This window comes from Commensalibacter oyaizuii (assembly GCF_029953265.1).
GTDB classification, from domain to species: Bacteria; Pseudomonadota; Alphaproteobacteria; order Acetobacterales; family Acetobacteraceae; genus Commensalibacter; species Commensalibacter oyaizuii.
In genome coordinates this window covers 1,272,501-1,330,171 of record NZ_JASBAO010000001.1, presented here as the reverse complement: position 1 = coordinate 1,330,171, position 57,671 = coordinate 1,272,501, and the positions used below count along the sequence as shown (strand labels likewise).

59 protein-coding genes and 1 tRNA gene (2 of these 60 cut by a window edge) are annotated in these 57,671 nt (G+C 38.6%); 37 read left to right on the top strand and 23 right to left on the bottom strand.

What is annotated here, in order from left to right:
• On the top strand, positions 1 to 484 hold the 3' end of the coding sequence (gene ftsY / locus QJV27_RS05885) for a signal recognition particle-docking protein FtsY (RefSeq protein WP_281448022.1). 497 nt of this gene lie to the left of the window's left edge; only the last 484 of its 981 coding nucleotides appear in the window; its start codon lies beyond the left edge, outside the window; the stop codon is at positions 482 to 484.
• 290 nt (positions 485 to 774) lie between these two features.
• Complete coding sequence (locus QJV27_RS05880) at positions 775 to 1,710, top strand: GlxA family transcriptional regulator (RefSeq protein WP_281448021.1); 936 nt, start codon at positions 775 to 777, stop codon at positions 1,708 to 1,710.
• Positions 1,711 to 1,712: 2 nt separating this feature from the next.
• Here QJV27_RS05880 and QJV27_RS05875 read toward each other — a convergent pair whose 3' ends face one another.
• Both QJV27_RS05875 and QJV27_RS05870 read right to left on the bottom strand, forming a co-directional pair.
• Positions 1,713 to 2,990, bottom strand: coding sequence for a hypothetical protein (locus QJV27_RS05875; protein WP_281448020.1), 1,278 nt, complete (start codon positions 2,988 to 2,990; stop codon positions 1,713 to 1,715).
• A 21-nt stretch (positions 2,991 to 3,011) separates the two neighbouring features.
• The gene (locus QJV27_RS05870) at positions 3,012 to 3,569 is read right to left on the bottom strand and encodes a cysteine hydrolase family protein (RefSeq protein ID WP_281448019.1); all 558 of its coding nucleotides are present in this window, start codon (positions 3,567 to 3,569) and stop codon (positions 3,012 to 3,014) included.
• 314 nt (positions 3,570 to 3,883) lie between these two features.
• On the opposite strand from QJV27_RS05870, the gene QJV27_RS05865 reads away from it, so the two are divergent.
• The 4 genes from QJV27_RS05865 to QJV27_RS05850 all read left to right on the top strand — a co-directional run bounded on the left by QJV27_RS05865 (position 3,884) and on the right by QJV27_RS05850 (position 7,653).
• Complete coding sequence (locus QJV27_RS05865) at positions 3,884 to 5,389, top strand: pyridoxal phosphate-dependent decarboxylase family protein (protein WP_281448018.1); 1,506 nt, start codon at positions 3,884 to 3,886, stop codon at positions 5,387 to 5,389.
• Between the two features lie 28 nt (positions 5,390 to 5,417).
• Positions 5,418 to 6,941 carry a phenylacetate--CoA ligase family protein gene (locus tag QJV27_RS05860; protein WP_281448017.1) on the top strand — a complete coding sequence of 508 codons (1,524 nt, stop codon included), beginning with the start codon at positions 5,418 to 5,420 and terminating at the stop codon, positions 6,939 to 6,941.
• 188 nt (positions 6,942 to 7,129) lie between these two features.
• Positions 7,130 to 7,414, top strand: coding sequence for a hypothetical protein (locus tag QJV27_RS05855; RefSeq protein ID WP_281448016.1), 285 nt, complete (start codon positions 7,130 to 7,132; stop codon positions 7,412 to 7,414).
• Positions 7,411 to 7,653 (top strand): hypothetical protein, encoded by a 243-nt coding sequence (locus tag QJV27_RS05850; RefSeq protein ID WP_281448015.1) that lies wholly within the window; start codon positions 7,411 to 7,413, stop codon positions 7,651 to 7,653. The genes QJV27_RS05855 and QJV27_RS05850 overlap by 4 nt, the downstream gene beginning before the upstream one ends.
• A gap of 51 nt (positions 7,654 to 7,704) precedes the next feature.
• Here QJV27_RS05850 and QJV27_RS05845 read toward each other — a convergent pair whose 3' ends face one another.
• The 4 genes from QJV27_RS05845 to gap form a co-directional block, all read right to left on the bottom strand.
• Positions 7,705 to 8,169 (bottom strand): hypothetical protein, encoded by a 465-nt coding sequence (locus QJV27_RS05845; protein ID WP_281448014.1) that lies wholly within the window; start codon positions 8,167 to 8,169, stop codon positions 7,705 to 7,707.
• Positions 8,166 to 8,597 (bottom strand): MarR family winged helix-turn-helix transcriptional regulator, encoded by a 432-nt coding sequence (locus tag QJV27_RS05840; RefSeq protein WP_281448013.1) that lies wholly within the window; start codon positions 8,595 to 8,597, stop codon positions 8,166 to 8,168. Before QJV27_RS05840 ends, QJV27_RS05845 begins: the two co-directional genes overlap by 4 nt.
• A gap of 469 nt (positions 8,598 to 9,066) precedes the next feature.
• A complete protein-coding gene (locus QJV27_RS05835) occupies positions 9,067 to 10,293 on the bottom strand; it encodes a phosphoglycerate kinase (protein WP_281448012.1) in 1,227 nt (408 codons plus the stop codon).
• A 2-nt stretch (positions 10,294 to 10,295) separates the two neighbouring features.
• Entirely contained in the window at positions 10,296 to 11,318 is a 1,023-nt protein-coding gene (gene gap, locus QJV27_RS05830; RefSeq protein ID WP_281448011.1) for a type I glyceraldehyde-3-phosphate dehydrogenase, read from the bottom strand.
• 471 nt (positions 11,319 to 11,789) lie between these two features.
• Between gap and QJV27_RS05825 the strand changes: the two genes are divergently transcribed.
• Together QJV27_RS05825 and hemA are read left to right on the top strand one after the other, a co-directional pair.
• Entirely contained in the window at positions 11,790 to 12,239 is a 450-nt protein-coding gene (locus QJV27_RS05825) for a hypothetical protein (protein WP_281448010.1), read from the top strand.
• A gap of 94 nt (positions 12,240 to 12,333) precedes the next feature.
• Positions 12,334 to 13,557, top strand: a complete 1,224-nt coding sequence (gene hemA, locus QJV27_RS05820) for a 5-aminolevulinate synthase (RefSeq protein WP_281448009.1) — start codon at positions 12,334 to 12,336, stop codon at positions 13,555 to 13,557.
• A gap of 54 nt (positions 13,558 to 13,611) precedes the next feature.
• Here hemA and QJV27_RS05815 read toward each other — a convergent pair whose 3' ends face one another.
• Positions 13,612 to 14,385 carry a DsbA family protein gene (locus QJV27_RS05815; RefSeq protein WP_281448008.1) on the bottom strand — a complete coding sequence of 258 codons (774 nt, stop codon included), beginning with the start codon at positions 14,383 to 14,385 and terminating at the stop codon, positions 13,612 to 13,614.
• A gap of 169 nt (positions 14,386 to 14,554) precedes the next feature.
• On the opposite strand from QJV27_RS05815, the gene QJV27_RS05810 reads away from it, so the two are divergent.
• Positions 14,555 to 16,099: a gamma-glutamyltransferase gene (locus QJV27_RS05810; RefSeq protein WP_281448007.1), complete on the top strand. Its 1,545-nt coding sequence runs from the start codon at positions 14,555 to 14,557 to the stop codon at positions 16,097 to 16,099.
• 126 nt (positions 16,100 to 16,225) lie between these two features.
• Positions 16,226 to 17,260, top strand: a complete 1,035-nt coding sequence (recA, locus tag QJV27_RS05805; protein WP_281448006.1) for a recombinase RecA — start codon at positions 16,226 to 16,228, stop codon at positions 17,258 to 17,260.
• 40 nt (positions 17,261 to 17,300) lie between these two features.
• Here the strand turns inward: recA and QJV27_RS05800 are convergent, their stop codons facing one another.
• Both QJV27_RS05800 and QJV27_RS05795 read right to left on the bottom strand, forming a co-directional pair.
• The gene (locus QJV27_RS05800) at positions 17,301 to 17,765 is read right to left on the bottom strand and encodes a RidA family protein (protein ID WP_281448005.1); all 465 of its coding nucleotides are present in this window, start codon (positions 17,763 to 17,765) and stop codon (positions 17,301 to 17,303) included.
• 15 nt (positions 17,766 to 17,780) lie between these two features.
• Positions 17,781 to 19,328 carry a TSCPD domain-containing protein gene (locus QJV27_RS05795; RefSeq protein WP_281448004.1) on the bottom strand — a complete coding sequence of 516 codons (1,548 nt, stop codon included), beginning with the start codon at positions 19,326 to 19,328 and terminating at the stop codon, positions 17,781 to 17,783.
• A gap of 383 nt (positions 19,329 to 19,711) precedes the next feature.
• On the opposite strand from QJV27_RS05795, the gene QJV27_RS05790 reads away from it, so the two are divergent.
• The 6 genes from QJV27_RS05790 to QJV27_RS05765 all read left to right on the top strand — a co-directional run bounded on the left by QJV27_RS05790 (position 19,712) and on the right by QJV27_RS05765 (position 24,145).
• On the top strand, positions 19,712 to 20,080 hold the full coding sequence (locus tag QJV27_RS05790) for an NADH-ubiquinone oxidoreductase subunit NDUFA12 family protein (protein ID WP_281448003.1): 369 nt from the start codon (positions 19,712 to 19,714) through the stop codon (positions 20,078 to 20,080).
• 15 nt (positions 20,081 to 20,095) lie between these two features.
• Positions 20,096 to 20,626 (top strand): outer membrane lipid asymmetry maintenance protein MlaD, encoded by a 531-nt coding sequence (mlaD, locus tag QJV27_RS05785; protein ID WP_281448002.1) that lies wholly within the window; start codon positions 20,096 to 20,098, stop codon positions 20,624 to 20,626.
• Positions 20,627 to 20,636: 10 nt separating this feature from the next.
• Positions 20,637 to 20,867, top strand: coding sequence for a hypothetical protein (locus tag QJV27_RS05780; RefSeq protein WP_281448001.1), 231 nt, complete (start codon positions 20,637 to 20,639; stop codon positions 20,865 to 20,867).
• Positions 20,864 to 21,412 (top strand): DUF2155 domain-containing protein, encoded by a 549-nt coding sequence (locus QJV27_RS05775; RefSeq protein WP_281448000.1) that lies wholly within the window; start codon positions 20,864 to 20,866, stop codon positions 21,410 to 21,412. The genes QJV27_RS05780 and QJV27_RS05775 overlap by 4 nt, the downstream gene beginning before the upstream one ends.
• Before the next feature lie 151 nt (positions 21,413 to 21,563).
• Positions 21,564 to 22,082 (top strand): disulfide bond formation protein B, encoded by a 519-nt coding sequence (locus QJV27_RS05770; protein ID WP_281447999.1) that lies wholly within the window; start codon positions 21,564 to 21,566, stop codon positions 22,080 to 22,082.
• 26 nt (positions 22,083 to 22,108) lie between these two features.
• Positions 22,109 to 24,145, top strand: coding sequence for an NAD(+) synthase (locus QJV27_RS05765; protein WP_281447998.1), 2,037 nt, complete (start codon positions 22,109 to 22,111; stop codon positions 24,143 to 24,145).
• 40 nt (positions 24,146 to 24,185) lie between these two features.
• Here QJV27_RS05765 and QJV27_RS05760 read toward each other — a convergent pair whose 3' ends face one another.
• Entirely contained in the window at positions 24,186 to 24,506 is a 321-nt protein-coding gene (locus QJV27_RS05760; protein WP_281447997.1) for an SEL1-like repeat protein, read from the bottom strand.
• A 324-nt stretch (positions 24,507 to 24,830) separates the two neighbouring features.
• Positions 24,831 to 27,821 carry a glycosyltransferase gene (locus tag QJV27_RS05755; protein WP_281447996.1) on the bottom strand — a complete coding sequence of 997 codons (2,991 nt, stop codon included), beginning with the start codon at positions 27,819 to 27,821 and terminating at the stop codon, positions 24,831 to 24,833.
• A gap of 460 nt (positions 27,822 to 28,281) precedes the next feature.
• Here QJV27_RS05755 and QJV27_RS05750 point away from each other — a divergent pair, with 460 nt between their 5' ends.
• From QJV27_RS05750 to QJV27_RS05740, 3 genes are all read left to right on the top strand, one after another.
• Positions 28,282 to 29,712, top strand: coding sequence for a hypothetical protein (locus tag QJV27_RS05750; protein WP_281447995.1), 1,431 nt, complete (start codon positions 28,282 to 28,284; stop codon positions 29,710 to 29,712).
• Positions 29,713 to 30,040: 328 nt separating this feature from the next.
• Complete coding sequence (locus tag QJV27_RS05745; RefSeq protein ID WP_281447994.1) at positions 30,041 to 31,297, top strand: hypothetical protein; 1,257 nt, start codon at positions 30,041 to 30,043, stop codon at positions 31,295 to 31,297.
• Positions 31,298 to 31,404: 107 nt separating this feature from the next.
• Positions 31,405 to 34,200, top strand: a complete 2,796-nt coding sequence (locus QJV27_RS05740; RefSeq protein ID WP_281447993.1) for a glycosyltransferase — start codon at positions 31,405 to 31,407, stop codon at positions 34,198 to 34,200.
• On the opposite strand, the gene QJV27_RS05735 is transcribed toward QJV27_RS05740, so the two are convergent.
• The 8 genes from QJV27_RS05735 to QJV27_RS05700 form a co-directional block, all read right to left on the bottom strand.
• Complete coding sequence (locus QJV27_RS05735) at positions 34,187 to 35,092, bottom strand: rhamnan synthesis F family protein (protein ID WP_281447992.1); 906 nt, start codon at positions 35,090 to 35,092, stop codon at positions 34,187 to 34,189. The genes QJV27_RS05740 and QJV27_RS05735 overlap by 14 nt on opposite strands.
• Positions 35,085 to 36,791, bottom strand: coding sequence for a SulP family inorganic anion transporter (locus tag QJV27_RS05730; RefSeq protein ID WP_281447991.1), 1,707 nt, complete (start codon positions 36,789 to 36,791; stop codon positions 35,085 to 35,087). The genes QJV27_RS05735 and QJV27_RS05730 overlap by 8 nt, the downstream gene beginning before the upstream one ends.
• Positions 36,792 to 36,819: 28 nt before the next feature.
• The gene (locus QJV27_RS05725) at positions 36,820 to 37,590 is read right to left on the bottom strand and encodes a M48 family metallopeptidase (protein WP_281447990.1); all 771 of its coding nucleotides are present in this window, start codon (positions 37,588 to 37,590) and stop codon (positions 36,820 to 36,822) included.
• 32 nt (positions 37,591 to 37,622) lie between these two features.
• A tRNA-Gln gene (locus QJV27_RS05720) sits at positions 37,623 to 37,697 on the bottom strand.
• Positions 37,698 to 37,770: 73 nt separating this feature from the next.
• Positions 37,771 to 38,403, bottom strand: a complete 633-nt coding sequence (locus QJV27_RS05715) for a TetR family transcriptional regulator (RefSeq protein ID WP_281447989.1) — start codon at positions 38,401 to 38,403, stop codon at positions 37,771 to 37,773.
• Positions 38,404 to 38,476: 73 nt separating this feature from the next.
• Positions 38,477 to 39,274, bottom strand: a complete 798-nt coding sequence (gene proC, locus QJV27_RS05710; protein ID WP_281447988.1) for a pyrroline-5-carboxylate reductase — start codon at positions 39,272 to 39,274, stop codon at positions 38,477 to 38,479.
• A gap of 58 nt (positions 39,275 to 39,332) precedes the next feature.
• Positions 39,333 to 39,665 (bottom strand): tRNA-binding protein, encoded by a 333-nt coding sequence (locus QJV27_RS05705; protein WP_281447987.1) that lies wholly within the window; start codon positions 39,663 to 39,665, stop codon positions 39,333 to 39,335.
• A gap of 61 nt (positions 39,666 to 39,726) precedes the next feature.
• On the bottom strand, positions 39,727 to 40,017 hold the full coding sequence (locus QJV27_RS05700; RefSeq protein ID WP_281447986.1) for an accessory factor UbiK family protein: 291 nt from the start codon (positions 40,015 to 40,017) through the stop codon (positions 39,727 to 39,729).
• A gap of 122 nt (positions 40,018 to 40,139) precedes the next feature.
• Between QJV27_RS05700 and rfaD the strand changes: the two genes are divergently transcribed.
• From rfaD to QJV27_RS05630, 14 genes are all read left to right on the top strand, one after another.
• Complete coding sequence (gene rfaD / locus QJV27_RS05695) at positions 40,140 to 41,120, top strand: ADP-glyceromanno-heptose 6-epimerase (protein ID WP_281447985.1); 981 nt, start codon at positions 40,140 to 40,142, stop codon at positions 41,118 to 41,120.
• A gap of 42 nt (positions 41,121 to 41,162) precedes the next feature.
• Entirely contained in the window at positions 41,163 to 41,990 is an 828-nt protein-coding gene (gene lgt, locus QJV27_RS05690; protein ID WP_281447984.1) for a prolipoprotein diacylglyceryl transferase, read from the top strand.
• A complete protein-coding gene (locus QJV27_RS05685; protein WP_281447983.1) occupies positions 41,983 to 43,032 on the top strand; it encodes a class I SAM-dependent methyltransferase in 1,050 nt (349 codons plus the stop codon). The genes lgt and QJV27_RS05685 overlap by 8 nt, the downstream gene beginning before the upstream one ends.
• The gene (pgeF, locus tag QJV27_RS05680) at positions 43,022 to 43,795 is read left to right on the top strand and encodes a peptidoglycan editing factor PgeF (RefSeq protein WP_281447982.1); all 774 of its coding nucleotides are present in this window, start codon (positions 43,022 to 43,024) and stop codon (positions 43,793 to 43,795) included. The genes QJV27_RS05685 and pgeF overlap by 11 nt, the downstream gene beginning before the upstream one ends.
• Before the next feature lie 7 nt (positions 43,796 to 43,802).
• Positions 43,803 to 44,774, top strand: coding sequence for a hypothetical protein (locus QJV27_RS05675; protein ID WP_281447981.1), 972 nt, complete (start codon positions 43,803 to 43,805; stop codon positions 44,772 to 44,774).
• A gap of 54 nt (positions 44,775 to 44,828) precedes the next feature.
• Positions 44,829 to 45,764 carry a ribose-phosphate pyrophosphokinase gene (locus QJV27_RS05670; RefSeq protein WP_281447980.1) on the top strand — a complete coding sequence of 312 codons (936 nt, stop codon included), beginning with the start codon at positions 44,829 to 44,831 and terminating at the stop codon, positions 45,762 to 45,764.
• 21 nt (positions 45,765 to 45,785) lie between these two features.
• A complete protein-coding gene (locus QJV27_RS05665; RefSeq protein ID WP_281447979.1) occupies positions 45,786 to 46,397 on the top strand; it encodes a histidine phosphatase family protein in 612 nt (203 codons plus the stop codon).
• Positions 46,398 to 46,519: 122 nt separating this feature from the next.
• Positions 46,520 to 47,170, top strand: a complete 651-nt coding sequence (locus QJV27_RS05660) for a 50S ribosomal protein L25/general stress protein Ctc (RefSeq protein WP_281447978.1) — start codon at positions 46,520 to 46,522, stop codon at positions 47,168 to 47,170.
• A gap of 29 nt (positions 47,171 to 47,199) precedes the next feature.
• Positions 47,200 to 47,772, top strand: a complete 573-nt coding sequence (pth, locus tag QJV27_RS05655) for an aminoacyl-tRNA hydrolase (protein WP_281447977.1) — start codon at positions 47,200 to 47,202, stop codon at positions 47,770 to 47,772.
• Between the two features lie 3 nt (positions 47,773 to 47,775).
• The gene (gene ychF, locus QJV27_RS05650; protein ID WP_281447976.1) at positions 47,776 to 48,870 is read left to right on the top strand and encodes a redox-regulated ATPase YchF; all 1,095 of its coding nucleotides are present in this window, start codon (positions 47,776 to 47,778) and stop codon (positions 48,868 to 48,870) included.
• Between the two features lie 50 nt (positions 48,871 to 48,920).
• Positions 48,921 to 50,186: a glutamate-5-semialdehyde dehydrogenase gene (locus QJV27_RS05645; RefSeq protein ID WP_281447975.1), complete on the top strand. Its 1,266-nt coding sequence runs from the start codon at positions 48,921 to 48,923 to the stop codon at positions 50,184 to 50,186.
• Positions 50,183 to 50,806 carry a nicotinate-nucleotide adenylyltransferase gene (locus QJV27_RS05640; RefSeq protein ID WP_281447974.1) on the top strand — a complete coding sequence of 208 codons (624 nt, stop codon included), beginning with the start codon at positions 50,183 to 50,185 and terminating at the stop codon, positions 50,804 to 50,806. Before QJV27_RS05645 ends, QJV27_RS05640 begins: the two co-directional genes overlap by 4 nt.
• A 15-nt stretch (positions 50,807 to 50,821) precedes the next feature.
• A complete protein-coding gene (gene rsfS / locus QJV27_RS05635) occupies positions 50,822 to 51,259 on the top strand; it encodes a ribosome silencing factor (protein WP_281447973.1) in 438 nt (145 codons plus the stop codon).
• Positions 51,259 to 51,717 (top strand): 23S rRNA (pseudouridine(1915)-N(3))-methyltransferase RlmH, encoded by a 459-nt coding sequence (locus tag QJV27_RS05630; protein ID WP_281447972.1) that lies wholly within the window; start codon positions 51,259 to 51,261, stop codon positions 51,715 to 51,717. The genes rsfS and QJV27_RS05630 overlap by 1 nt, the downstream gene beginning before the upstream one ends.
• A gap of 9 nt (positions 51,718 to 51,726) precedes the next feature.
• Here the strand turns inward: QJV27_RS05630 and QJV27_RS05625 are convergent, their stop codons facing one another.
• The gene (locus tag QJV27_RS05625; protein WP_281447971.1) at positions 51,727 to 52,554 is read right to left on the bottom strand and encodes a CHAP domain-containing protein; all 828 of its coding nucleotides are present in this window, start codon (positions 52,552 to 52,554) and stop codon (positions 51,727 to 51,729) included.
• 230 nt (positions 52,555 to 52,784) lie between these two features.
• Between QJV27_RS05625 and QJV27_RS05620 the strand changes: the two genes are divergently transcribed.
• The gene (locus QJV27_RS05620; protein WP_281447970.1) at positions 52,785 to 53,459 is read left to right on the top strand and encodes an MBL fold metallo-hydrolase; all 675 of its coding nucleotides are present in this window, start codon (positions 52,785 to 52,787) and stop codon (positions 53,457 to 53,459) included.
• A gap of 84 nt (positions 53,460 to 53,543) precedes the next feature.
• Positions 53,544 to 54,056: a DUF192 domain-containing protein gene (locus QJV27_RS05615; RefSeq protein ID WP_408869637.1), complete on the top strand. Its 513-nt coding sequence runs from the start codon at positions 53,544 to 53,546 to the stop codon at positions 54,054 to 54,056.
• 70 nt (positions 54,057 to 54,126) lie between these two features.
• On the opposite strand, the gene dps is transcribed toward QJV27_RS05615, so the two are convergent.
• Positions 54,127 to 54,633 carry a DNA starvation/stationary phase protection protein Dps gene (gene dps, locus QJV27_RS05610; protein WP_281447968.1) on the bottom strand — a complete coding sequence of 169 codons (507 nt, stop codon included), beginning with the start codon at positions 54,631 to 54,633 and terminating at the stop codon, positions 54,127 to 54,129.
• A 266-nt stretch (positions 54,634 to 54,899) separates the two neighbouring features.
• On the opposite strand from dps, the gene QJV27_RS05605 reads away from it, so the two are divergent.
• The gene (locus QJV27_RS05605) at positions 54,900 to 55,871 is read left to right on the top strand and encodes an SDR family NAD(P)-dependent oxidoreductase (RefSeq protein ID WP_281447967.1); all 972 of its coding nucleotides are present in this window, start codon (positions 54,900 to 54,902) and stop codon (positions 55,869 to 55,871) included.
• Positions 55,872 to 56,107: 236 nt separating this feature from the next.
• Here QJV27_RS05605 and QJV27_RS11135 read toward each other — a convergent pair whose 3' ends face one another.
• Positions 56,108 to 56,218, bottom strand: a complete 111-nt coding sequence (locus QJV27_RS11135) for a 4Fe-4S binding protein (RefSeq protein WP_408869619.1) — start codon at positions 56,216 to 56,218, stop codon at positions 56,108 to 56,110.
• On the opposite strand from QJV27_RS11135, the gene QJV27_RS05600 reads away from it, so the two are divergent.
• On the top strand, positions 56,166 to 57,545 hold the full coding sequence (locus QJV27_RS05600) for a sugar porter family MFS transporter (RefSeq protein ID WP_408869636.1): 1,380 nt from the start codon (positions 56,166 to 56,168) through the stop codon (positions 57,543 to 57,545). The two genes, QJV27_RS11135 and QJV27_RS05600, sit on opposite strands and share 53 nt — an antisense overlap.
• 64 nt (positions 57,546 to 57,609) lie before the next feature.
• On the opposite strand, the gene QJV27_RS05595 is transcribed toward QJV27_RS05600, so the two are convergent.
• Positions 57,610 to 57,671: the 3' end of a TIGR04086 family membrane protein gene (locus QJV27_RS05595; RefSeq protein ID WP_281447965.1), read on the bottom strand. It continues 991 nt past the right edge of the window; only the last 62 of its 1,053 coding nucleotides appear in the window; its start codon lies beyond the right edge, outside the window — the gene reads right to left on this strand; it ends in the stop codon at positions 57,610 to 57,612.

The window sequence follows — 57,671 nt, the reverse complement described above, 5'->3', positions numbered from 1 at the left end:
AGGAGCCGATGCTGCTGGATTGGCTTTTGAAGCATTAAAGCGCTCTAAAAATGAAGGTGCTGATTTATTGTTGGTTGATACAGCAGGACGATTGCACAACAAGAGTGCTTTGATGGAAGAATTGGCCAAAATTATACGCGTTATGCGCAAATTTGATGAGACCGCCCCTCATTCAGTATTGTTAGTATTGGATGCAACCACAGGACAAAATGCTATTGAGCAAGTCCGAATTTTCAAAGAAATTGTTGATGTATCGGGATTGGTTATTACCAAATTAGACGGTACGGCACGTGGGGGGATTGTTATTGCTTTGGCTCAAAAGTTCGGTCTACCCATTCATGCTGTTGGAGTGGGCGAACAAGCAGAAGATTTAAGAGATTTCTCTGCAGAAGAATTTGCTTTGGGATTGGTCGGTAACTCTGGGGTAGAGGTTTCTACAACAGAAGTTGTAGAAGACAAAGAAGAACCAGAAGCTAATATCTGAAAATAAGTTATTTAATTTTATAAAAGGTCGACAGGTTTTATGATTTGGCATTGTAAAACCTTTTTTATATTTATGAAATTAAGTCTCTATAAAAAAACAATATATTTGTAATCAAAATTATTTTATTGTTAAAATGAATTAGTAGCATCTACTATGATGAGAATATTGATTTTTGCAATATTCGTTTGGGTGGAATTGTGATGGTAAGATAACCTTGTAGGATTATTTATTCACAGTTGTCTATCAATTTATCATATGAAACAAATCATTGGAAAATTGTGAAATGAAAAATGGTAAAGGATCGTTCTGTTATTCAAATATGGATTATTGCATATAAGACAGCCCAGAAAGCCGCTATTTACGGCCTTGCAGATCTTTTCTCTATGGCAGAATATGCGTGTGCTGCCAAACAAAAAATCAAAGTAGAAATCATATCAGATGAAGCATTGTACTCTGTGGGTAAAGAGATACCAAATGTTATTATTTTACCCCCCAGCCTAGATAAAATTCCCAACAGATCGGATAATCAAAACTTACTTAAATTTTTACTTCACTATCATGAGCAAGGATGTATTTTGGCTTCTATTTGTGCAGGAACATTTATTTTAGCTGAAACGAATTTGTTGAATAATAGAGAAGCAACGACCCACTGGGCCTATGCTGAAATTTTTAAATATACTTTTCCCAATGTTATCATAAAAGAAGATAAGATTTTAATTGATGATGGGGATATCATTACCGCTGGTGGTATGATGGCTTGGATTGATTTGGGATTAAGGGTTGTCGAACGTTTCCTTGACCGCAGTATTATGCTAAGGACAACCCAGTTCATGCTGATTGACCCCCCAAGAAAATTACAAAGTTCATATATTAATTTCATGCCGAAATATAACCACGGTGACAAAGCTATTTTGAAAGCTCAACGATGGTTATTAAATACAAATTTGCGTAAGGTCACTGTCAAAGATTTGGTTAATCAGTCTGGGCTAGAAGAACGAACTTTTCTAAGGCGTTTTAAAAAGTCAACGAAACTAACGCCAAAAGCATATTTACAACATTTTAAAATTGAACGCGCGCGGAATATTCTTGCCAGTACCAATGCCTCGATTGATCAAATCTCTTGGGAAATTGGATATGCTGATACCAGCTCTTTTCGTAAAAATTTTACAAAAATTACCAGCCTTACCCCAAGAGAATATCGTAGAAAATATGGTATTAAAACATAGTTTTATATTTCATAGGCTACGGGCGAAGTATAAGCCATGGCAATTGAATGAATAATACGATGTGCATTTTCAATAAAAATTTTACTTTGTTCTGCACTTAGAATTAATTCAGAGAAAACAGCTGTTATGACCAAGGTTCCAAGATGAAATGAGAAATGAAAAGTAAATAATAAACTGCCCGAAGTGCGATTAGCAACTGATCGATAAGCTAGAATATGAATATCAGGTTGTGTCAGTAAATTTTCTGTTTTTCCACCATTAGTAAATCCCAGTCCCTCACATCCGTTAATGGCATTTTGACGGTTAATATGTTGAGGTATATGATTTGCAGGAATTAAACTATCTTCTTCTGCTTCTCTTGGTATTGCATTTTTAATGGCATGCATTCGCTTTTCAAATAGTTGAGCCGCAGTCGCGATATCTGACATTTGAATATTAATGTCAGCGATTTCTAACTTACATCCAATTTCTGTTAAATCTTTATTTTTTTTTCGTAAAGAAACTGCGCTATAGGTATTAATACTTCGTATATGTAATACGTCCATAACAGCAAGTGAAAAAATCGAAGTCAATAACGAATTCAAAGAAACATTCGAAGCTTTTGAATAGTGATCAAGAGCCTTCAATTCATTTCTATTAATAATCCAGCTATGTAAATTTGTTACAGGTGTAGGCGTTGGATTATTAATTTTATAAAGTGCTTTGTGTAAAGGCACAATATTTGAAGTGTTTGATATGTCGGAATGTAGGTCATCCTCGCAACGGCGACAGGGCACAGTAGGATGCCATACAGGCATATGTTCAAAGGAATGTTGTTGTTTTGAGTTGTCCACAGAACTTAAGATATGGGATAGGACCTGTTTTGCAGAGAAAGTATCTGCTATTGCATGATGTTGTGTTAAGATTAACAAGCATCCAATATTTTTTTGCAGATAAATAATTCGTAATCGGGTTAACTCACTTGAGTGATCTAAAATATCATTAACTTCTTTTCTTAAGATCGTATCAAATTTGGGTAAATGGTAATCCATTCTGAATGTGTTAAAGCTGGGATTATGAAGTGTTTTATCACGCTTAACGTACCATTTATCCCCATTAACGATCAGTTTAGATAAAAGAATAGGATTATCAAGACAATATTGTGTAAAGATTCGTTGACATTCAGTTTCATCAATCTTGTGATCAATATAAATCAAGGTAACAACTTGCGATGAACCCATAAAGCTGGCGTGGGCGTTAGCCATACCTGTCTCAACAGTATTTAAGTGACGTGAATACATAGGAACAACAATCTAAAATTATTATTTTTGTAGTTGAGAAATAAATTCTTTTGTATCGATAACGCTCGCATAACCAAAAGAAAGCGCATTCATAAAAGATGCGTGAACCTCGTCGGCAGAAACGTCAATGTCGTTAAACTTTGCTTGCTGTGCTGCGACAGCATCGTGAATGATTGTAATATTATACCCAAGATCAGCCCCAGCACGAACGGTAGCGTCAACACACATTTGGGCCATTGCTCCGACGATAATAATGTTTTTGCAATGATGCTGATCTAAAATTTCTTTGACGTTTGTTCCTTTGAAAGAATTTGGATAATTTTTTACCACAACATGTTCACTATGTAATGGCTTAACAATTTCATTAATTTCACACCCTTTGGAGGCTGGGGTAAAGAAAGGCGCCTCTGGTGAGGTGAATTCATGTTTAACGTGAATAATAGGAAGTGAATTCTTGCGCGCCATTTCAAGAACTTTTTTGCTTTGCTCTGAGACCGTATCAATATCAGGCAGCGGAAATTTACCTTCAGCAAAATAGTCATTTTGTAAATCAATGATCATTAAAGCCGTATTTTTCATGTTTATTAAACCTTATTAAAAAAAGTTAAGATCCCCATACTATAATTTGATTAAAAATTTTTAAGAGAGGCAAAAGTGACAAATATGGTTGTATTTCAGACATAATGAGCGTCATTTTTGGTAAAAAAACGAAATAAAATAATCATTTTTTGGCTGTTTTTGTGGGGTCGTGAAAAAGACTTGTTCGTTTAGTAAGATATTTTAAGTAATGTTAAAATTTTCTTTTTTTGACTGTTATTTGTCTTTTTACTCTATATAAAATTATATGAAAGCTACCTAGAATTGGCAAAATCGAACTAATTCAAGGTAGTAAAATGAAAAATATTCTTTTTGATTTGCAAGAAAATCAATTATCCAATGCTGTAAATCATTCAGTTTTATATGACGCTTTTAATCCCTCTTTGGTCTCAGATTTTTTGGAATGCATTGATCAAAAGATTACGCACTTGCTACAAGATAAAAGTAAGCATGGTGTTCATTTAATTCAACCTTCTAATTTAATGAATATCGTTAAGCAATTAACAACCAAAGATTTCGAGCATAAAACGCCATTAGAACGATTTAACAGTATTATTGACTTACATATTCGCACTGGAATTCGAGTAAATTCAACCGGATATATGGCAAGACAATTTTCATCTGTTGTCCCTGTCGCAGCGATGTATGATATGGTTGCTTCGATATGTCCTCAGCCCGCTTCTTTTTATGAATGTGGACCTTTACCGAATGTTGCTGATAAAATTATGGCAGAGGAGTTCAGCCATTTTCTTGGTTGGGAACAGCAAGATTTTGATATGATTTCAACCTCAGGGGCCAGCCTTGCCAATCTGACTGCGGTCACTGCAGCGCGCAATCTTAAATTTCCGGATATTTTACGACAAGGTACTTTGGTACAAGGTAGTGAAAAGCCAGCAATAGCGATTGGAGCTGATTCTCATTTTTCAGTAAGTCGGCTTGCGGGGATTTTAGGAATAGGACAAGATAATATTGTTATCTTACCTATCAATAAAAAACGTCAAATTTGTATTCGCAAAGCACAACAAGCATTACAACAAGCCAAGGCCAAAGGATTACGTGTGTTTTGTATTATTGGCTCTGCTGGAACAACAAGTGTTGGTGCAATCGATCCGTTGAAAGAATTGGCCGATTTGGCCCATCAATATGATGCATGGTTTCATGTGGATGCAGCGCATAGTGGTGCTTTTTTAGTTTCAGACCAGTTAAGAAGCAAGGTCAAGGATTTATCGTATGCAGATTCTTTTTGCTTGGATGCGCATAAAACATTATTTGTTCCTGCTGCTTGTACACTGCTTTTTTATAAAAATGCTGCACATTCAAATTTATCTTTTCCATCTCATGCCAGTTATGTTTCAGAAACTGATGAAATTAGTCGCTTTGAAAGCGGGACTAAGAACTTTGAATGTACTAAACGACCCTCCATTTTGAATTTATGGGTGGCATGGACATTATACGGCAGAACGTTATTTGAAGAAAAATTAAATTATTTAGTTGAGATTACAGCCCAAGCTTACAATTACATTCAATCTTTGAATGATTTTGAAGTTTTACACGCACCAGAGTCCAATATTTTATGTTTTCGATATGTCCCCAAAGGGGTACCAGATCAGCAGTTAAATCAATTACAACTTAAAATTTGGAATGTGTTACGCACTGGTGGGCGGCATTTTATTTCTAAGGTGGATTTAGATGATGTAACGGCACTGCGCATTGTTATAATGAATCATGAAATTACGATCAATGATGTTATTGATCTGATCATTAATATTCGAAAAACAAGTAACAAAATTATAAAATTGTAAAATATATAGTATTAACAAAGAATATATTATGCCTATCACAAATTCTGTTCAAGAAATATTAGAAACTGTTATTCCTGAATCGTTGCTATACCCAAAAAATATAGATGAGATTTTACAATTACCTACGTTTCTGTCACGTTTAAATTTTTCACAAACAATAACAGGAACATCTTTTGATGCGCTTGATATTAATGTCCAAGAGGCCGTTGTCTTAAGGCGAATAACACAATTGGTAGAGATATGTCGAACGAACCCCGTTTGGAAGGATCGTATAAATAACGTTGTTGGTACTGATCCAATAACGTCTTTTGAAGCGTTTATGTCTATCCCCGTCACTAATAAAGAAGTTTTTACAGATCTCTTTGCGGATAAACGTATTGGAATGGTCGTTCCAGTGGAAAGAGGTGGATTTCAAATTGCCAATAGTGGTGGTACAGCTTCTGGTCGTGCCTCCGAGATTGTGTATTCTCGACAAGAGTTATTAGATACTTACAAAAGGGCTGGCACATTTATTGGGCAACATATTATTGAACCTTATATGGATGCCAAACAAGCATGTTGGGTTGGAACAACATTAGCAGATAACCAATTATGGAGCAGTGGCACTATGGTTGGTGGGTTATTACAAGAAATTCCTAATATAAATTATTTAGGTATTGGTCCGATGTCTTGTAATACGTATCAACGTATTATGAACAACCCAGGACAAAAAGTATTGATGGGTATTGTTAATGATATTGCCGCTTTGGTGCCATATGCCAATTCGTTGACCAATCAGCAAAAACAAGAGTTGCGATTGGTTTTATATGGTAGTGGCTTATTACCTCAAAAGGTAAAAGATGATCTAAGGTGTGCTTATCCTAATTTATTGATATTGAGTTTCTTTGCTGCTACCCAAGCCGAAACCATTGGCCTGCAACTAGACGAAAATAGTAATATTTTAACCGCCGTACCCGGATTACATTTAATTGAAATTGTTGACGAAAATGGCCGTTGGGTTCAAGAGGGGGAAGAAGGCGACTTGGTCGTAACAAGGTTATTTGCGAATGAAGCCCCCGTCTTAAGATATAAATTAGGAGATCGCGTGATAAGAAGGTCAAATTTGAAGACACATTCTTTGAATTCAATGCAGTTCGAATATGTAGGACGCAGTGATGATTTTATTACGATTGCAAGTACGGCATTTTATGTTCCGCACGCATTGCCGATTATCGCTCAGAATTTAAAGGATGCGAATATCGTTGATTTAAATAAAATTGCAGACATCTATCAATTGCACGTCAACCAGCAGGGAAATGATGTGCATTTAGTGATAGCAACCAATAATTACGCAGATTACAAACAGATTTGCAACGACAGTACTGTACAAATAACAATAACCGAGGCAATGCTAAGTGGTTTATTTGCATCTAAGGCTAAATTCTCGGATTATCAGAAGTCAGCTTTTATAAAAAATAATTGTCGGTTTAGATTGTCGTGCGTGCCGCCAGATTCTGTTTTGATACATAGAACTGAAGTTGGAAAAACACCTTTAATTTGTAGAGTAGCATAGATTCAAATTACGTTTAGAAGTTTTTGTGAGCCTTATTAAAATGGCCTTATAGTTGTTACTGTAAGGCTTTTTTACTTGTCTATAACTGGTTCAAAAAAGTAGTTTTTTTAATCTGCTTATTTTATCTTTAAATAATTTGATATTAGTTGCTGCTTTTGTTGGATAAGGGTGTGCTTTAATATGTACGATTGAATAATGACTTCACTGTCAGAAAGGATGTTAGAAAGGATCATTTTGGTGAAGATACGTCAATAAAATTAGCATTCACAATTCAGTCTAATAAAAAAATGTATGCAATATTAGTAGGGTCAGGCATTTCCAGATCATCAGGTATTATGACGGGATGGGGCACGTGTGATCTAATTGCACGTTATGCCACAGCAAAAGAGGAAATGGAGCTTGATTGTGAATCCGATGAAGGTAGAGATAATTATTGGGCGGAGTGGTATCGAACCTTTCAAAAAAGATTATGAAAAAAGGATTAAAGGTTCTCATTGATGCCCACCATGCAATTGTAAAATTAGTCAAAGGTGTATTTATCAAAGTCATTATTACGACTAATTTCAATCGATTGTTGGAACAAGCATTGCAAGCCAGGGGGATAACACCAGTGGTAATTGCATCTGAAAATGATTTAAAAGGACAAAAGTCATTAGATCATGTCAGTTGTTTTTTATTTTCTGTTACTCAATACAACTATATCGATTTCTAGCATCAAACATATTATGATCCGTTAGTTATAAATGTACTTTAAAAATAATAATCACATGGACAATTTACGCTGTTTATTTTTAGACAAATTTATTCCAGCTAGAACATTTAACATTAATAGGGTGATGTTAACGCCACCTGCAATTAACTCGACTATTTGAATAAGGAAGAAAGTAAAATCAAGATGTTCGTGAACAGCAAGATAACGCAAATATAATGCACATGGAATCAAGATAATAAGACCATTTAATGCAATAAAAGGCATACGTTTTTTCTTATGATGAATAGCTGGATTATTTATTTTTCCTGCCATTTTAGATCCTGTTCCACTTACAATAATTAATGCAGGAATAAGAAAAATAAAGCCATAAGGGATTAAAATTTTAACATTTTTTATAAAGTTTAAATGGCCACTTAATTCAGTTGTAACTGTTGAAAACCAAAAAATTAGTAAAATAATTAAGGCTGTTATTCCAGCAATACGGTGAATAAAGGACAGAGTGTATTTCTTTGTCATTTCATATTTTCAATTGCGATGATGATGTGGGTCAGACTTTTTATTGTGCTATCAATGTCATGAATATTTAGATTTTTAAAAATATTATCTGCCATTTTTTTCCACTCTATATTGATTGTATCAAAGGCTTTCACACCAAGTCTTGTTAATTGAAATAAAGATGATTTTCTATGGGCAGGATTATGAAGTTGTTGGACATATTCAAGTTTTAATAACTCATCAATAGTTCGTTGTACGGCCTGGCGTGTCAAACCCATCATACGTGCGATATACGGCACGGTTAACGGTTTATTTTCGAGTCTTATTGCGCCTAATACCTTCCATTTTGATGTTGTTAAACCGTGTTGAGAGGCTAATCTATCACCAATCAGGTTGACATCGTGATAAGCCCTGAACAGTCCAATAATAATTTTATTTTGCATTGTCATGATGATATTGTTTAATAAAATGACAACATGTTGTCAATAAATCTTTTATCATTCGAATTTGATGATATAGGTTTCAAATGTAAAATGAATGAACATTGGCAAAATATTGTAGAAAGTAGTAACTACAAATATCATTGTGCAAACTAGTTAGAATATTGTGTATTGTAATAAGGTAATTATGTAGTGCTATGCACACTTATGAGTATACTTTGTAAATACAACTTAGTTTGCTTTAGTTTATCTTGTAAAATTAAGAAAACGTTGGAGCATACATTTGAAATATTAGTCGATTTTTGGGGAATGAAGAATTTATAATACCGTTATGTTTGTAACAAACTTATTAGTTTTTTTATATGACAGGTAATGTTTAAAAAAGTTATTGCTAACATAGCAGATATTTGTGAAGAATCTTATCAATGATTATACTATCTATAAAAAGAGGGCGAATAAATCGCCCTCTTTTTATATCCTACAAAGGAATAGTTTCCCGTGCCAATGTTGTCAAAGCAACAATACCGGGAAGTGCTTTACCTTCCAGCCATTCAAGGAAGGCACCGCCAGCGGTAGAGACATAGGACATGTCATGAATAACACCCGCATGTTTTAACGCAGAAACGGTATCCCCACCACCAGCAACACTTTCCAGTTTGCCAGCTTTGGTTAATTTGGCAGCTTCTTGAGCCACTGCATTGGTTGCTTTGTCAAATGGGGTGAATTCAAATGCACCTAAAGGACCGTTCCAAACCAAAGTTTTCAGTTCAGTTAGGGTTTTATTCAACAATTCTACGGTTTTTGGCCCAACATCTAAAATCATTTGGTCATCAGGAACCGCATTGACATCTACGATTTTGGTTGCTGGATCATTTTTTAATTCAGCAGCAACAACAACATCGACAGGAAGCAGAATCTTACAACCCTTTTCCTTGGCCGTTGCCATAATATTGCGTGCGGTGTCATGCATTTCCGCTTCTTGCAATGATTTGCCAACTTTAACGCCTTGAGCAGCGAGGAAAGTATTCGCCATTGCACCACCAATAACCAATACGTCAACTTTGCTGATCATATTGGAAAGTAGATCCAATTTAGTAGATATTTTCGATCCACCAACGATGGCACCTACTGGGCGTTTTGGGTTTTCTAACGCGCGGTTTAATGCATTCAGTTCTGTTTCCATTAAACGCCCCGCAAAAGAAGGAAGGTATTTTGTAACCCCCTCTGTTGAGGCATGGGCACGATGAGATGCAGAAAACGCATCATCAACATAGATGTCAGCCAACGCAGCCAATTCTTTTGATAATGTTGGATCGTTCTTTTCTTCACCAGCGTGGAAGCGGGTATTTTCCAGTAACAAAATGTCACCGTCTTTTAACGCATCGACTGCTTTTTTGGCATCTGGGCCAATACAATTATCCGCAAATGCAACGGGCAGATTTAAGATGTGGGCCAATGATTGACCAACAGGTCTTAAAGACATTTCAGGAACCACTTTCCCCTTTGGACGGGCAAAGTGACTGCAAATGATGACTTTTGCACCCTTTTTCACCAATTCTTGGATCGTAGGGGCTAAACGTTCCAATCTTGTTGTATCGGTAATTTTACCATCATGGGTGGGAACATTTAAGTCCCCACGTAATAGTACTTTTTTACCTTTACAATCAAGATCATCAAGCGTTTTAAATGCTTTTTGATCAACCATTGTTATTTGCTTCCTAAAATAACTGCTGTATCAGTCATACGGGTTGAGAAACCCCATTCGTTATCATACCAACCTGCAACGCGGATCATTTTACCACCATCAATAAACCCTGTTTGAGTTGCATCGAATGTAGAAGAATTGTAGCAGTGATTGAAGTCAGAGCTTACCAATGGTTTGTCATTATAACCCAAGATTCCCTTTAATGGACCTTCAGCTGCCTTTTTGAAATAAGCATTTAATTCTTCAATAGAAGCAGGGATTTTGCTTGGAACGAATTCTAATGCAACATAAGAAACGTTAGGGGTTGGAACACGAATAGCAATACCGTCTAGTTTGCCTTTTAATTCAGGAATAACCAATGCAACGGCTTTTGCAGCACCTGTAGTCGTTGGAATAATATTTTGTGCAGCAGCACGTGCGCGGTGTAGATCTTTGTGTAATGTATCAACAGTACGTTGGTCACCTGTGTATGAGTGGATGGTAATCATGCTACCAAATTCGATACCAACAGTGTCTTGCAATACTTTGGCAATTGGGGCCAAGCAGTTTGTTGTACAAGAAGCGTTGGAAATGACAGTCATGTCACTGGTGATAACATTTTGGTTAACACCATATACAACGGTTGCATCGACTTCTTTACCAGGGGCAGAGATTAATACTTTGCGAGCACCTGCTTTTAATAATTCACCAGCGGCTGCCTTATTTGTGAACAGACCCGTACATTCCATAGCAACATCCACACCTTGTAGGGGTAATTTGCTTGGGTCTCTTTCTGCGGTGATTTTGATGGGGCCAATGGTACGACCAGCATGGGTTTTAATGGTCATAGTGTTATCTGTAACAGTAACATCAGCAGGAAGACGACCATGAACCGTATCATAGGTAAGAAGATGTGCGTTTGCTTCTGGGCTTCCTAGATCGTTAATTAAAACAACTTCGGCATCGGTGCGGCCTGTTTCGATGATGCTGCGTAGTACCAAACGACCGATACGACCAAAACCGTTAATTGCAACTTTAATAGCCATAATAAAAATCTCCTTAAAGTATTATAGATTATAGAAAGACTTAAAAACAAAAATGTAGGTTTATGTTCCTAACAGATTATACTTAAATTTTTGAAAATCAGTCACGTTTTTTTGATGACGGGAATTTTAAAAATGCATTTATCATATTTTAAAGAACCTTTTTGATTTTCGAATAATCTAGTGTGAAAACGATATTGCAAACTTGTCAACAAGTATTTTAATAAATGATAAAGATTGTAACTCAGGTAGCAGTATATATTGTTTTTTTTTAATAGGTAAGATTGTATAAAATATTATTATTTTATATAGTGGTAGTTCGTTTTATAAAATTTTATTAAAATATTATATTTTAAGGGTAATGCAATTTTATCTTGAATATAATTTGCATGAGTATTAGGAAAATAACTTGATAAACTATAAAATGTTTTCCTATGGTGTTATTTATATAAACCCCTTGCAATAGATAAAATTATGTCCCGTCGTTATAATACTTTTATAATATTAAGCAGTTTATTTTTCCTGAACGCATGTAAATTGGTGGATCAAAGAACGTTTAATCCCAGTGCAGGGCGCAAACCTATACCTTATGTTCCGCCAGCCCCACCAGCCCCACCACCGCCAGCCCCGCCAATCGAAATTGTACAGGGTACTCCTGCTGATCAATGGGCAAAGCCTTTAGCAATTTTGGTTAGGGATGCGTTGAAAAGAAAAGCAGATGCTTTATTTGTTGTGACCATTGTAACGCCTGTTGCACAAACACCATCCTTACAACAAGAACAACTGCAAAAAACTGTGAAACAAGATGGGCAGGCTGTTGCACAGGCCATTGTTAAGGCTGGTGCTAGACCAGAACAGGTTCAATTAACAGCCAAAGCAGACGGGGCAGTGCAAAAAAATGTTGTGCGGGTCGATATTCATTAATTTCAAATTTTTAAAAACCATATCATTATCCACAGACGTAAGATTTTAGATTGATATTATAATAATCTGTACGGAATTTAAGGAGTAAGTTTAAGTGACAGAACGTACGATATCTGCACACCCTTTTTACGCATATTGTAAAACTGCATTACAAGACATTGAACAACAGGGGCGATATCGTAGATTTACACCGTTAAGCAGACGATCTGCACATTATCCGATTTATGACAATGACACACCACAACAACCAGAAAGACCGGTTGTTGTATGGTCTGCTAATGATTACTTGGGGATGGGTATCGAACCCGAAGTCATGAATGCCGCAATTACCGCGATACAGGAATACGGTGCAGGGGCCGGGGGAACGCGCAATATAGCAGGAACACATCCTTTGCATGTAGCACTAGAAGCAGAGCTTGCAGATCTACATGGTAAAGAGGCTGGATTGTTATTTGTCTCTGGGTACGTGTCTAATCAGGCTAGTTTACAAACAATTTTAACCAGTATGTCTGGAGGCTGGATTACCTTTTCTGATCAGCAAAATCACGCGTCAATGATTGCAGGAATCAAGGGGGCAAAAGGATCTGATTGTATCATCTTTAAACATAACGATCTAAATGATTTGGAATCAAAACTAGCTGCAGCTCCTAAAGATTCACCAAAAATGATCGCTTTTGAAAGTGTTTATTCAATGGACGGGGATATTGCTGATATAGGGGCAATATGTGCGTTGGCACGTAAATACAATGCATTAACGTATTTGGATGAAGTACATGCCGTTGGTTTGTACGGTAAACAAGGCGGTGGTGTTTCAGAGCGCGATGGGGTCGCAGACCAGGTTGATATTATCGAAGGAACACTGGCAAAAGGATTCGGCGTTCACGGAGGATACGTTACCGCCAACAAGGATATTATCGAATATTTAAGATTAGCTGCATCAGGATTTATTTTCACCACGTCACTACCTCCATCGGTAGTTGCAGCAGCACTGGCTAGTGTACGTTTGGTGCGTGAACAAAACTGGCGACGTGAGAAATTGTTCGAACGCGTTCATACATTCCAGCAAAAATTAAAAGATGCTGGTATTCCCTTTATTCAGACGGAAAGCCAAATCGTACCTGTGATGATTGGGGATGCTAATTTATGTAAGGAGGTTAGCAGACGTTTGCTAGAAGAATATGCAATTTATGCAACGCCTATCAACTATCCAACTGTCCCCAAGGGAAAAGAGCGACTACGTTTAACGCCTAATCCATTTCACACAGATGATATGATGGATGATATGGTTAATGCATTGCGGGCTTTGTTGTTAAAATAGTAGATAGGAAAGATAGGCTATTATTAAGGATAATAGCCTATAATCGACTTAATTTTACCTGCCTTCTTTTTGTAAGATTGTTTTTAAAGTTTCATAACTAACGGCACCAGGGATTATTTTTTTATCATTAATCACCAGTGCAGGCGTACCATCAATCCCCAAGTCGCGTAGTAACTGAACATTATCCTCTAGTGCTTTGGTAACAGAAGCCGCTTTCATATCTTGGATCAAACGATCAGCATCCAGCTTTTGTTGCTTAGCAATTGTTTTAATTGTGTCTTCTGTAATTTCTTCTTTTGAATCCATAATGGCTTTCATCATGCTAACATACCCATTTTGACGAGTTGCTGCGACGATGGCTCTGGACTGTAAAACACTATTTTCCCCTAGAATAGGAACAATTTTAAAAATAATGCGGACATTTTTGTCATCTTTGGTGAGTTGAACCAGTTCAGGAAGAATTTTCTTACAATATGGACAGCGTGGGTCAAAAAATTCTACAATTGTATTCTTAGCATTTGGATTGCCAATAAATCCGTCTGTTGGCAAAACATTCATCAAAACATTTTTCTTCTCAGCCAAAGTTTTAGAAGCACTTTCCGTACGTTGTTTTGTTCTCTTTTGTTGTGCTGCAATAATGGCATCTTCCAGGATAGAAGGGTCGTTTTTAAGCGCCTGACGCACGGTGGAAATAATTTCTTTGTGTTGTTCAGGGGTGAAACTGCTATTATCTTGAGCATACCCTGAAAGTGGGGTCACCATAACACCACAGAACAAGCTGGCGGTTAAAGGAATGTGAAAGTAGCGCTGAAAAGGCGACTTTTTCATAAATGTTTCTCCTGGTAGAAAAAGTAAATAATTATTCAACATAACATTATACAGTATTATGGTTATTATGTTATAAAAAAACGGTTATTAATTATATTCTTACTGTGAATAATTGTAACTGTAAGTCTAAATATTTGTTAATTCTGCTGATTCATCGGAGACCAACCGCGTGTCAAAGCGTTCTTATCGTTTACGTAGTCGTTATTTATTAAAAGGATGTACCTTTTTGAAAAAGCCTGCTCATCATTTTATTACCGATACTAATTTCTTAAGAAAAGCAGGTAAAGTAGCTATCAGTGCTATGGTTGCTGTATCATTGACGGCATGTGGTGGCGAACATACTGGCCATAAAACCATCAAAACAAAAAATTTAAACAATCGCGTAACTGGCTATGTTGGTAGTGTTGCAGCAGACGAACCTCAGGCAGCAATGATTGCGCGGGATGTTTTAATTCGTGGTGGTAACGCAGCGGACGCAGCAACGGCTTTGGGTTTTGCTTTAACAGTGACATTGCCGTCACGTGCGTCCTTGGGGGGCGGGGGTGCTTGTATTGCGTATCGTCCTGGTCAACCGGCACAATCCTTTCTATTTTTACCCCAATCAGGCATAATTCAGGGGCAAGCCGACCGTCCCGCAGCCGTTCCGATGATGGCACGTGGATTATATTTGCTACAGGCTAGTGAGGGTAAAGCAGATATTAACGATATTTTACACCTTATTGGAAATATGGCCCAAAATGGGGTAACGGTATCTGACATTTTTGCCAATGATTTGGCAGCTGTACAAGGACCTTTATTTTTGGATGCCGCGATGCAAAAAATCTTTGCTCGTAAAGACGGTACAGTATTGCAGGCAGGGGATATGTTGTATCAGCCCCGTTTAAAAATTATTTACGATCGATTAATTACCTCTGGGGTATCTGATTTGTATATCGGATCTTTGGCGCACAGCTATGCCCTTGGAGCGCAAGCCGCTGGGGGTGGATTAAGTGGCGAAGGGTTTAGAAATGCCCTACCTGTAAAAGCCCCAGCTTTGTCGGTGGTAATGGCTAAGGGACAAAATGTATATTTCGTTTCTCCATCTGCTGATGGTGGTTTGGGCATGGCAATGGCGTGGCGAAATCTAAGTAATGGAAAAGGAAATGCCTCTGCAATATCTCAAGGGACAGTGGCGCAATGGCGAGCAAGTAATGGTTTGGCCTTTGATAAAAAAAATATTTTAGCTCAGGAAAATAAAGCGCAGTCTTGGTTAAATGAAGGCAAAGCTGGTAGTGGTAATTTGCCTTCCCTACCTGCATCGACTTCATTTTCAGTGATGGATCGTAATGGTGGTGCTGTCTCCTGTGCATTAACAATGAATAATTTATTTGGTACTGGTCGTATTGCTGGAACAACGGGGATTGTTATGGCAGCTTCTCCTAAGTCAGTGCCACAACCTTTGTTAACTGCAGCGATCGCAACATATAAAAATCGCTTTATGGCTGCGGTTTCAGCTTCTGGACAAAATGAGGCAGCAGCAGCAGGTGCTGAAGTTTTAAATACATTGCTGACCCATACCAAAGATGGAAAAAACAATATTGACATTGCCCATCCCAATTCCCCCCAAGGTCGGGTAAACGCTGTGTTCTGTGAAGAAGGTATGCCTGGAAATAGCAATTATTGTCGTGCTTATACTGATCCTTCAGGATCGGGTCTTGCGATCAGTCGTCGATAAATATTTATTTTATAATGGATTCATGCGTCATTTTCGGTAAAATGAAAGTGACGTTTTTTTTGCGATAAAAGTTAATAGAATCAAAGTAATATTTGGTTGTTGATAAAAAAGAAGGTTTTAAAGATAATGGATAAAAATAAAGCATTAGATGGTGCATTAGCTCAGATTGAACGCGCTTTTGGTAAAGGTTCCATTATGAAAATGGGTGAAAAACCCGCAGTTCAAGTTGAGGCGATATCAACAGGATCAATTGGACTGGATATAGGTTTAGGCATTGGTGGGGTGCCACGCGGACGTATTGTTGAGATTTATGGACCTGAAAGCTCTGGTAAAACAACGATGGCGTTGCATATCATTGCTGAAGCCCAGAAAACGGGCGGAACTTGTGCATTTATCGATGCCGAGCATGCCTTGGATCCAATTTATGCCAGAAAACTAGGCGTAGATATTGATAATTTGCTTATTTCCCAACCTGATGCAGGAGAGCAGGCACTTGAAATTGCGGATACGTTAGTACGGTCAGGTGCAGTTGATGTATTGGTTATTGATAGTGTGGCAGCACTGGTTCCCCGTGCCGAGCTTGAGGGGGACATGGGGGATAACCATGTTGGGTTACATGCACGTTTAATGAGCCAAGCTTTAAGAAAATTAACTGGTTCCGTTTCACGCTCAAATGCCTGTTTGATATTTCTAAATCAGATTCGTCAAAAGATTGGTGTCATGTTTGGTTCGCCAGAAACAACGACTGGTGGAAATGCGCTAAAATTCTATGCTTCTGTACGTTTGGATATTCGTCGTATTGGTCAAGTTAAGGATAAAGAGGAGGTCACAGGAAATCAGACTCGTGTCAAAGTAGTCAAAAATAAAATGGCCCCACCGTTCCGCCAAGTAGAATTCGATATTATGTATGGTGAAGGTATCAGTAAAATGGGCGAATTAATTGATCTTGGTGTTAAGGCCGGTATTGTTGAGAAAGCTGGGTCATGGTTTTCTTATGACAGTCAACGCATCGGTCAAGGACGCGAGAACGTAAAGCAGTTTTTACGAGACAATCCAGAAGTCAGTCACAGTATTGAACAACGTATTCGTGAAAAGGCAGGGGTTGTTGGCGATGCCATGATGTCTGACGAAAATGAGTCAGATGATTTGTTAGCTGAATAATGGAAATGACCAAGTAGTCTTTACTTGGTCATTTTATTGGCTAGGCGTTGAATTCAAACCATGCTTCGACTTCAACGCAAGCATTCATTGGCAATGATGCCACGCCAAAAGCAGAACGTGCGTGCTGCCCAGCTGGGCCAAAGACCTCAACAGCCAAATCAGAGGCACCATTCATAACTGCTGCTTGTTGGGTGAATGTTGGGGTGCTTGCGACAAAACCGCCCAAACGTACCAGCTTATTAATATAGTTAAGACTGCCAAGTGCAGCCCGTGCTTGAGCTAAAATATTAATCATGCAAAATCTAGCAGCCTTGGCCCCGGTTTCAACATCAACTTCATCCCCCAGTAATCCTGTGGCAAATAATTTGCTATGAACCAAGGGTAATTGCCCAGAAATAATCAACCAATTTCCAGTTTTTACGCTTGGTACATAATTTGCCACGGGGGTGGCTGGGGTGGGTAGAACAATTTTCAAAGCCTCAAGACGTTCTTCGGGGGTGGACATAATGGTTTCCTTTAGTTAACTGACCAGTTTAAATTTACTATTTCGAGGATGATGAGGTGGAGTTTGTTTTTCACCTTCATCGGGTAAATCTAAGGGTAGCATAGGTAAGGCTTCATCACTAGCGTGTAAATTGTTGGGTGCATCTGCCAAGGGTTCATGTAGATAAATATCAGAAAGTGCCCTAAAACTGTAATCTAGAAAAGAGGTGGCATATAATGCACCCGGGTCACCTTCGACAGTTCCCGCAACGCCAAAGCGACTGTAAGCAAAAGTCGAGACATATTCCTTTAAAGGGGCACCATATTGCAAGCCGATGCTTACCGCTTGGCTTAAGCTTTCTAGTAGTCCTTTGACCATTGCATTTTCTTTGGTAGGGGTTATTGAAATTTCTCCTAAAGTACCATCTTCGTATTCCCCTGTTCGTAAAAATAAACCCCGTCCGGCAATACTGGCTTTTTGGGTAATTCCCTTACGTCGTGGAGGAAGAGGTTTTTTTACGCCCCTACATAATGTTGTTTTAGAGGACAAGGGATGGGTAATCGGGTTAGGACGTGCTGGCATATGAGTAACAAACCCTGCCAAGGCTTGGTGCATGGCGTAATGTGCTTGGGCTGAAGGGGGGTGGATGATACTTTCGCCAGCTAGTGCTGCTGCTAGTGCTGATTCTAAGGTTAATCCTTTGTGGGCTAACCTTGCCAGAGTACTAAAAGCCAATAGGCCATCTTCCCTTAGCAAAGAAAAAATAGGGGCAAGGCCACAGGACTCTGATTCCAGTAATAGATCTGCAGGGTTACCTGGTGTTGAAAAACTGGTGTCGATTCGTTCCAAGCGAGAGCGTGGTTCATCAGAAGCAAGTGCCCAGATATCTTTTGCTGTTGTTGCCAATTCTGGCAATGCATTCCAGTCTGGGGATAAGGGCAAGAAATCTGCACCACATCCTGTATTTGCCAAAAGTGTTGCAAAACAGGCAAGACAACATGCAACATCCCTACCGTCGACGCTGTCATAGTCGTAACCCAGCTGTGCTAGACAAGCGTCAAGGTTTGAAAGGTAGATGATACCAGCACTGGGTTGGGCTGTAAATTCTAGCTGTTGATTCTCTAAATCATTTTGATGATTGGGGGACAATTCTGCAAAGGGTAATTCACCGTTGATGAAATTAGCCTGCTGTCGATGCAAAACACGTAATGTATCGGCTACAACCTCTAAGACATGTCGGTAGGATTGAGCATTAAACCCCGTCTCAGTCGAAGCAAAAGCGGCAAGATTGATAACAATACCTGGTTTTTGACCAGGATCGTTTTTCCAAATGACGCTGTTGGGACATGCTTGCTTTAATAACAAGATGGATTCCCAATGTTGCGCGGTAAAATTGGTTGCCTGTTCGCACAGAGGGAATAGCCAATTTGCTATTAAAACGTCCGTTTTTATAGGGGATGCGTCCAGCAAATGCTCTGGGCATAATTGAAGGATCGCTGTTGCAGCGTTATTTTCCCAATCTTCAGGGATCATAACAGAGTGTAAAGGTGCATCAGGATCAATCGCAGTACGCAGATTACGCATCCGGACGCCATTCCAAAGATGTCGTGTTTTCATACTTGATAGTTTAAGCGGTTTAGAGGCTGAAGATAAGGGATAATATCGATGTAAAAATTATACACGCCTATGGATATAGTGGATATTGTGGATAAAATTTCTCTCTAAGTTTCTTTTGATTAAAAACTAAAAGATTTTTAATTTACGGTGGTTGAAAGATATATCTATTCCAGTATACGTAAAATTGATTTTTATACGTCCATCCTGTATAGATAAATATCTATTTAGTTTTTTATAGATTCAAATTGAGAAAGATTTTATGCTTTTTTGTGAAAAGGGTATATCTTTAACTTTTAGAATTCTATACAAGAGTAAATCGTTATTCATATAAATATTAATGTATTAGAGTCATGACAACTTTAGGAACACGCCTTCACACGATGTTTAAGGGACGTTTGGTCGGCAAGGATGCTGGCGGGCGGTCTTATTATGAATCTCGCAAATTGAACCGTCTAGGCGGTGGGGAACAACGTCGTGAGCGTTGGGTCATTTATAACAAAGGTGACGATCCATCTGTTGTCCCTCCTGAATGGTGGGTATGGCTTCATCATGGAGCTGATGCACCTTTGCCAGCATCTAAACGTCATCCTTGGCAAACGGAATATCATGCCAACCCTACAGGAACTGCAACAGCATACCACCCTCAAGGCAGTGACTATGCTGGTGGAAAACGTGCCAAAGCAACGGGTGATTATGAAAGCTGGTCCCCTGGGGAATAGGTAAATTAAATCATTATGCAGGTTACCACTTCGAACAAAACACGACAGATTATTGAAATAATTGTTGGATTTATTGTGATTGTTGCGTTTATCACAGTGGTTATTTTGGCAATTGTTGGTCATGGTCAGGAAAGGGTAAGTGGCTATCCCTTGAAAGCTTCATTTGAGCATATTGATGGGCTAGACATTGGATCAGATGTTAAATTAGCTGGGGTTAACGTAGGTAAAGTTATTGAGGAAACCGTTGATCCCAAGACTTATAAAGCCACTGTCATTTTTACTGTGCGTCCTGACTTGCAATTACCAGTTGATACTGCCGCTGTCATTACGAGTGATAGTTTGCTGGGGGGGAAATATATTGACCTATCTCCTGGTGGGGATGAGAGTATCTTAAAACCTGGTCAGTTTATGTCTCATACTCAAGGTTCAATCAGTTTGCAGGAACTTTTAAGCAAATTCGTCTTTTCTATTGCTGATAATAAACCTAAATCGGATGATCATAAGAAAAATACAACCGATGACAAAGCTATAGCTCCTTTAGAATAAGGGGGTATGTATGATTAAGTCGAATGATCAATTGGATTTGTCTTCCTTGATGTGGCTACAAACCGATCAAAAGCCTGTAATTTGCAAGGAGAAGATCAAAATTTTAACTGAAAATCATGTTGAATTAATGCAAATGATGCAAGATGCGTTTGAAGATGCAATGTTGATGGGGGTTGATGAACAATTTATGCGGTCAGTATTAAAGGAAATGATTGACCAATTACGGAGTCCTGTAGTGTGAAAAAGATTTTATTGGTTGCGGCGTCTTGTATACTGAACGTTGGCATTCATCATCACGCAAATGCTGAAAAAAAGAAGTCATCTTCTTCAAACGCTTCTTCGGTGTCAGCAGATACATGGTTAAGTCAACCCAAAGCTGTTATTCGCGTTTTAAGCAAGCTTGAATCTGAAGCCACTGTTTTAACAATTCCTGTTGGGGGGACTGAAACATATAAAACCTTAACCATCAGTGTCAAACGATGCATCACACGGCCCACAGCACTGTCACCTGATAATGCGGCTTTTTTACAAATTGTGGATAGTAAATTGCCAACTAATCCGTTTGCTGCATGGATTTTTTCAGCTGAACCAGGGGATTCTGTTTTCGAGCATCCATTGTATAATGTCAGTATGGTAAAGTGCGAGGGTACAGTTGGTTCAGAACCTCTTGTTGCGCAACCTTCGACGGGTACATCATCAGGTCAAAAGTCAGATGTTAATGGAAGTGGACAATCTTCTGATGATTTAGAGAAATCTTTGGAAGATTCTATTCATTCTCAACATTGATAAGACGTGTCTTAAATTTATTCAAAGCTGGTTATTACAAACAATAACCAGCTTTTTTTATTTCGTTTTTATTTCTTAAAGATATTTGGTTCAGGTGTTTTTATAGTAAACTGTACAGTATTAATCTTGAAATTATAGAAAGATAATGATTATGTTCAGACATCGGGAACAGCCTATTCGATTTATTTTAGGAATGATGATGATTATATCAGGGCTGGTTGCGCTTATTATGGCGTGGTTTTTCCAAAATATATGGAATATGGCTCCATGTGGATTATGCTTGTTGGAGCGGTGGCCATATCGTATTTTAATTTTATTTGGTATTTTTGTTTTTATCGTTAAAAATCGTTTTATCGGATTGATCTTTAATCTGGCTGCGTTGGTTTTATTGGCTAGTTTGGCATTATCTTTTTTGCATATCGGGGTTGAACAAGGTTGGTGGCCAAGCCCATTGCCAGAATGTTATTCAATCTCTTCTCATGTTCAAGATTTAAATGCACGTTTTATGTCAATGCCTGATCGACCTAGTAAACCTTGCGATATAGCTTCTTATTTATTTGACTGGCTGCCTATTTCTTTAACGATGTTAAATGGGTTATATTCTTTAGTCTTGTTTATTGCTATTATAGTTGGAACAAGGATGAGGCACCGTCCGTCTAGTTTTTCTTGATAGATGGTTTGGCAGAGGAAAAGCATTTGAAAAATTTTTATTCTCTTTATGAACATAATTTTGTTCGGGTTGCTACTTGTAATTTTTCAGTGCGTTTGGCAGATCCAATTGCCAATAGTCAGGAAATTATCAGCTTAGCTGGTAAGGCACACGAACAGGGGGCAGCGTTGTGTGTATTTCCTGAGCTGTCTTTGTCAGGTTATGCAATAGAAGATCTTAGGTTACAGCATGTCTTATTAGATAGCATAGTCGAAGCAATTAGTTCCCTTTGTCAAGCAACTCAAACTTTGTTGCCTGTGTTGATTGTGGGTGCTCCGTTAATTTTTAAAGGTGCTGTTTATAATTGCGCAATTGCTATCCATAAGGGTAAAATCTTGGGAGTTATTCCAAAATCCTACCTACCTAATTATCGCGAGTTTTACGAGGCTAGGCAATTTGCTAGTGGCCAACACATTGTTGATCGGCAGATAACTTTGTTGGGGCAACAGGTTCCTTTCGGTGTGGATCTGTTATTTTCCGCTGTTGATTATCCTGATTTTGTTATCAGTGCAGAAATTTGTGAAGATTTGTGGGTGCCAGTTCCCCCCAGCAGCTATGCCTGTATAGGTGGGGCGACAGTAATCGCCAATCTTTCTGCCAGTAATATTACTATTGCAAAAGCTGATAAGCGTTTATTATTGTGCCAGTCACAATCTGCACGTGGAATTTGTGCGTACTTGTATGCTGCTGCAGGGCAGGGGGAATCTTCAACCGATGTGGCATGGGACGGTCAATTATCCATTGTTGAAAATGGTCGAATCTTAGCACAAACAGATCGCTTTCCCGAAGGGCAAACTTGTTTAATTGCAGATATTGACCTAGATATTCTAAGACAAGAACGTATGCAGGTTGGAACGTTTCATCAAAATTTATCTGTTCCCTATGATTATCGTAATATTCACTTTACGTTATCACCAGCATTGGTTGATTTGGGATTAAAGCGCCCTGTAGAGCGGTTTCCCTTTGTTCCATCAGACGTACAACGATTGGAACAAGATTGTTTTGAAGCATATAGAATCCAAGTATCAGCACTAAAACAACGCATTCAGGCAATTGGTGCAAAAAAACTAGTTATTGGGATCTCTGGTGGGTTGGACTCTACCCAAGCGTTATTGGTTGCTGCCCAAGTGGTGGATGAACTGCAAATAGGGCGAGAGTCAATTTTAGGGTATACGATGCCAGGCTTTGGAACCAGTTTTGAAACCAAAAACAATGCTGAGGCATTGATGGACGCTTTAGGAATACAGTGGGAATGTTTAGATATTCGCCCAGCAGCCAAACAAATGTTACAGGATATGAAGCACCCTTATGCCGATGGGCAAGCAGTATATGATGTTACATTTGAAAATGTTCAAGCTGGGTTAAGAACTGATTATTTATTCAGATTGGCCAATCATCATCATGGCATTGTAATTGGAACTGGCGATTTATCAGAACTGGCTTTGGGATGGTGTACTTATGGGGTTGGGGATCAAATGTCGCATTATAATGTGAATGCAGGGCTACCAAAAACCTTGATTCAACATTTAATTCGTTGGGTTATTCAATCCAGACATTTTTCAGAGGATGCAGGTGAAATCTTGCAACGCATTTTAGATACTGAAATTTCTCCAGAATTAATTCCATCACAAGATAATAAAACGCTGCAAAGCACTGAGGCTAAAATCGGTCCTTATGCCTTACAGGATTTTAATCTATATTATATTTTACGATACGGGTTAAAACCATCAAAAGTGGCTTTTCTTGCTTATTCTATCTGGTCTGATGTTAATAAGGGAAATTGGTTGTCAGGATTTCCTGAAGATAAGAAAATTGCCTATAATTTATCAGAAATTCGACATTGGTTAGAGGTTTTTGTAAAACGCTTTTTTGTGTTTAGTCAATTTAAACGTTCTGCAATGCCTAATGCCCCAAAGGTTTCAGCTGGGGGGGGATTGTCCCCACGTGGGGACTGGCGTGCACCATCGGATGGGAATGCCACGATTTGGATAAAGGAATTACTAGAGAATGTACCAGAAAGTTAGTAGTCAAGGATAAAGACCAACATATATTATCTATATTTTTTTATGATTTATTGATCGTTCGAATGCTTATAATTTTTACGTCCTTTGCTGTTTCTGTGCAAGCAGGCCTGTTTGAAATATTCTTTAGCTTTTGTAATATTTTAGGGACACCTTGGCTAAAAACATAAAATACGCCTAAATTATTCAATGATGTACCATCCCTTTGGTCTGTTGCTTTCCTGTACCATTTTCTAACTTTGGTATGATTTTTTGCTTCAAAAATATTTTGTTTAATACCATATGGACCTATTGCAAACACGGCCCCTATCAATAGTTGAGCTTTAATATCACCTTGATTTGCCTTTTGTTTTATAAATCCCAATCGTTCTGGTGATTTTTTTTGCGAGGGCTGTGTTTATAAAGGGGATAAAAAAACGAGAATAAAAAATAAAAGCATATCTAAAATTACTTTATTAAAGTCATAGTATTTTCTATAAATCTTTATTGTTATATTTTCATTATATTAGACATGAATATCTTGCTTTTATTTGTGTGTGAGGAAGTATCAATCAATCATAGTTCGGGTTTAGAGAGATAGTGTTCAGAAATTTCTTATAGATTCTAGGTCATAAGCTAATAAAAAGTTGCAGTAATATATTTACAAAAATAAAAGCCTATATTGTAATATAGGCTTTTAAAACAGTGATTATTTTTTCTTGTACCAAGGCGAATCCTCTGGATAAACGATATCGATCCAGGGGTGGCGTTCAGAAAGATGGGAAACAACTTTAGGTTTATGATTGGTTTGCTCTGTAACAGTAGTAGTCATAGACGAAAAGTGAGCACGATATTCTGCAAACGCATCAAGAACTTGTGTTCCTTGGATTCCTAATTCAGCCAGTCTGCACCACATATCGTAATCTTCCCACCCCATTGCGTCGCGTTGTACGTAAAAACCCCCTGCAGCAGCCCACGCCCACTTGGCTAACATTACCATGGCATCAATATAATTGCCGACAGTCAAACGTAATGGATGGAAGGGAACATGGCCCCCGATGCTTTCACCCGCACCAAAATGACGCAGTTGGGGATAAGCATACCCTATAGCAGTATCTTGCATGACAGCCAGAAGTTTTTCACATGTATCTGGTAGTAATCGATTATCTGCATCCAGTTGCATAGAATAAAGAGTCTCACTAGCAGCAATACCAATATTACGAGCCCCTCCAAGTCCTGCATTTTTGACCGAGCGGTGTAATTGAAGGCGGTTGAAACGGTTCTTATGATTATTAGCCCAAGCCAGGATCAGATCGATAGAATCATCAGAGGAACCATCATCAACAATGATCATATCAAGATATTGCAAAGTCTGTGCTTTGACGGATTCCATTGCTTCAATTATATATTGGCTATAGTTATAAGAAGTAATAATAACCGTTACCATAGCTGTTCGTAAGGCATCATGATCGAAAAGAATCTCGCTTTCAGGGATGGTGGGCAGGCTTAAATTACGATATTTCCCACGATTGATCATGGTTTCTACAGCCTGGGCAGCACCTTTTTCACCTGTAAGGCTATGGAAAATTGTATCACATAGTTTGGACTGACGTTGAATACCGAAATTCCATAAAACATCGTGATATGCATTTTGAGCTACTTGATGGCGTAATTCAGGATTGTCAATTAAGGTTATTAAATGTTTTTCCCATTCCTGAGTTGTATTCGCTAAAAAACCTGTAACACCATGTTCAATGCATCTTTTCAAAGGCCCTGTTGGCGAGACAACAGAACAAACATTAGCTAACGCAGCTTCAAAATATTTTAGTTCACTTTTGGCATTACAAAAAACGTTGTCTGCTTCTAACGGGGCAATAGATATATCAAATCGCGCCAATTCTTGGGGGAGTTGTTGCAGTGGTACAGTATCTCTCCATTCAATATGATTTTCGTAGTCCTGAAGTTCAGGATATTCATTCATATGTAAAATAGGTCGGTGGTTTTCAGGTTCTCTGAATAACACTAGGCGGACTTGTGGGCGTTTTTTGAAAACACTAATCAGCGCAGGAATAACCAAAGCAAAATCGCGTTGATGCGTGCGTGTTCCTGAAGCATATCCAATACGGATATAAGTATCGTTCTTTTGTAATTTATTCATTCTGGCAGCAAAGCGAGCTGTTTGAACGCACTCATCATCAAAAATATTAGGTAGTGTGAACACCAATGGCCCAGCATGTTTGGGAATTAATTCTTGTGCCATATGTTCACGCATTTCAGCAGTTGTTGCGACGGCAAAGTCAGTACGCATCAATGTCTGCTTCATATTACCAAAAGTACGTGAGGTTTCTGCCTCTGTGGTTCCAATGCTGCGTATGCCATCAATAATTTCAATATAGGCTAGTTGAGGTTTAAAAACGATATCATCGGCGTCAAATGCAGTTAAGGTGTTATATTGTTTAGCTAACTCAACGATTCCAAGAATATGTCCGCTAAATTCAACCCGCCATAAGATCATGATGTCAGCCCATTTAATATCTTGGGGACCAACATCTGCCGCATTAATTACTTTTGCCTCATGCCCTGCTATTCTGCATGCTTGCGCATTGCGATAACAACGATAGATTACACCAGGTGTATGAGGTTCTCCTGCAACGAATGTTATACGGCGTGGACGATAATTATTATCGTAAGTTGGAGAAGAAATGTCGATATTAGAGGCTGGCTGTTCTACGTACTGACGTATTTTTTTGGGAATAAATATAGTATAAAAACGATTTGAACTAACAATTTTTTTTACTGTGTAAGATTGTAGCTTTCTTTTTATGAATAGTTTAAGTCTTGTATAAAACGATTTTGGGGGTTCGTTAGACCGACCAAGTTGTTGTGTTAAGTGTGCTATTGTATTTTGTAATTGCTGCAGCTCAGTTTGTTTTTGTTTTTGTAAGAAATAGAGCTGTTGCTCCAATAGATTTGTTTCTGATTTTGCCTCTAAAAGATCTTTTTTGTAGGTGAGGTGTATATTATTTTGCGACAACGCTTTTAGTTGCCAATATTCATCCATAATAGCACAACGTGTTTTAAATCGTTGAGCAAGTTTAGGTATATTTTTAAGGTTAAAAAGCCCATGTAAAGTAGGGGGGGGGGTTGTTCCAGTATATATTATCAGCAATCCACCATGATGATTAAATTCAAAATTAAGATAAGCTGTTTGCCACTGATCAATTAGTTTTTGATTTTCTTTGGAAATTGAATTTTTTTCATAAACATTACTAAATATCAAAATACTATTCGTTGGCAAATGCTTAATTATTGAGGATAGAGTTGGGTGGTCGTTAATTGATATGTATGCGGAGTTAAAATAAATCAAACTGTCGTTTAGGCTGCTCAGATGATCAAGGGGAATTATGGAGTTATGGGCAGAGTTAGATGTTTGTTGCTTGATATTTCCATAACATTGACTTGAAAGTTCGAATTGATTTAATAAATTACTGATTACAGATTGTGTATTATATTGTTCATTATCAAGGATTATGATTTTTTTAGGAAGAATATTACCAATGAGCCACGTTAAGCATGTATGGTGTGGGTGTATATGCTGCTGATCATGGGGTCTATAAAATAGAAGTTGCTCGTTATGGTTATCAAGAATTTGTTGTAAAGAATATTTTGGGCAATCTTGATGATCAGAATCTTGAGGCATAATAGCATTCCTATGGTTTTTAACTGTGCTGATATAATGTTATGTATAATGAATATTATTGGTATTCGTAAAGAGCGGTAATTTGAATATATGCAATAGTGTTTTATAGATTTTGTTCAAAAAAAATCGTGAAATTTATAATTTCATTATTTCTTCAAAATGAATATTTTTTAAGTCTGTATAGAGAAAATATCTTTGTTTTTTTTACAAAAATATATTAAAAAAATAGATACACTATGGTATATAGTTTAGTTAGATTACAAAAGGGGTTGATACTGCACTTATCCTAATCACAAGATGTCTAAAAGAATTACAAATAAATTTGATTTAACATTTATTATGGCTTTTATGTTTGAAGTTGTTAATATGTCGTTGTATTCCTTTCATATAACAATTTCATAGTATGAAATGTTAAATTTGTTATTTGAAAATAACTATTATTATATTACGAGGTATAAATATGACAACAACAATGACCATTACCGGTGCTTCAGGGGTAGTGACCCTACAAGGGGCAACGGGACGTGCTGAGGGCCCAGTAGGTACTTTACAGTCAAAAATTAATAATGATATTAATAATGGTACTGCGAAAGCATTTCAGTTAAATCCAGATTCTGGAAATCCTGACGTTCCAGCTGGTGTCGCAGCAGTTGGCATTATTGATGACGCTGGTACATATCAAATTCCAAGTCTATACCAATATGTTGTCATTGCTGATTCCGCTGAAACTGGGAATATCACTTTAAATAATAATGGCTTAAGTGCAAATATTAATATTTTGGCTGGAAGACAGTCAGGGTTTACTTACAACGCTGGCAGTGAATCTGGTCAAATTATGAATACAGCTGGCAGTCTTGTGTTTAATGGAGAGGGACAATCTGGCCGCTGGACTATTTATACTGGAGAAGGCAATTCTACAGTTAGAGGTAGTAATGGAAATAATCAAATAAATACTGGTGTTGGTCAGAACTTAGTCACGTTGGGTTCTGGAAACAATCGCGTTTACTCTGAAGGCTCTGATACGATCACTGGTGGTGTTGGCGGATATAACGCTTTGACATTGACGGGGGCAAACTCTCAAGTTAAGTTAAGCGAGAATACGCTTATCAACGATCTAGGTAATCATAACACTTTTGATCTTGGTAAGAACAGCACCGTAACAGGTGGGACAAACGCAACGGTTACTTTTCAAGAAGGGCCTAACAATGAGCTTTTGAGTGGAACCGCCATTACGGTTTCAGCAGTTAACGGTGCAGATTTAAAAGTCACACAAGGTAGTGATGCGAATATTAGTGTTGACGGAAATTTAAATTTCTTTAACGGTTATGGCCAAACGACACTGACAAGTAAAGGCCAGGTTGTAGCATTTGGTGCTAGAGGCAGTTTTGGGGAATCACAAAGCTCTTATACTTTAAACGCTGTTGGTGATAAGTCTGCTTTATTTGTTGCTGACGCTGGTAATGAAAGCTTGAACGCATCAGGTTCAACCGCATCAGTACAAATTTACGCAAATACTGTGTCTGGTGGTGGTACTAATTTTGTTGGAATTGGTGGTTCTGGGGACGACGTTCTAACCGCAGGGACAGGAAATACTACCTTTACTGGTGGTGCTGGTAATAATTTGTTCATGTTTACCAAAGATAACAGCCAAAATGGCTCTACAGTAATTACAGATTTTGTAAATGAAGGTAGTCATAATACAATTGGATTATTTAATTACGGTCTGGATACGAATAGCTTGGCAACATTGCTTCAAAACTCACAAAATGACGCTCAAGGCAATGCAGTGCTGAATATTGATGGTCAACATACCATTACGATACAAAATGTTTCAGTATCTCAATTAAATACTGATCAGTTCTTGGTTGCAAATAACAATAGCGCAGCCTAAGTAAATATAAAATTTGATGTTGTATAAATTATTTTGCGCCTTCTAAGTAAATTGTTTTTATACAACATCAGTTACAATATACTTTGTTATATATATTGATTTATGTAAAAAAATATTGTATTGATTGAAAACAACAATAAAAATCGCTAAATAATTAAACATAAGTAATTAAAGTAGAGTAGGTATAAGAATGGGTGAAGTAATTACGCTTGTCGGCGGTTCTAATAGCGCAATCTCGGTTACACTTGATGGTTCAAGAGCTGTTAGTATCGCGAATCAAATTAAATCAGAGCTTAGCAACTTAGATGAACAAGATTCATTGAATTTTATGAATCTTTCTGATGATCCCTCATTAGTTGATGGAAAAATTGGATACGGACTCGTCACAACGACTGGTTCTTATCATTTTGGAAATGGTTATGAATACATTGTTACTGGTGGGTTTAATCCAGATCGGAATGCTCCAGTAACACAATTTTTGAATCAACCTGTAACGCTTTCCTCCGGTATGTCATCAGGGCAAAATGTAAAAGTACTAGCAGGTGGTACTGCTCAAACGACATATATCGCTGGCCAAGAAAGTGGTCAATTTGTCGGTGGTAACCAAGCTGGAAATAACATCGTCTTTAGAGGTAATACTGTTAATGGTGGTGACTGGGTTATTAACACTGGTCGAGCAAATAGCACAATTGAATTAGGTAACGGAAACAACAACGTTATCTCTGAAGGTCATGATACAATTACTGCAGCTGTAAAAAATGGTGCAGGTAGAGATACTGTTGCACTATTTGGAAATAACTCTTTCGTAGATGTTGGTGCAGGTTCATTAGTTAATGATGTCAGCTATGGTAATACAATTACCGTTGGTGGTGGAAGTACCGTTAATGGTGGTACTTCAGGAACAGTTACGTTTGATGGCTCTTACGATAGCAATGTAAGTTCACTGAATGGCGGTTTTGCAACAACCGTTAAAGCAACTGGTGATCTAAACGCTGCCCAAATTCAAGATGGACAGGTTGACGCTGATAAAAACTTTACCTTGTTTAATGGTGGTGGCGATATATCAGCAACTGTTGCTGGAAACGCTATTGGTTTTGGTTCAAGAGGTCTTAATTATACATTAAATGCAGAGGGTGATCAATCTGGGTTCTTTACTGCTGATGCTGGTAACGAAACCTTAAATGCGTCTGGTTCTACTGCTGGGTTGAATATTTTTGCTAATACTATTGTTGGTGGTGGCAATACAACTTTCAATGCTACTGGTGGTTCTGGAAACGATACATTCACAGCAGGAACCGGTAACTCAACCTTTACAGGTGGTGAAGGTAACAACGCCTTCTTGTTTGCAGATGGTACAAGTGATGGCGGTACTACAGTTATTACTGACTTCGCAAAAGATGGCAGCACCAATGGTATTGGATTGTTCAATTATGGGTTGAACCAACAGAGCCTAGCAGAATTGTTGAGAAATTCACAAAACGATGCTAATGGTAATGCAGTACTGAATATTGAAGGTAAGCATACTATTATTATCGAAGGTGTTTCTGTATCTGAATTAACTACAGATAAATTCCTTGTTTCTTAATAAATAATATATTAATAAAGTTTTTTGCTTTATTTTGGTTATTTTAAAACCAGTTACTATGTTTGTAGTAACTGGTTTTTTTATAATTATTAATTTGGATAGAATGAATGCGTAAGAAATTTGTTGCTGGGCAGTCTGATGATAAATCTGATATGAACCAATTAAAAAAACAACAAGATCTGTTAAACGTATATCGTCATAGTACAAAAATCTACAATTTGCAGATTACAAGCCTACAATATGCATTAGAAGAAAAGCAGAGATTATTACAACAACTTCAATCTTCCCGTTCGTGGAAAATCACAGCGCCCATTCGTGTATTAAACTATTTATTTAAGCGTAAACTGCCGACGGGACACTCCTTCAAAAATATTAAGAAGAAAACTTTAAAAACGTATCATGAAGAAGGCATTCAAGGAGTTTATAGAAAAGCCACTTATGTCTTTCCAAAATTAGAATATATAGGGAGAAAATTACAATATTTATATAAATCACCAGATACTTCATCTAAAATATACCAAACATATACACAAGATATTGCAGGTGACAAGCTGCAATTAATATTAAATGGTCAGTTTACTCAGCAAGATATAAATATAAATTACCCTTTGATATTAATTGTTTCTGAAATTACTTTACCACAGTGTTACAAATATAGAGTTCAACAAAAAACAGAGCATTTCAAACGATTAGGTTGGAAAGTTGTTGTCGTAGATTGGCGTGATCACGTTCAAGTTCTATCCGCTTTGCAAATTTGCACACAAGTTATTTTTTACCGTGTTCCTGCTTTTTCAAACGTATTGAAACAATTAAATGAAGCAAAACGTTTGGGATTGCAGCCGTGGTGGGAGGTTGACGATTTGATCGTCGACCAAGAGTTATATGCTCAATGTAGTTTCATGGATACTTTGCCCAAGGCAGAGAAGGATTTGTTACATTTTGGGGCCGATCTATATCGAAAATCAATGTTAGCGTGTGATCGAGCCATTGCGTCAACTAAAACACTAGCTAAGGTGATGCATGAAGCTGGGGTAAAAAATGTTGTTGTTATTGAAAATGCGTTAGATAAAGAAACACTAAGAATTGCTGAACAATACTATCCTAAACCCACACAGGATAAACGGAAACAAAAAGATTCTGATAAAGTCGTTATTTTGTATGGTTCAGGAACTAGTACACATAATGCTGATTTCTTGGTTGCTGCGGATGGTATTCTAGCGGCACTTCAAAAGAATTCTAACTTATGTCTATGGATCGTAGGAGAGTTAGAATTACCCGTTAATTTTCAAACTGTTGCACAGCAAGTAAAGTATATTCCCACATTATCTTATGAACGTTATCTGGGGGTATTAGCCCAGGCAGATATTGCAATTGCTCCATTGGAACCTATTATATTTAATGATGCTAAAAGTAATATTAAGTATTTAGAAGCCTCAATACTTGGGATCCCGTCAGTTTGTTCTGATCGTGCGGCTTTTGTAGACGTAATTACAGACCAGGAAAACGGTTTCTTAGCCTGTAATAGTGCCGAATGGGAAGAAAAGCTTTTATGTTTAGCAAATAATATTGATTTGCGAAAAAAGATGGGGGAAGCCGCATATCAGACGATAATAAAACGTTATTTACCAGAAACTATAACTGAACAACAAGTTAGACCTGTTTTTGGTAATCCACAGTTTGTATCAAAAAATAAGTTGAAAGTGCTAGTGGTTAATATCCATTACGATCCATATTCTTTTGGTGGGGCAACGATTGTCGCAGAAGAGATGGTAAAACGTCTTCAGCAAGTTGAAGATGTAGAGGTCAGCATTTTTACATCGCGACCATTCAAAGATTCATATCAGGGATTACGTAGATACAAAAGTCAAGGGTCTGTGGTTTACTCTGTGGATTTAACACCTTCCATACATGATACGACGCAGTTTAATAATCTCGAAATCGTTGAACCTTTTGATGCTGTGTTAGATGCTGTGAAGCCTGATATTGTTCATTTTCATGCTATTCAAAATTTGGGTGTGCAAATGCTGTTTTCATGTCAGAGTCTTGGTATTCCTTATATTGTTACGCTGCACGATTCTTGGTGGTTATGTAACCGTCAATTTATGGTAAAGGCTGATCGAAAATATTGTTTTCAAACAAAGATTGATTTGCAGGTTTGCCAATCTTGTGAAATTCATGCCAGACATCTGACTGAGCGTATGGTTATGATGAAACAAGGGTTGCAAGAGGCGTCTTTGTTATTAAGTCCTAGTGAAACGCACCGTCAGCTATTTATTGCCAATGGTATTCATCCTGATTTAATTAAAGTGCATTCGAATGGAATTGATAGGTCGATGAAAGAAAGGCCTACACGTAATGTAGATACACCATTACGGTTTGGCTTTGTCGCTGGCGATGAGGTAATTAAGGGGTATCAAGTTATAAAGCAAGCTTTTGAGTCATTACATCGTTCTGATTGGGAGTTATATATTATAGATAGTAAAGTTCATATGGGACATCCACCGATCGATATTCGGGAGTGGCAAGTTTCAGGTAAAGTTGCCACCGTTCCGCCTTATAATGAACAAACGAAAGATGATTTCTTTTACGATATCGATGTGCTGCTATTCCCATCTCAATGGAAAGAAAGCTATGGCATGACCGTCAGAGAGGCCTTATTGCGGGATGTATGGGTTATTTGTAGTCATCCAGGTGGACAGTCTGAGGCTGTGATAGACGGTGTTAATGGGACGTATATTTCTTTAGACGGGGATGCCATCGAACTTAAGAAGGCTGTAGAAGCTTTGTTAGATAAAGCTTCTATGTTTAATCATTATGAAAATCCCTACAAAGACAATATTGAAACGTTCGAACATCAAGCAGAAACGCTTTTGGAATATTATCGTTGGGTTAGGGGGCAATAATAGGGCATGATATGCCTTGTTTTAAGAAATATTGCCAAGCAATCTTAGTGTCGTAAGTGCTAAAGAGATATAAAAAACGTTTCCACTTTGGTATGACAGGCAAAGGTCGTTTAGGGAATTGCTTTAAATAACAGTCGACATGATCCAACGGAAAATATCGATTATTTGCCAGTAACTTCCTATAATAATTTAACCAAAAGATTCCGTAATAATTATCACGAATAACCTCTTTTTTAATAAAAGGTACTCGTCCAGAGTCTAGAACACTGAACCAATCTAGATGCATGGGATTAGTTTGTTTTGGATCTCTCAGGGGGTAGCGATTTATTTTTGACCAACAAGCAGCATATTTTAAATTGGGGATTTGTTTTAAAGTTCTTCCTAACCCCAATTCAGCTTTATAGATAATATCTGCTTTTTCCATCGTATGGAAAGGCTGATTAAAAAGAGCCTGTATTTTCTTGTGTTGGAATAGGGATTGATTAAAACATAAAAACCATGACTGTAAATGCCAATTAACTTCTAAAGTTTCGACCATACCCCATATATCTATTTTTTGGGATAACATCCGTGTAAATATAGGGTGCATTGGATAAATAGGCCCAAAGATACTATCGTTGGTTAATAAAATATGATCTGCATCAAGTGTAACTCCCTTTTTCATCATGTCTTGCCATGCACCAAAATCTAATCCCTGATTAGGGCGTAAATGAGGGGTAATGTTGTAAGAGGCGCAGAAATTTTGGGTATCTTCGGAAATCTTAGTGTGACCAGAAAGCGCGATATGCGTTTCCCAACCATTATCATATAGCGCTTGCAAATAATGCTTTACATCTTTAGGTAAAGTTTGAGCTGTACTATAATGTGCAAAGAGGCAGATTTTTTTAGACATGATGATGTTGGCTCGTATCTGTTAGTTGTGGAGCAATTAATTCATTAAGGGCAATTTCAACAGATTCATAGATTTTGTTACCAGCAATTTGATGAATAATATCACTTTTTGCTATAATTTTTCTAAAGTTAAAATGCCCGCCAGCGATGACGAACGTAATATCTTGTTGTTTTAGGACAGTGGAAATATGATTCAGTGCATATAATGTACTAGCATCTCCAATCGTCATGACAGAGGCATCTAATATGAACCAACGGATATCCTGATTTTGATATTCATTAATGATACGAATACAACGGTTTATGAAGAAGTCTTCGTTAAAAAAGACAATAGAGGCCTCAAAAACATAAATAATACAATGTGGGATAGGCTTTGCGTTTGGCTCTAGATTAAAATTTACCAGGTCATGACTTGTAGAGGTTATTCCTAATTGTGCATCCCTGGGTTTTGCAGAAAGCAGTAGAGTATGCAGTAAAGTGATACCAATTGCGATGATAATGCCCTGTAATACTCCAACCCACAAAACACCTAAGACCGTGATAATAACAAAGCATGCTTCGATCACGCTGACCTTTAAAAGAAAACGAAATGTTTTGACGTCTATAAGATTAATGGCTGTTGAAATTAAAATGATACTTAGTATCGAAGAAGGTAGTAGCCCCAAAGGTTTGGATAAAAAAGTGATAATGATACCAATACTAATTGCAGAGGTAATGCCTACTAATGCGGTTTTACCACCAGAACTAATCCCAACGGCCGTACGTGAATCTGCACCTGTTATGGTAAATCCTTGAAAAAAGCCAGAAAATATATTGGCAATTCCAAATCCTATAAGTTCTTGATTTGCATCTATTTTTTGTCCTAATTTTGCGGAAAAACTGCGTGCTGTGATGATGCCACTGGAAAAACTGATAATGGTTACGGCAAGAACAGTTTTGATAAAGTCTGTTATGGGATAGTCAAAAGAAGGAATCTGAAAACGAGGCAGACCAGAGGGTAGATATCCTAGAATTTTAACGCCGTGTTCAGGTAGATTAAACGCCCAAGATAGAATAATGGCGATAATAACCGTAATGATTGGGGCAGGAATTGCGGGCTTAAAGGTGACACAAAGCCTGATAAAAATGAAAAAACAAAGGGCTAAGGCGAACGTAATCCAGTGTATAGAAGATAGATGAAATAGAAAGAAATGGGTTTGCTGAAAAAAATTGCCTTTGGGTAAATCAATTCCAGTAACAACTGGTAGTTGGGTAATCATCAGTTCTATGCCAACACCAGCCAAATATCCCGTTAATATAGGGCGGGATAAAAAATTTGCTATAAATCCAAAGCGTAATTTTCCAGCGATGATACTAATAATACCAACAGCAATGGCAATTGCTGCAGCACCTTGGACACGATCATTTGTAGAGACTAAAGAGAATGCTGTTAGGCTAAGTCCTACAATATTGCTGACGGCGGCGTCTGGGCCTACAATTAAGTATGGGGATGCCCCAAAAAGCGCATAGATAAAAACAGGAATGATACAGGCATATAAGCCAATAATAGCAGGAACCCCCATCAGGTTTGCATAAGCCAGCCCCACGGGAATGGCAACGCTGGAAACAATGATACCAGCCAGGACATCATTCAAAGCATTTTTAGGGGTAAGTTGCTGTAATGAGCGAATGCCAGCAGGGAGGGATAAAAAATTTTTCATATAGGACAAGACAAAAATGAAACTGAATTTACCGATTGTCTGCTTTTGGAGTGGGGTTGTAAAGAAGTAAGGCACTCTGTTGATGGATTTGTGACTGCCATAGACGCCAATCAGGCATGATTTTATCTAACAATACATAAAATCGCTTGCTGTGATTCATTTCAGCTGCGTGGCAAAGTTCGTGTAAAATAACATAATCAATACATTGGGGACACGCTTTGATTAAATGCTGGTTAAGGGTTATGATGCCCGTATTTTTATTTGTAAAACTGCCCCAACGGCTGGTCATTTTTTTAATACGCAGGATTGGCGGGCATTTCCAGTTAATCCAAGGGGTCTGTGCCTGAAAATTATGTATACGTTGTGTAAAATATTGTAACGCTTGAAAGTGATAGGCGTTGTCTAATAAGGCATATATTTTATAAGGGGTATAATACCGCACAGAAATATATATTTGATGGTTTTGAAATAATATATTTTGTTTTTGGTTTGGATTTTCATCAATATATAAAGGATAAAACTTTCCAAGATATAAATGGGGTTCAAGATGCGTGTAATTTAAAACAACAGGTTTTTTTTTCTTGTGAAGCTGTTTAACGATCCAGTGACTATGGTCTGTTAATAAAGCTGTAATCGTTTTAAGGGGGGTACGTATTGGGGCACGAATTTTGATAATATGATTTGACGTAATAGAAATCGTAATTTTCTTTTGACGTGTCAAAGGATGTGGAGGGTATAACTCACACGACAAGGTTTGATGATTACAGGGGAAATGAAATGATTTTATTGGCTTGGTCAATAACAAACCTTAAAATTAAAATATAACCAAAATGGCTGGGGTGGGAGGATTCGAACCTCCGCATGGCGGAATCAAAATCCGCTGCCTTACCGCTTGGCTACACCCCAACGTTGGTTACGAAGCATCTTTTAGACGACTTCTTGCAGAACGTAAAGAGAAAAAATAAAAAAAAGAAAAAAATTATTTGTTTTCATCTAAATTATAAGATTCATCCTTTGCGAAAGAAGCACTTTCTGCATGAGTATCATTTGTTTTTGTTACAAAATAGGGGGCTAATTTACCAGCCTTTTTAATGGCTTGATCCAGGGATGCCATGGTTTGGGAAAGATCTTGGCTGTCATCTTTGATCCATACACGCAATGTCAAAGTCCAAATCGCGGTTAATCCTTTAATACATGCCAGCCCTCTTACTCCATGGGTATTTATTTGTGCCGATTCGGCAATCCAACGCATACTGTTCTGTGTTGCTATGCCCATCATGATTGCCAAAGGCGGATTAAAAGGCAGGGTACGTAGGGCTGAAATGATACCATTGCGATATTCTTGAAATAAATCGAACCTGCTCATGAATAAATCGAAAAGATATTCTGCCACGGGTTGATCTTGGTATTTTTGTTCTAAAGCTGTTTCATCGGCCAGACGGTTTAGATATAACAGCAGAGATGATTTGCAAGGAAAATATCGGCGCGCTAGATTAAGTGGAATATCTGCTTGTTGCGCGGCTTGGGCAACGGACATGGAGCTCCATCCGTTTTGGGCTGCTAGCGTCATAGCTTTGTTAAATAATTGCAGTTGGATTTCTTCGTTGTTCATAAACTTACCTCGTAAATCGTGTCGATGACCTATATGTTTGGATATAGGCCGTTAATTTGATAAAAAAGATCGATTATGATGCCATCTCTTTTGAACGATCTGCTGCTGCTTGAATGGCTTTGGATAATGCATCTGGCCAAGCTTTGCGATCAATCAAGACATTCACTGCACGTTCAGTAATTCCGTTAGGGGTGGCAACCGCTTTACGTAAGTCTTCTGATTCTTCTTTGGAACGACTTAACAAAGCAGCAGAACCAACAACTGTTTGTCGTGCCAATAACTTTGCTAATTCCTTTGATAGGCCTTTTTCTTCTCCTACTTTTTGTAATAGTTCGGCCAATAAGAAAATATAAGCAGGGCCAGATCCAGCAATCGCAGTGGCTACGTCCATATCTTGTTCTGATTGCAACCATGCTACTTCGCCAATGGCACGAAGCAGAGCGTCTGTTAATTCTTTTTGGTGCGAATTTACAATTGGGTTTCCAATGGCTGATGTCATGCCCAGCCCTAGTTCAGATGGAGTATTTGGCATTGCTCTGACAATGGCTGTATCTGAACCAAATTGTTGTTCAAGCCATGTTAAATTACGTCCACCAAGCACGGAAATGTTAACTGCATTTTTTGACCATGGTGCAAGATCGGGAATGATTTCTTGCGCTTGATGGGGTTTTGTTGCCAAAATAATAGCGGCAGGTTTAAAATCTTGGGGGATATCGTGAACAGAATTTACCCGTTTGTGGGGGGCTGGTAATTCTATTTCATGACGATGCACAATAAAAGAAGGGGATAATCCTTTTTGTATCCATCCTTTCAACATTGCTTTGCCCATATGGCCGCAACCAATTAGAAGAATAGGGGGTATATTTGACATCAATTATTCCTTCATAGTTAAGTTGATATTGAAGTAAAAAGCATATAAATCTTCAATATTAAGAAATTTTGGTACCGTTGGGAACAGGACGTTCAACTGTGGTAATAACCACGCCTTCTTCAGTCTCAAATCCTGTTAATAAAAATTGGGATCGGAATGGACCAATCTGTTTTTCTGGAAAATTGATAATGCCAACAATTTGTTTTCCTAGCAGATCCTCTTTTTGATAAAGCCGTACTAATTGTGCACTGGTTTTCCGTTCCCCATAATTGCCAAAATCAACCCATATTTGATAGGCGGGTTTGCGGGCTTGGGGGAAGTCCTCGATACGGGTAATGGTGCCAGTAACCATTAGTATTTTTTCAAAATCTTTCCATTCGATAAGATCCATTTTAGGATTATCCTTGTCGTTAAATATAAATTATAACTGGCGTGCGTCAGTTTGTTACGTTTTAATTTGACGTAGATGAGTCGTTATGGTCAGAGCGACCTTCTAATTGATTAAGACGTTTTTCAAGTTGTTCAACTTGCTCTTCTAATTTTTCTTGGGCAGAACGGGTGCGACTGGCAATCTCGCTGATGATTTCGAATTCTTCACGACGAACCAGATGTAGGGTTGATAAAATTTCATCAACACGTCCTTTTACAATGGCACCAATTTCTTCTTTTATACCGCTAAATACAGAAAACGCCCCGCCAGCAGCTTTGGAAGCATCGTTGAACATTTTTTTACGATCAGGCATATGTTTCATCCTTAAATTAGTTAAAAAGCGAATAATAGACTGGAATAATCTATTATAGGTAGTTATCATGTTTTGTATAAATAATTTTAATTTTAACCTAAATCTGCGTATACGAAAATATCATGATTATCATTACTGGTGCTACAGGGTTTATTGGCTCATGTTTACAAGCCAAGCTTTATCAGCTTAAAGAGAGAACAGTGATTGTCGATTGGCTTGGTGATCAGGGAAAATGGCGTAATGTTGCCAAGCATATTCCAGATGATATCATTTTGCCAGAGAATATGGATAATTTTCTAGCAACTGCAAAAGATGTTACGGCTGTTATCCATTTAGGGGCAATAAGTGAAACAACTGCCAAAGATGGGGATTTGGTTTGGAAAACGAATGTTGACCTATCTATGCGGTTGTGGAAATGGTGCACAAAAAATGAAGTAAGATTTATTTATGCCTCTTCTGCGGCCACTTATGGTGGGGCTAATCAAGCCCAAGATTTTAACGATGATCCTCAAAATATCGGATTGTTAAAACCCTTAAACTTGTATGGTTGGTCAAAACAGGCTTTTGATATGCAAGTCTTGGATATCGTTGCACAGGAACAACCCACCCCACCGCAATGGGTTGGTTTAAAATTTTTCAATGTTTATGGCCCCAACGAATATCATAAAGGAAAAATGATTTCGGTCGTTAAGGTGAAATTTGACGATATTGTTCAAGGGCAAGCCCCTAAATTATTTAAATCAGATCAAGAGGGGCTGGTTGATGGTGCGCAGGCGCGCGATTTTATTTGGGTTGGGGATGTTGTGGATGTAATTTTATGGTTGTTAAATAATCCACAAGTTAACGGAATATATAATTGCGGTACGGGTCAGGCCAGAACATATTTAGATTTAGCTTATGCTGTTTGTGGGGCTATGAACGTGTCAAAGCAGGTTGATTTCATTGAGATGCCAGAAGCACTTAAGGGGCAATACCAATATTTTACCCAGGCCGATATGCGCCGTTTGCAAGGGGCTGGATATAACAAAGCATTTACTTCATTAGAAAATGGGATTGGCCAGTATGTTCAAGATTACTTGCTAAAAGCAGATTCTTACCTTTAAGATGCTTCCTTTTTGAATCGATGCTGAAAGAGTAATTATTCTATGTTTGGCCCTTTGCATTATCCGCACTTTGATCCTGTGATGTTACAGCTTGGCCCGTTGGCTATTCGTTGGTACGCTATGGCATATATTACAGCATTGGTTGCTGGGTGGCTATTGGTAAGACGATTGGTTAAAAAGGAGCCTGTTGTTGCAACAAAATTGCAGGTTGACGATTTTTTGACTTGGGCGACTTTGGGTGTCGTCATTGGTGGGCGTTTAGGGTATGTTTTATTTTATCAGCCTGCTTTATATTTTTCCCATCCTTTAATGATCTTACAAGTTTGGCACGGTGGGATGTCGTTTCATGGTGGAGCACTGGGCGTTATTCTTGCATTAATTTTATTTACTCGTAAATACCATCTAAGTTTTCTTGGCTTTTCTGACAGGGTCACAACAGTAGTCCCCCTAGGGTTAGGATTGGGTAGGTTGGCCAATTTCATTAATGGTGAATTGGTTGGACGTGTTGCACCAGATTGGTTGCCATGGCGAATGATTTATCCAGATGTGATTGGGGCGCGACATCCTTCTGAATTATATGAATTCTTTTTAGAAGGGGTGGTTTTATTTACGATTATGATTTTGTTATCGCGTAAACAATCCGTTCGTGAAAAGGCAGGGTTTCTTTCTGGAGTTTTTTTACTTGGATATGCTGTTATGCGCAGTTTTTGTGAATTATTCCGAGAGCCAGACAGTTTTATGGGATTTTTGACGTTCGGTTTAACCATGGGGCAAATCTTATGTATTCCAATGGCAATCGCTGGGGGGTACTTTATATGGCAGTCTTATCGTTTACCAAAATTAAAAAGTTTAGTTATCGAGAATGACTGATTCTTCTCCCGTAAGGTTAGATCATTTTATGGCGGCTGCAAATGCCGCTTATTATGCAAACAAAGATCCTTTTTCTGACTTTATTACGGCTCCTGAAATCTCTCAATTATTTGGTGAAATGATTGCAACATGGGTTGTTGTTGTGATGCAATCCATGCCCGCTGAAGGGAATATAGCCTTGGTTGAAGCCGGTCCAGGGCGCGGCACTTTGATGGCCGATGTGCTGCGTGTTATTCGTAAGGCAGCGCCAGAGTTGTATAAACGGTGTCATGTCAGGTTCGTTGAAACTTCACCTCGCTTAAAACGGATCCAACAACAAGCTGTTGCAAATCATAACGATCTATCTGTTGAGTGGTACGATTCCATTGCAACATTGCCCAAGGGGCCAATGATTCTGATCGCAAATGAATTTCTAGATGCTTTGCCCATACGTCAATTTGTTCGAAATTCATCACAGACTTGGGCTGAACGTTACGTCAAGGGTGATGTCTTTATACAAGTCCCGATCAACCATTTACCAAAAGTCCCTATTTTTAACCGTTCTATTTCAGTTGGCGATATTGTTGAAGTCTGTGAGAGTGGACAGCAAATTATAGACGATATTGCAAAACGTATTTGTTGTGATGGTGGGGCAGCATTATTTATTGATTATGGATATGCGGTTTCTGTTGTTGGTGACACATTGCAAGCAATTGCTCATCAAAAAAAAGTATCCCCTTTGGCACCTATTGGTAGTGCTGACTTGACAGCGCATATTGATTTTCTAGCGTTAAAAGAGATCGCACAAGAGGCAGGAGCCAGCGTTTACGGGATTCAGACTCAGGGTGAATTTTTAAAACAATTGGGTATTTTATTGCGTGCCCAAAATCTAATGGCTATTGCAACTGTTGATGAAAAACAACAATTGGCGGATGCTGTGTATCGTTTGATTGACCCTGCTCAGATGGGACATTTATTCAAAGTAATGGCAATATGCCATCCAAAGTTACCAATTCCACCTGCTTTTGAAATGGATAAGGATGTTTCTAATCATGACTGCTGAACCTTGTGTTATTCGTCATTCTTTATTATCGAACATAGTTCGACATGGATTTTTCACCCGCTTGGGGGGTGTTTCTGAAGGTGGATATGCTTCATTAAATTGCGGGTTAAAAACCGAAGATAATCCTGCCCATATTCAAAAGAACAGACATATTGTTGCAGATATTATGGGGGTCGATCCTCAAAATTTATGGGGGGGCATGCAAATACATAGTACCAAAATCGAGTATGTGACCAAAGAAAATTGTGCAGCCGACGAGGTTGATGGTGGGGTTACAAATGACCCAGATATTGCTGTCAGTGTTGTTACTGCGGATTGTGGACCTATTTTATTAAGCACGTTCGATGGCAAAATTGTGGGGGCTGCGCATGCAGGATGGCGTGGCGCTGCTGGTGGAATTTTGGAAGAGGTTGTAACTCAAATGGAAAATTTGGGGGCAAAAATACATGAAATTATTGCAGTTGTGGGCCCATGTATTGATGGATCTCGATACGAAGTAAAAGAAGACATGCGTCAGCAAGTTTTAGAGTATGATCCAGAGGGAAGCTCCTTTTTTAAATTGATTCGAGATGATCAATATTTGTTTGATTTAGGTCATTATTGCATTGATCGTTTAAAAAGACGGCGCGTTGGAATTGTTGCAGGTTTGGGAAGGGATACGTTAACAGACCCTAAACATTTTTTCAGTCATCGGCGTCGTACATTGGCAGGAGGTGGACCATTGGGACATCAAATTTCAGCTATTGCTTGTTACAAAGGATAAATTGCGGATGAAAGAGATATCTTTTTTTAGAGTTTCTAAAATAGTAGCCTGTTTATTAAGTTTTACGCCTTTAATAGGTTGTATGACGGTTCCTCATCCTTTTGAAAAGCAAGCAGGCAATAAGGGGGGGGTATTAAGTAATCCTCCACCTGCGCGATTAATTGTCCCAGTTCCAACGGAATCTTTGTTGAATGACAAAGAATCGGCAGTGCTTGCACATGACATTGCCAAAGCAATGTTGGATCAAACGGTTCCTGCAGTTGTTGGCAAGGCACAAAAGGGAGAATGGTTATTAGTCACAAAAGTTGAGAACCAAGGGGATATGGTGGTGCCTAAACTCAGCATCATCTCTCCTGATGGTAAGGTACAAGCCACGCGTGATGCGATGCCTGTTTCAACGAAAGATTGGGCCAGTGGGAACGAAGCAATTTACGCACAGGTTGCCCAGCAGGCAGCCCCAATTGTAAACGAGGTGCTAACGGGATTGCAGGCGCGTCAGATGGTATCAGATCCTCATAGTTTAAAAAATCGCCCTGCCCAGATTTATTTTGAGGGGGTAAAAGGTGCCCCAGGTGATGGGAACACAGTTATTGCCAGACAGTTTGTTGTTTCTTTAAATGATAAATTAAATGCCATACAGCAAGATAAGAGTAAGGCAGATTATAGTGTTGGGTGTAATGTAAGCGTGACAAATGGTGCGGCAGGAACAAGAGGGAATCCCGTACAGCATGTTGAGGTCGTTTGGCGGATTGTTGATAAAAAGGGTAAGGAAGCTGGAAAAGTAACCCAAATAAACGATGTCCCCGCACATAGTTTAGATGTATATTGGGGCGATACGGGTTCTGCTGTTGGTGAGGAGGCAGCTGGGGGTATTAAACGGGTTATTGATAATTATTCAGGGCGTAATAATCGACCTTTGGCAGAAAATGGTGGTATGACAAAGGCACCATTGGTTACCCCACCTGGGTTACAAAATTAAATAAGGATAAAAACGGGATCTTTTGTTGATCTGGTTTATATTGGAGTTGCATAAATGAAAATTATTTCTGGGAATAGTAATCGCCCATTGGCAGAGGCTGTGGCAGCGGATTTAAAGATGCCGTTGTGTGATGCGTCTGTTCAGCGTTTTGCGGATAAAGAGGTATTTGTTGAAATTTATGAAAATGTTCGGGGCGAGGACATTTTTGCAGTACAAAGTACAAGTTATCCAACCAATGATAATTTAATGGAATTATTGATTATGTTGGATGCATTACGTCGCGGATCTGCACGACGGGTTACAGCGGTTATTCCCTATTTTGGATATGCACGTCAGGATCGTAAATCAGGTCCCAGAACACCTATCAGTGCAAAACTGGTTGCAAATTTATTGGTAGAGGCTGGGGCTAATCGTGTTTTAACCCTTGATCTACATGCTGGTCAGATTCAGGGTTTTTTTGATATTCCTGTTGATAATTTGTATGCAGCTCCTTTATTTACTCGTGATATTATGAAAAAGCACGCAGGGAAGAACGACATTATGGTGGTATCCCCAGACGTGGGGGGGGTGGTGCGAGCCCGTCAATTGGCAAAACGTTTAGACGTGGATTTGGCGATCATAGATAAACGCCGTGAACGTGCTGGGGTTTCCGAAGTGATGAACGTCATTGGAAATGTCGAGGGTCGTCATTGTTTATTAGTTGATGATATTATCGATAGCGGTGGGTCTTTGTGCAATGCAGCGCAAGCGCTAATGAATGCTGGGGCGACTGCTATTGATGCTTATGTTACACACGGTGTATTATCTGGCAGTGCACCAGAAAGAGTGCAAAATTCTGTTATTGGTGAATTAGTGATCACAGACAGCATTTTAAAATCTGATGCTGTGCGTGCGGCGACTAAAATTCGTCAAATTTCTTTGGATAATTTGTTGGGACGGGCCATTCGGGCCGTTGCAGATGAAAGTTCAGTTTCGTCTTTGTTTGATTAATTTATTTGTAAAGGTTATTTTATGTCTTCTTTACTTACACGTCCTTATTGGTATTTGCGTCATGGTCAGACCGATTGGAATGCACGTAATTTATCGCAAGGACGCACAGATATTCCATTAAATACAGTCGGTTTATCACAAGCCGTGGCTGCAGGCAATGCAATTGCTAATCATTGGGAGCAATTGGAATTGCCCATTACCCAAATTGTCAGTTCCCCTTTGGGGCGTGCACGTCGCACAGCTGAAATTACAGCCGCAATTATCAAAGAAAAAGTTGGTGTTACGATTCCTGTTGAACTTGATGACAGTTTGAAAGAAGTTTGTTTTGGTACAGAGGAAGGCCAGCCAATGGGGCCATGGTACGATGATTGGATTGCAGGGAAATTTACCCCAGAAGGTGGGGAATCTTTCCAAACATTATGCGCACGGATCAGCGAAGCCGTAAATCGTTCCATTCGCAAGGCAGGGGAAGGGAATGTCTTGATTGTTGCCCATGGTGGTATTTTCCGTTCGTTGCGTCACATGATGGGGTTAAAAGCGAATGTACGTTTGCCCAATGCCCAACCTTTGTGTGCCCGTCCGCCTGTTGACGGGGGCAAGGCATGGGAGTTACACGCATTACCTTTAGAATAAAACTTTGTTTTTGTTATAAAGATATTTGCATTTTATAAGTTTTTTCGGTAAAGCATAACATGCACCAACACCCCTGGAGGTTGGTGTTTTTGTTTTGCCTTTTATATTTTAGGAGTTTTAACGTGGCAAAGAAGTTTGTTGAATTGAATGTTGCAGTGCGTGCGAAGGCTGGTAAGGGGGCAGCGCGCGCAACTCGTCGTGCTGGTCTAGTACCTGGCGTTGTATATGGTGGTAAATCTGAACCTGCGATGATTGCAATTGACCCTCGTATCATTATGCGCGAATTGCATGGTTCTTGGCGTTCTCAATTGTATCAAATTGTTGTTGATGGTAAAAAAACCTCTGTTGCTTTGATGCGTGCGGTTCAAATGCACCCTGTAACAGATCGTCCATTACACGTTGATTTCCAACGCATGGTTGCAGGTCAAGAAATCCGCGTTGAAATTCCTGTTCACTTTGAAGGTGAAGAAGAATGCCCAGGTATGAAACGTGATGGTGTTCTTAATGTTGTTCAACATTCTGTTGAAATTAACTGTGATGTTGATCACATTCCTGAAGCATTCATCGCTGATATTTCTGCGTTAGATCTGCATGATACTGTTCGTTGGTCAGATCTTAAAGGTACTGAGAACGTTTCTCATACCAATCAAAATGAAGAAGATTTTGTGATCGCTACTATTGCCGCACCGACAGTTGCGGTTGAAGTTGAAGACGAAGCAGCAGCAGAAGAGGGTGCAGAAGAAGATGCATCTGAAGCAGCAGCTGAAGAATAAATTTACTTCAATTAGAGAAAGAATAAAAGATGTTACTGTGGACTGGGCTTGGTAATCCTGAGTCTGGAATGCAGGCACACCGTCATAATATTGGTTTTATGGCGGTCGATCGAATTGCGCAGCGTCACGGGTTCACCCCGTGGCGCAAGCGTTTTCGGGGCGAAGTTGCCGAAGGAACGATTCAAGGGGAAAAAATCCTTTTGTTAAAACCAATGACTTATATGAATCTGTCGGGTGAAAGCGTGCAGCAAGCAATTGCTTTTTATAAAATCCCAATTGAAAATATGGCTGTTTTCCATGACGAGCTTGACCTTGCCCCTGGGCGGTTGCGTATCAAAAAAGGTGGGGGTGCAGCGGGACATAATGGATTGCGGTCAATCGATAAGATGATGAGTAATCAAAACTATTGGCGGGTTCGTTTGGGTATAGGTCACCCAGGGGACAAAGCACAAGTTGCGCATTATGTTTTAAGTAATTTTTCCAAAAATGAGTACGAATGGTTGGATCCATTGATTGATGGGGTTGCGCAATCAGCACCATTATTAGTCGAAGAAAAAATGGATGCTTTTATGTCAAAAGTTGCATTGTTAACAAAGGAGTAAAAAATGGGGTTTAATTGTGGGATTGTTGGGTTGCCTAATGTTGGGAAATCTACCCTATTTAATGCGTTAACAGCAACGGCTGCAGCACAGTCAGCGAATTATCCGTTTTGTACAATTGAACCCAATGTTGGTAGGGTTGCAGTTCCAGATCCTCGATTAACTGTCTTATCTAAAATCACAAATTCCCAGCAGATCGTTCCAACCAGTTTAGAGTTCGTCGATATTGCAGGATTGGTTAAAGGGGCATCTAAAGGTGAAGGTTTAGGAAATCAATTTTTAGCCAACATTCGTGAAGTGGATGCAATTATTCACGTTTTACGTTGTTTTAACAACGATGATATTGTTCATGTCGAAGGATCGGTTGATCCTATTCGCGATGCAGAGATCATAGAAACAGAATTAATGATTGCCGACTTAGAAAGTCTTGAAAAGCGCATTATTCCCTTGCAGAAAAAAGCACGTGGGAATGATAAAGAAGCCCAAGCCGCGGTGGCATTGATTGAGCCATTGATTAAAGCGCTGCAAGATGGGAAAGCAGTTCGTGATGTAATACCTCCAGGCGAAGAAAAAGCAGTTGAACGGTTGCAACTTTTGACCAGTAAGCCTGTCTTATATGTGTGTAATGTTGAAGAAGAATCTGCTGCAACTGGGAATGCCTATTCTGAAAAAGTTGTTCAAATGGCCAAGGCACAAGGGGCAGAGGCCGTTATTGTTTCTGCGGATATTGAAGCAGAAGTCAGTCAACTGGGTAAAGAGGATCAAATGGAATTTCTGGCAGGTTTGGGGCTGGAAAATAGTGGTTTGGATCGTGTGATTGCAGCAGGGTATCACTTATTGAATTTGATTACGTATTTTACTTGTGGCCCCAAAGAAACCAGAGCTTGGACTATCATTAAAGGAACAAAAGCTCCTCAAGCAGCGGCTGTGATTCACAACGATTTTGAACGCGGATTTATCGCTTGTGAAACGGTTGCATATGATGATTATGTGCAATTTAAAGGGGAGGCCGGGGCAAAGGAGGCGGGGAAAGCCAGAGTTGAAGGAAAAGAATATATTGTCAAAGATGGTGACATTTTACTTTTTCGTTTTAATGTATAATGGATAGAATATTCATTTTTTACTCATGTTATAAAGGAGTATAAGGCACTATGGCAGTTTCCACCTTATCCCAAAATGGTATTATTGCTGATTTGGCCAAGAAAGTTCGTGTTGCCGCTTATGATTTATCTCGCAGTGATGTGCAACAACGTAATCAAGCATTAATTTTGGCAGCACAAGCCCTACGTTCAGCGGAGACAGCAATCTTGGCTGCAAACATGCAAGATTTAGCAAGTGCAAAGGTAAGTGATGCTTTCAAAGATCGCATGACGTTAAATCATGATCGTCTTGAAAATATTGCAGTTGGGTTAGAAGATATTGCCAAGTTGCCCGATCCTCTAGGAAAAGAATTGGCCGCTTGGACACGTCCAAATGGATTAAAATTCAAACGCGTTTCAGTCCCTTTAGGGGTGGTTGGGATGATTTACGAAAGTCGTCCTAATGTTGGTGCTGATGCCGTAGGTATTTGCTTAAAATCTGGAAATGGTGTGATTTTACGTGGTGGATCAGATTGCCACCATACAGCATTGGCTATTCACAAAGCAATGAAACAAGGGATTATCGCAGCAGGATTAAACCCAGATATCATTGCCATGCCACCCGACAGTGATCGTCAGCATGTCACTGATATGTTACATGCTACTGGTCTGATAGATGTATTGATTCCCAGAGGGGGATCATCCCTTATCCATTTTGTGCAAAAAGAGGCCCGTATTCCAGTATTGGCACATGCAGCAGGTTTGTGTCACACCTATGTACATCAAGCTGCTGATTTCGATATGGCACGTTCAATCGTTGCTAATGCTAAAATGCGTCGTACTGGAATCTGTGGTGCTACAGAAACATTGCTTATCGATCAGGCAATAGCAAAAAAATTATTACCAGTATTGATCAAAGATTTGAAAGCGCTAGGATGTCGTTTTGTTGGTAATCAAGAGGCTTGTGGTCTCGTTGATGAGATCAAGCTCGCATCGTCTGAAGATTTTGCGACTGAGTGGCTGGATAGTGTGTTGTCCGTTGCTGTTGTTAAGGATATAGAGGACGCATTGGCACACATTGCACGTTATGGTAGTGGTCATACCGAAGCAATTATTACGCAAGATGAACAGGCCGCGCGACAATTTATGGACACAGTTCAGAGTGCTGTGGTGATGTGGAATACATCAACTCAATTTTGTGATGGTGGAGAGTTCGGTTTCGGTGCAGAGATTGGGATTGCGACAGGGCGATTACACGCCAGAGGACCCGTTGGAATTGAACAATTAACAAGTTATCGCTACGAAGTTTTAGGAAGCGGTCAGGTGCGGCCTAAATGATTGCCATACCAACTTGGGGGGATAGAAGGCGAATACGGGTCGGCTTATTTGGGGGGTCTTTTAACCCTATTCATGAAGGACACTTGCAATTAGCTGATCGAGCATTAAAATTTTTACGTCTTGACCAGGTTTGGCTAATGGTGTCCCCTGGTAACCCTTTGAAAGTTGGTACTGATATGGCTCCTTTCGAAGAGCGATATCAGAAAGTTAAAGCAAATCTCAGTGGAAGGCGATTGATTGCAACAGATATAGAATCAAGACTGCACACGCGTTATAGTTGTGATACTATTAAAATCGTACAACAACGTTTCCCTTGCTGTAAATTTGTTTGGCTAATGGGAGCTGATGGTTTGGCACAAATGGCACTATGGTCACATTGGCAAGAAATACTAAGATTGGTGCCTATGGCTGTTTTTCCAAGGCCATCTTATATATATACAGCATTAAAAGGGCAAGCAGCGCAATGGGCGAGAGAGACAAGATTACCATCACGTTACTCAACCATATTAGCGGACTGCAAAGCACCGGCTTGGGTTTTTGTTCCAGCTCCTGAAAACACAATTTCTGCAACGGCATTACGATTGCAGCAAAAACAATTATTAGAAGACTCCTATAATTAAGGAAAAGAATTTTATATGACTGAAAACATTTCACGCAAAGATGTGATTCAAGAAGGCCCAAAAGAAGGCCCAAAAAGAACAACAATGTTGGATGAAGCAAAGTTAAATGAGGTGGTTGCTTTAATGGTTGCCTCTTTGGAGGATGATAAAGCTGAAAACATCGTTGTCATTGATCTTGTTGGTAAGGCATCTTTTGCAGATCGAATGATTATCGCAACAGGGTTAGTTGACCGTCAAATTATGGCGATGGCTGAAAATTTAGACAAAGCATTATTTGATTATGGCATCAAAAGGACTGCTATTGAGCGTAGTCCTGATTGGGTGTTGTTAGATACAGGCGACGTTATCGTTCATTTATTCCAAGCAGAAGCACGTGAATATTATAATATCGAGCGTATTTGGAACGTTGAAATTTCTGAACAACCCAAGGAGCCAGAAGAACCCAGCGTATAATGTTTCATATTATTGCCGTGGGAAAAATGCGGCATAAGTCAGAACTTGATCTGGTTGCACGGTATGTAAAACGGATTCGACCCAAATTAACCATTACTGAGGTCAATGAAGCTAAAGGCAGTCCCCAAGAATCCAAGCTAAAAGAAACACAGGCTTTGTTAGAGGCATTGCCTGATCGTTCTATTGTGGTCAGTATGGACGAGGGTGGAAAAAATTATAGCAGTATAGAATTTTCTAAAAAGATGCAGCTGTGGTTAGAACAGTCGAAACCCATTTCTTTCTTGATAGGGGGGGCAGAAGGGTTGCATAATACAGCACTTCAGCGTTCTGATGCAACCATCTCGTTTGGTGCATCTACGTGGCCCCATATGCTCGTAAGAATATTACTAGCAGAACAAATATACAGGGCGTTAACTATTATACAGGGACATCCATATCACCGACAGGGACGTCCCTAAATCCATTTGTTATTTTAAAAAACGATTTGGGGCATCATTAACGAAAAAATCGTCAGATACGTTGGGTGCTAGTGCTACTTGAGTATTTACTTTTGAATATCCTCTGGCTGTTGCAGCATCTGCAGACCAAGTTTTTGTCCTTAGCTGTTGAGGATAATTACGTTTTGTTGATGCATTGCGTATTTCACCGCTGTCATCATTACTGGGGTAAATAAATCCATGAGTTGGATAAATGCTGCCAAAAGCATTTTTGTTACCATTCATAGCAACGCGAACAGCCGTCCAATCGTTATTTGGAGAAACGTCAATGACAGGTGTATTTCGGCTGATGCCTCTTTGTGCCCAGTGGGATTGGTCAATAATAATGGTTCTAGAATCGACAATTTGCCTAACAACGGCAACATGTCCATAGGGCATACGTCTTGTAGAGCGGAAACTCAACACACTGTTGGGTTTTGGCGTATTTCCACGGGAATAGATCCCTTCAGCTTTATTCCACCAAGTTCCAGCATTCCCTCTTAGTTGTACTTCTGTGGCTGAACGTGCAAAAGCAACACATTGAATGACACGCCCACCCCCAGAGCGATGAGCATAGCGTAATCTCTTGGTTTTATAATGGTTGCGTTGTTTCTTTGACGCGTGACTGCTGGTTTTGAAAGAGACTTTGTGTGCAGCAGCACCATGGCTTGCTTTTTTAGCATGGGATACAGATTTTTTTTGTCCATGATGAGTAGAGCGTGCATGCGCATAATGCGTTACACCAGACATACAAGAAAACATTAAAAGAAAAGAAGCAAATTTAATTTTTTTGTTATTTTGCATGAATACCTTTTTCATCGACAACCCTATGTGAACCAATTAAATTTCATGAGATGTCTTATTCAGTAATGGATCAGGACTGTAAGAGCAAGACATAATCTTGGTTTTTTTCAATTTTATAAAGTAACATTTAGAAGTGTGATAATTTATGATGTAAAGAGGACACAAAAAGATAGATGAGAATTATTGATTAATAGAATATAATCCTTCAATGATAGGAATATATTATAGAAAGAGTGGAGTGTTTTTTGTTTCTTTCAATTGCATCTCTGAAAATAGAGATTATGCCAGTGACCATGTTAAGACAAAATTGCATGTTGATTTGGAATCCAGATATAAAAAAAGGCGTTATTAGTGATCCAGGTGGGGATTTAATGTCTTTACTTCAAATGATTAATTCTCTTGATGTGGAAATACAGGCCATTTTATTAACCCATGGTCATTTTGATCATGTGGGGGTCACGATGGCATTGCAAAGACATTTAGAACAACAATATCAGAATTCTGTGCCAATCTTGGGTCCTTCTTGTCAGGATAAGTTTTTATTAGACAAGGTCAAACAAGATATGACTAATTTTGGTACTCATGTTGAAGAAGCCGAGAATGTAATTCCAACCCGGTTTTTACAAGATAAAGAGCTGTTATCATTTCAAGGTATGTCGTTTGAAGTTTTACATGTTCCTGGCCATACCCCTGGTCATGTTGTATTTTATGAACCAAAGGCAAGATTTATGATTACCGGGGACGTTTTATTTAAAGGAACGATTGGACGTTCTGATTTTTCTTACGGTGATGGGGATTGTTTGGTTGAAACAATTAAAGAAAAATTGTTACCTTTAGGGGATGATATTTATGTTTTGCCAGGACACGGGATCGGCAGCACAATTGGTTTTGAACGGTTAAACAATCCTTATTTAATTTAACATAAGATTCATGTAATTGGAAATTTAGGTAAAAAATATATGCAAAAATATATGAAATGGTTAATGGTGAGCATAGGTATGGGGATGGTGGGAATATTTCCCATCATCGATGGGTTTGCGCAAAATGATCAATCGGAAATTACTCGGCCACAACCAGAGTTAACAAAGCAACCATTAACGATTACGACAAAAACTGGGAAAAAGCATCAGTTCCTAGTGGAAATTGCTAAAACTCCAAAAGAACAAGAGGTCGGTGAGATGTTTAGACCCCATGTCCCAGAAAACGGGGGCATGTTATTTGTTTGGCCTGGCCCACAACCCAGCAATATGTGGATGAAGAATACGCTTGTTCCCTTAGATATGGTTTTTATAGATGGACATCATCGTATTCAGGCAATTGCAGAAAATACTGTCCCTTACAGTTTAGCCCCGATTAATAGTCGTGGCGCAGTTATAGCAACATTAGAACTTCAGGGGGGGATTACGGAAAAATTGGGAATTACGGTTGGTGATACTGTTGATAGTGCAGCCTTTGAACCTGATCAATCCACGGTTTCCAAAGGTGAGGCTGTCGAAATAGGGAATAAAAAGAAGTAGATTGCTAGATTTTAATTGAAACGTAAACTCTGCCCATTACAAATAATAGCAGAGTTTACGTTCATTTTAATTATTTGGATGTGACAGGCATGTGTGCTTCAAGGAACCATAATTGCTTGTCCATTGCTCGTGAAATACCTGTAAATAAATCTGCGGTATCGGCATCACCTGCTTCATCAGCTTCATCAATTGCTTGACGAATGGCATTGGCAAATGTCGCATAACGTTCAATTAATGCCTTGATATGATCCTCAACATTATAAATATCGGTCGGATATGGGGTGATGCTTGAGGTATCAGTAATGGCTTGGGAGGTACCATAAGCTGTTCCACCCAGAGCAGTGATCCTTTCAGCCATTTCATCATTGAATGTATCTTGTTCAGTACGAAAGCCATCAACCATGGTATGGACGCCAATAAATTGTGGTCCTTTTAAATTCCAATGGGCTTGTTTGGTGATTAAAGCTATATCTAAACCATCGGCAAGGCGTTTGTTCAGTAGTTGAATAACTACGGTTTTGGTATTGGAAGGTAGATTATTACGTGTAGGGTGAAGAGCACTTTTTGTTTTAGTCATCTTGCAGTCTCCTAACTGTTTTTTAAAAGTAAGTAATAAATTAGCTTATTCTATATGATGAATAATCGTGCTTCAATCATAATACTATGTTTAATCATATCATTTTATGACAATATTCATATTGCTTTTATATAAAAATTGAACACTATGAATTAAAGGCTTTGTTTAAAATTAGCATATTATTTAGCATGTATGTTATATTTAATTTGCTATTTTTATATTTTGGAATATTAATTTTTTAAGTTATTTTTATTTAAGGGATTAACGTGGTTTGCTTGGTAACAGGTGCAGCAGGATTTATTGGTTTTTATATTTCCAAAGCATTATTGGAACGTGGTGAGAAAGTTGTTGGTATCGATAATCTCAATGATTATTATGCACCTGTTTTAAAATATAGTCGTCTTAAACAATTACAACAATTTAAGAATTTTGAATTTCATCAAGTTGACATAACAGACCAGCATGCGATGGCAAGTGTATTCGATCGTTACGAATGTGATATTCGATATATTATTCATTTAGCTGCCCAAGCAGGGGTAAGGTATTCTCTACAAAATCCCTTTTCATATGTTCAAACAAATATCAACGGTCATTTGAATATCTTAGAGTTGGCACGTCAGTTGCCAAATTTACAACGTATTTTTTATGCTTCTTCTTCCTCGGTTTATGGCTTGAACACTAAACTACCTTTTAGTGAGAATGATAGAGTTGATTTACCAAGCTCAGTGTATGCAGCGTCAAAACGTTCGGCAGAGTTACTGTCATTTACGTATTATCATCTTTATGGGATCAAACAGACGGGGTTACGCTTTTTTACGGTCTATGGTCCTTGGGGACGTCCTGACATGGCCTATTACATCTTTGCCAATTCTATTATTAACGGTCGGACTATCACATTATATAGGGGGGCCGATCTTTCAAGGGATTTTACCTATATTGATGATGTAGTTGATGCGATGTTAAGTTTATGGGACTGTTCTGATTTAGAAGATTATAATCTTTTGAATATTGGAAATAGCCGTAGGGAACGTGTAGAATATTTAATTAAATATTTGGAAGTTAATTTGGGAAAAACGGCTAATGTTCAATATATAAAGCGCCCCGAAACTGATATTGAAGCTACTTTGTCAGATATTAGTGAGATATATAAAATAACAGGGTGGTCCCCTAAAACATTATTAAAAGATGGTACTTGTCGTTTTATAAACTGGTTTAAGAGTTTTTATCATCTTTCTTAAAATTAAAAGTTAACAATTTTTGTAATATACGATTCTCTTTATCAAATTTTGATGATTTAGAAATTCATAATATTCATACTACAAAGGTTTGTTTTTTAAGAAGAATTTAACCTTCTTAATAAGATAAAAAAAGTAAAATCTTACCATCCCTTTTGTTGTAAACATTTCTGATCACAACATCGTGATGTTCCATAAATTTTGTACGATAACTTCTAATTTTGTGCTGATATATTTAGCTATCTTTTGACTAATTCATTTAATAACATTCTATATTGGAGCAAATTTATGGCATCATTGGGGCAAGCTGATGTGCATGTACCACAAAGTACGGCAGTTGTTATCGCCATAGCGGTAATTGCCGCTTTAGGTGGATTATTATTTGGCTACGACACGGGGGTCATTGGCGTTGCTTTATTAGGGTTAGGAAAGCAGTTTGCGCTTGATGATCTCAACAAACAACTTGTGACTGGTGCGATTATTTTTGGGGCTTTATTTGGTTGTCTAGGGACTGGTCCTATATCTGACCGTTTGGGTCGTCGCGTTATGGTTGTTGCTGTAGGGGTTGTTTTTGCGTTGGGATCTATTGCATCCGCTTGTGCTCCTAATATGGTATTTTTAATTGCTTCACGTTTTTTACTAGGACTATCAGCAGGGAGTTCAACACAAATTATTCCTGTTTATATTGCTGAAGTGGCACCACCACAACATCGTGGTAAAATGGTTGTTTTATTCCAATTCATGGTCGTATTTGGAATTACCGTGGCCTATTTCAGTGGGTTTGTATTGGGGGATCATTGGCGGTGGATGTTTGGTCTAGGCGTTATTCCTGCAATAATATTACTTGCCGGAATGATTTTATTACCTGAAAGCCCACGTTGGTTGGTTATGCAAAAACGTGATCAAGAAGCTTTTAAGATCCTGGAAAAACTACGTGGTAACTCTGCCTCGGCACAAGCAGAAATTGATGAAATACACACAGTCACAAATCAACCTCAAGGTACGTGGAAAGATCTTGCTCAACCTTGGATTAGACCCGCAGTTATTGTCGGTGCTTCTATTGCAATGTTTTCACAAATAACGGGAAATAATGCGTTAATTTATTATGCACCAACAATTTTGACCCACGCAGGTTTTTCACAAAAAGCCGCGATTTTAGGAACAGGGGCAAGTACTTTACTGGTCGTTATTATGACCATGATTGGTAGTGTGCTTGTTGATAAGATCGGCCGTCGTCGCTATTTATTATGGACTATTCCTGGTTCCATCGTTGCACTGATTGTAATGGGATATTTGTTCATGGGGGCTGGGCCGCAAACAGACTTCAGTAAAATTCTGGTTGTTGTTTGTTTGGGGGCTTATCTAATGTTAAATTGTGGAGGATTTGGTGTTTGTATTTGGCTGATCAATGCCGAAGTCTATCCATTATTTGTTCGTGGCAAAGGGGCAAGTTTAGGTTCTTTTAGTCACTGGTTTTTTGATTTGATTGTAACACTGACAACGCTAAGTCTGGTGACGGCATTGGGTGCTACTTATACATTTTGGTTGTATGCATTGATTTCTATTATTGCAGTCATTTTTATTATTTTCTTAGTTCCTGAAACCAAAGGAAAAACGTTAGAAGAGATTGAGGGGGATTTAAAAGCAAATAGATTTTATCCTTATCAACAAAAGTAAAAGTAGAAATAAAAAAGGAGGAAACTTTATTCCTCCTTTTTTAATATAAATTATCTAAATTTTATTATTTAGAAAATGTATCGTTGCGTGGCAGTGTGTGTGTTTGTGACCAAGTATCTGCTCGTG

Coding starts and splice junctions, on each gene's coding strand:
- QJV27_RS05880 (WP_281448021.1), top strand. CDS start 775: ATGGTAAAGGATCGTTCTGTTATTCAAATATGGATTATTGCATATAAG.
- QJV27_RS05875 (WP_281448020.1), bottom strand. CDS start 2,990: ATGTATTCACGTCACTTAAATACTGTTGAGACAGGTATGGCTAACGCC.
- QJV27_RS05870 (WP_281448019.1), bottom strand. CDS start 3,569: ATGAAAAATACGGCTTTAATGATCATTGATTTACAAAATGACTATTTT.
- QJV27_RS05865 (WP_281448018.1), top strand. CDS start 3,884: ATGAAAAATATTCTTTTTGATTTGCAAGAAAATCAATTATCCAATGCT.
- QJV27_RS05860 (WP_281448017.1), top strand. CDS start 5,418: ATGCCTATCACAAATTCTGTTCAAGAAATATTAGAAACTGTTATTCCT.
- QJV27_RS05850 (WP_281448015.1), top strand. CDS start 7,411: ATGAAAAAAGGATTAAAGGTTCTCATTGATGCCCACCATGCAATTGTA.
- QJV27_RS05845 (WP_281448014.1), bottom strand. CDS start 8,169: ATGACAAAGAAATACACTCTGTCCTTTATTCACCGTATTGCTGGAATA.
- QJV27_RS05840 (WP_281448013.1), bottom strand. CDS start 8,597: ATGACAATGCAAAATAAAATTATTATTGGACTGTTCAGGGCTTATCAC.
- QJV27_RS05835 (WP_281448012.1), bottom strand. CDS start 10,293: ATGGTTGATCAAAAAGCATTTAAAACGCTTGATGATCTTGATTGTAAA.
- gap (WP_281448011.1), bottom strand. CDS start 11,318: ATGGCTATTAAAGTTGCAATTAACGGTTTTGGTCGTATCGGTCGTTTG.
- QJV27_RS05825 (WP_281448010.1), top strand. CDS start 11,790: ATGTCCCGTCGTTATAATACTTTTATAATATTAAGCAGTTTATTTTTC.
- QJV27_RS05815 (WP_281448008.1), bottom strand. CDS start 14,385: ATGAAAAAGTCGCCTTTTCAGCGCTACTTTCACATTCCTTTAACCGCC.
- recA (WP_281448006.1), top strand. CDS start 16,226: ATGGATAAAAATAAAGCATTAGATGGTGCATTAGCTCAGATTGAACGC.
- QJV27_RS05800 (WP_281448005.1), bottom strand. CDS start 17,765: ATGTCCACCCCCGAAGAACGTCTTGAGGCTTTGAAAATTGTTCTACCC.
- QJV27_RS05795 (WP_281448004.1), bottom strand. CDS start 19,328: ATGCGTAATCTGCGTACTGCGATTGATCCTGATGCACCTTTACACTCT.
- QJV27_RS05790 (WP_281448003.1), top strand. CDS start 19,712: ATGACAACTTTAGGAACACGCCTTCACACGATGTTTAAGGGACGTTTG.
- mlaD (WP_281448002.1), top strand. CDS start 20,096: ATGCAGGTTACCACTTCGAACAAAACACGACAGATTATTGAAATAATT.
- QJV27_RS05780 (WP_281448001.1), top strand. CDS start 20,637: ATGATTAAGTCGAATGATCAATTGGATTTGTCTTCCTTGATGTGGCTA.
- QJV27_RS05770 (WP_281447999.1), top strand. CDS start 21,564: ATGTTCAGACATCGGGAACAGCCTATTCGATTTATTTTAGGAATGATG.
- QJV27_RS05755 (WP_281447996.1), bottom strand. CDS start 27,821: ATGCCTCAAGATTCTGATCATCAAGATTGCCCAAAATATTCTTTACAA.
- QJV27_RS05750 (WP_281447995.1), top strand. CDS start 28,282: ATGACAACAACAATGACCATTACCGGTGCTTCAGGGGTAGTGACCCTA.
- QJV27_RS05745 (WP_281447994.1), top strand. CDS start 30,041: ATGAATCTTTCTGATGATCCCTCATTAGTTGATGGAAAAATTGGATAC.
- QJV27_RS05740 (WP_281447993.1), top strand. CDS start 31,405: ATGCGTAAGAAATTTGTTGCTGGGCAGTCTGATGATAAATCTGATATG.
- QJV27_RS05735 (WP_281447992.1), bottom strand. CDS start 35,092: ATGTCTAAAAAAATCTGCCTCTTTGCACATTATAGTACAGCTCAAACT.
- QJV27_RS05730 (WP_281447991.1), bottom strand. CDS start 36,791: ATGAAAAATTTTTTATCCCTCCCTGCTGGCATTCGCTCATTACAGCAA.
- QJV27_RS05715 (WP_281447989.1), bottom strand. CDS start 38,403: ATGAACAACGAAGAAATCCAACTGCAATTATTTAACAAAGCTATGACG.
- proC (WP_281447988.1), bottom strand. CDS start 39,274: ATGTCAAATATACCCCCTATTCTTCTAATTGGTTGCGGCCATATGGGC.
- QJV27_RS05705 (WP_281447987.1), bottom strand. CDS start 39,665: ATGGATCTTATCGAATGGAAAGATTTTGAAAAAATACTAATGGTTACT.
- QJV27_RS05700 (WP_281447986.1), bottom strand. CDS start 40,017: ATGCCTGATCGTAAAAAAATGTTCAACGATGCTTCCAAAGCTGCTGGC.
- rfaD (WP_281447985.1), top strand. CDS start 40,140: ATGATTATCATTACTGGTGCTACAGGGTTTATTGGCTCATGTTTACAA.
- lgt (WP_281447984.1), top strand. CDS start 41,163: ATGTTTGGCCCTTTGCATTATCCGCACTTTGATCCTGTGATGTTACAG.
- QJV27_RS05685 (WP_281447983.1), top strand. CDS start 41,983: ATGACTGATTCTTCTCCCGTAAGGTTAGATCATTTTATGGCGGCTGCA.
- pgeF (WP_281447982.1), top strand. CDS start 43,022: ATGACTGCTGAACCTTGTGTTATTCGTCATTCTTTATTATCGAACATA.
- QJV27_RS05675 (WP_281447981.1), top strand. CDS start 43,803: ATGAAAGAGATATCTTTTTTTAGAGTTTCTAAAATAGTAGCCTGTTTA.
- QJV27_RS05670 (WP_281447980.1), top strand. CDS start 44,829: ATGAAAATTATTTCTGGGAATAGTAATCGCCCATTGGCAGAGGCTGTG.
- QJV27_RS05665 (WP_281447979.1), top strand. CDS start 45,786: ATGTCTTCTTTACTTACACGTCCTTATTGGTATTTGCGTCATGGTCAG.
- pth (WP_281447977.1), top strand. CDS start 47,200: ATGTTACTGTGGACTGGGCTTGGTAATCCTGAGTCTGGAATGCAGGCA.
- ychF (WP_281447976.1), top strand. CDS start 47,776: ATGGGGTTTAATTGTGGGATTGTTGGGTTGCCTAATGTTGGGAAATCT.
- QJV27_RS05645 (WP_281447975.1), top strand. CDS start 48,921: ATGGCAGTTTCCACCTTATCCCAAAATGGTATTATTGCTGATTTGGCC.
- QJV27_RS05640 (WP_281447974.1), top strand. CDS start 50,183: ATGATTGCCATACCAACTTGGGGGGATAGAAGGCGAATACGGGTCGGC.
- rsfS (WP_281447973.1), top strand. CDS start 50,822: ATGACTGAAAACATTTCACGCAAAGATGTGATTCAAGAAGGCCCAAAA.
- QJV27_RS05630 (WP_281447972.1), top strand. CDS start 51,259: ATGTTTCATATTATTGCCGTGGGAAAAATGCGGCATAAGTCAGAACTT.
- QJV27_RS05625 (WP_281447971.1), bottom strand. CDS start 52,554: ATGAAAAAGGTATTCATGCAAAATAACAAAAAAATTAAATTTGCTTCT.
- QJV27_RS05615 (WP_408869637.1), top strand. CDS start 53,544: ATGGTGGGAATATTTCCCATCATCGATGGGTTTGCGCAAAATGATCAA.
- dps (WP_281447968.1), bottom strand. CDS start 54,633: ATGACTAAAACAAAAAGTGCTCTTCACCCTACACGTAATAATCTACCT.
- QJV27_RS11135 (WP_408869619.1), bottom strand. CDS start 56,218: ATGGCGATAACAACTGCCGTACTTTGTGGTACATGCACATCAGCTTGC.